The sequence below is a fragment of the Sphingobacterium psychroaquaticum genome, from assembly GCF_900177625.1.
Taxonomy (GTDB): Bacteria; Bacteroidota; Bacteroidia; order Sphingobacteriales; family Sphingobacteriaceae; genus Sphingobacterium; species Sphingobacterium psychroaquaticum.
In genome coordinates this window covers 288,358-346,028 of record NZ_FXAU01000003.1, presented here as the reverse complement: position 1 = coordinate 346,028, position 57,671 = coordinate 288,358, and the positions used below count along the sequence as shown (strand labels likewise).

Sequence of the window (57,671 nt, the reverse complement as noted above, 5' to 3'; positions counted from 1 at the left end):
AAACAAGGTTAATAGTTTTTAAATTAAAGATTTAATAACATTACGAAAACAAATTACAACTTATATTTGCGTATTTATAAAATAAAGAATACTTTTAAAAACCAAATACCAGTCAAAAACTAATTTAAACACGTAATTATAAACTATGAGAAAACCAGTTATTGCTGCCATTTTTACTATGGCAGCGGTCACACAACTGTATGCCCAGCAAACTACAAAAGGCATCGTTAGAGACTCAAAAGGCAATCTTTTGTCTTCCATCAGTATTCTAATTAAAGGGACCAACATCGGCACAACTACCAATGACAGAGGGGAATACCAAATCCAACTACCACAAGGAAACAGAGCAACATTGATCTTCAGCGGCGTAGGCTATCATCAAACCGAAATCAATATCGAAAACAAAACAGAACTAAACGTAACATTAAATTCTGATGATATTGGTCTTGATGAAATTGTTGTTGTAGGTTTCTCCGAAGTAAACAAAAAGCACGTCGCCTCCTCGGTGGCCCAATTGGATATGGATAAGATTAAAAATCGCCCTATCTTCAAAATGCAAGACGCCTTCTCTGGAACGATGCCCGGGGTAACCATGATGCGTGGCAACAGCTTACCCGGAAGTGTACCAGGAACTATCTCTATCCGAGGAATCAGCACTTTAGGTGCTGCCGACCCTTTGGTTATTGTCGATGGTATGGAACAAAGCATCCATGATATCGATCCCAACCAAGTTAAGAGTGTAACAGTACTGAAAGATGCTGCATCTACCGCAATGTATGGTTCTCGTGGAGCAAACGGTGTAATTATTATTGAAACAGAGCGCGGACAGACGGGTCAGTTTAAAGTCAGTACCAACAATTGGTTTGCAGTCAACAAACCAATTGATCTACCCAAGTTTGTAGGGGGTGCCGAGTTTATGAAGCTTCGAAATACAACATTACAGCAGCAAGGACAACCTCCTGTATATAGCGCAGAAGAAATTTCAGCTTTCGAAAGTGGGCAAAAGAAAGATGTGAATTGGGTCGATGAGATTATGGAACGCACCTCGACAGCGCTAAATAACAACGCGAGCGTATCCGGTGGCGGTGGTGTAGGTACCTTCAACCTCATGTTGGGCCATATTAAGGAAAACGGGCTCAACAAAATTGAAGGATCACAAAAATTCTCGGCTCGTTTTAATACCAACATCAATATTGCGGACAAATTTGTGCTTATGGCCGACTTTTACGCACATCGCTTACAAGTAAACAGACTTCTTGCGAACGATGATGGTCATGGTTTGTATAAAATTGCCTGGCGCATGAACCCTACACAGTCTATATTCTATGATATTGACCGCCCAGAGCCCTATATCTTGCACAACAACATGAATCCAGTGGCTGCTATTCAGCATGGAGGAACAAAAAATAGCATGTACGATCGGAGCACTATTAATCTTCGTCCAAAATACAATATCAATAAGAATTTGAATATCGAAGGAAACGTATCCTACATGATTAATAAATCGGCGAATAAACAAGAACGCCAGACCTATAAATTCTTTGACGAAAACAATGCGCCAGTCACCATCTGGACAAACAATGTAGAAGCCAGTCAAGGGGTTAGTGAAAGTCAGCTCACCGCACGCGGATTATTGAATTACAATAAAGATCTTCGGGACAGTCGTGATAAGGTATATCTTACTTTAGGAACAGAGGTAATGAACCTTACCTACACAGATTATAAAGAAATCAGTAAAGCTTCTTTCTTCGGGAAACTAAATTACTCTTTCGATAACCGATATATCCTGGAGTTAACCGGACGTTCTGACGGGAGTTCAAAATTTGCGCCCGGACACCGTTGGGGCTTCTTCCCTTCAGGAGCTGTAGCCTGGAACGCACATAACGAATCTTTCTTTAGCGGTCTACGAGACAGCAAGGTCATCACCAACCTTAAATTCCGTGGATCGTACGGTCTTATTGGAAATGAAAATGTAGACCCCTATCTATGGGAGGAGTCGGTAAACACCTGGGGTTGGACCATGCGTGTTCCCAACCCAAAATTCTCTTGGGAGAAGCAAAAACAATGGAATGTGGGGGTTGATATTACAGCACTCCGCGATCGCTTGACAGTAACAGCAGAAGTTTATAACAAAAACTCGTATGACTTAATTTACGATCAATTTGCAGTGCCCCCACTGACGGGTTCCAACACACTTATATCGGCCGTAAACATTGGTGAAGTGGAAAACAAAGGGTGGGAACTTTCGGCTTCGTGGTCCGACAAAAAAGGAGACTTCTCCTATACCGTAGGGGGAATGCTCTTTGATAATAAAAATAGGATGCTCAAAGCTGGACACAACGTCACAGATAGCTTAATTTTTAAAGGCAATAACAACCGTATTTGGTACAAAGGAATTCCTATTAACAACTACTATGGTTTTGAAACCAATGGGTACTTCCAAAACCAAGCTGAAATAGATGCTACACAAGCAAAGCTACCAAACACATTGCCAGGAGATATACGCTATGTAGACCGTAATGGTGACGGCATTATCAACGATCAGGACCGGACTTATCTCGCTGATCCTCTACCACACATGAATTACGCAATAAACATTACATTAAAGTATAAAAATTGGGATTTCTTTGGTTTAGGTCAAGGTATTGGGAAACGTACAGGACGTCTGATTGGTCAAGAAGCTTATCCGGTTTTTGTGGATGGAAACAGCAACAATCTGGGGGCTCCTCGGGTAGAGTATGCTAATGATTATTGGTCTGCAGAGAATCCCAACAGTCGCTTTCCTCGTCTGTGGACAGGTCCAACTACAAATACACTTTTAAGTGATGTTTGGCTTAGCAACGCGGCCTTCTTCCGCGTCAAGTCACTTCAGTTGGGATACACCTTTCCTAAGATTGGAAAAAGCTTCAAGAACTTCCGCATATATGCCAATGCACAAGATGTATTTACTTTCACAAAATGGGAAGGTTTAGATCCGGAGCGTATCGATGTAGATAGCCCATCAACCAATGATGGTAATGGTAACTATCCACGAATGGCGACATATAGTTTTGGTATCAGCACAAGTATTTATTAATTGAGAAATAAGCAAATGAAAAGATATATATTACCCCTTGTCGCAGCAGCAACCCTTTTTTCGAGCTGTGAAAAATTCTTAGATAAACGAGATCCAACCGCAACTTCTTTTGAAGAATTCTTCAACACGGAGGAAGATTTACGAAGAGTCGTGTACAGTAGTTATCTGGATGCCTTTATGGGACCTACGGAACGAAGATTACTCTTTTACATGAGTGAAGGTCGCAGCGATAACGCCTATGCCCGTATTGAGACGGATCACCACATGATTATAGCGAATGGAAACTTCACTAGTAATGCCCGTGCCTCGGAATACTATTGGACATTATTTAACAAACATGTTGGACGCATCAACACGTATCTGGCAAATATCGAGACTCCATATGTGGAAAATGAGGCCATACGTCAAAAATACAAAGCTATTCTCGAAGGGCTACGTATTTGGCATTACTTCCGTATTACCACTTACTGGGGAGACATTCCATTCGTATTAGTTCCTGTTACCCTCGAGGAAGCAACGCCTCCTGTAACAAAAAAAGAAGAAGTGCTAAATAAGCTTTTCGACATGTGTGAAGATGTCGCCAACCGCCTACCAGAGGAGGAAGGCACCACCAATGTATACATGTTTAACAAATATTCCTTTAAGACATTGGTCATGCGTTACGCGCTCCAACATGGTCGTTATGACCTAGCTGCCCGCTTGGCAAAAGAGGTTATGGATTCCGGGAAATTTCAACTCCACACCAAATATGAAGACTTGTTTAACTACAAAGCAGATAAAACAAATAAAGAATTTATCATCAAATTTGACATGGAGAGTCACAACAATACGGCGACAGCCTCTTTTGAACACCTTGCTCCCCAATACCGGACAGGCAAAGGTCAGTCTTACGTTGTCCCTTCAAAAGCGCTTGTCGACAGTTATTGGACACTACAGGGAAGACCGATTGATAAATGCCCCTTGCATACGAAAGAACAATATGAGTTAAACCCGAAATTGAATAGAGATCCGCGTTTAGCTGCAAGTATTTTCGGGCATGGCGACCTCTTCAATAAGGAAAAAATTGATATCTACGACCCGAAGGCAATCTTCTATTACCAGAACCTCCGCAGCAGCCGCACAGGTTATTGGTTTAAAAAGTTTGTGGACGAAGCGGATGCTTTCAGGACTGGAGGAAATATGCACTTTGGCCTTGCTCGTTACGCGGAAGTATTGTTAACCTATGCGGAAGCAAAGATTATGCTTAACGATGTGGATGATTTGGCAAAAAGTTGCATCAACCAAGTGCGTAAACGTGCGGGACTGGATATGACCACTGCTGACGTAACATTGGTGTCCAAAACACAAACGGAATGGATAGATCTTATACGCAACGAAAGACGTACTGAGTTTGCCGGCGAAGGCTTACGCTACGACGACATCTTACGCTGGAGACTTGCTGAGCAGGTATTAAACCAACCTTTACTGGGCCATGCGCGACTCGTAGGTGATAAAAAAGAAGTACTAAAAGTGGAAGATCGTAGGTTCCAACCACATCAATACTTATGGCCATTCCATGAAAGCAGTCTTTCTACAGAGCCTAATTTGGTACAGAATCCAGGTTATTAACGTCACTACTTCCAAAATAAGTTAGATTAGGAGGCGCCATCAAAAAATGGCGCCTCCTTTTTTCTCCAGGCAGAAGTTCTTCTTGTATCTTTAAACCTTAGTTTATATCTTTAACTCAGCAGCCTATTCATCATGAAAGAAGAACAAATAAGCAACAAAGAGATTATTGCAATGATTGAACAAAGTGACGATCATATTCGGAAACTTCATGATATAGTAAAAAAAACATTGGAGGAAGAACAACTCATCGTAAACAACCTACTCCATCCCCCAAAAGAAATGTTGTCGCGGGGGCAAGCCATATCGGATAAGGTTGCTCGTTTTGGCGGTAGCTGGAAGTTTATTATTTTGTTCACGGTCATATTGATGTTATGGATACTCTACAACACGGTTGTCGCAAAGAATGAACAATTCGACCCCTACCCTTTTATTCTCATGAATCTCGTACTCTCCTGTGTGGCAGCGCTACAAGCGCCTATCATTATGATGAGCCAAAATCGTCAAGAGGAAAAAGATAGACAACGGAGCGAAAATGATTATCTGGTAAACCTCAAAGCGGAGCTGGAGATACGAAGCCTGCACCAAAAGGTAGATGTTCTTCTGGAGGATCAAATAAAAGAATTATTCGATTCCCAGGTCGCCCATTTAAAACTACTCAAGGAACTTACCGCAAAAATCGAACGTTTAGAAAAGAAGTTACCGGAAACCAATTAAGCCGCACGTAGCCCCTACACTATTTTACGGCTAAGCTATATACCGCGACCGCTCGTTTTGAAGCTTCTTTGTGATCCACAATAGGATCAGGGTAGGCTGCTGTCCCCCACTCTGGAACCCATCGTTTAATATAGATCCCCTCTTTATCGAACCTTTCTTTTTGTAGTGTAGGATTGAACACCCGGAAATAGGGAGCCGCATCACAGCCGCATCCTGCTGCCCATTGCCAATTTCCGTTATTAGCCGATAGTTCATAATCATTCAGTTTAGCGGCAAAATAAGCTTCCCCCCAACGCCAGTCAATCAAGAGATGTTTACATAAAAAGCTAGCAACTACCATCCGTACTCGATTATGCATAAATCCGGTGGTATTCAACTCGCGCATGCCCGCATCTACCATCGGATAGCCGGTCTTCCCTTCACACCAAAACTTAAACAAATTCTCCTCATTGCGCCAAGCAATGCGATCATATTTCTCTTTAAAAGCATGATTCTCCACATGTGGGAAATGGTAGAGAATTTGCATAAAAAACTCGCGCCAAATCAACTCTGAAAGCCAGGTTTGATTATATTGAAGGGCAAAAGAAACACACTTCCGTATACTAATCGTCCCAAAACGTAACGCTATACTGAGGTTTGTCGTTCCTTTGATCGCTGGAAAATCTCTTGTCGCATCATATGTCTCAATTATACGGCGATCAAGCGTTGGCTCAACGTAGGTAATATCAGTCTTACCGAAAGAAAGATCAGCAAGCGCAAGCACCGGCATGAATGGTTGTCGAAAGAAATTATCCAGTTCGAGATTCACTTCCGCATAATGAGATTCCTGTAATGTCTGCTTCCACTTTGTCGCATACGGTGTGTAGACCGTATAGGGCTCACCATTACTTTTCACAATATTTCCTTTATCAAAAATAACCTGATCCTTATAAGCCTTGAAGCTGATTTCCTTTTCTTCAAAATAGCGAAAAACGGCGGTGTCTCGCTGAATCGCTTGCGGCTCGTAATCTCTGTTGCAATAGACGCCCTGGATCCGGTAAGAAGCATGCAGATCCTCGAAGATATCCATCACCTTACCCTGATAAACAGATAAAGTGGTACCATATCTTTTTAACTCTTCATTAATGGCACAAATGGCTTGATGAATGTAGTCAACACGACGGTCGTTTCGATCTTCCAATCGATCCAGAATATCGGTATCAAAGATGAAAATAGGAAGCACCGGTACGCCTCCCTTCAAAGCGTGATGCAAGCCTGTATTATCCGTTAAACGTAAATCTCTTCGAAACCAGAAAACAGCAACTTCTTCTTTGATCATATACTTTTAATTTGACAGGTTGGAGTTAGACTAATGCAGCCTTTTTTAATAAAAAATCACCGTAGAAATTTGGGATGTCACTCTTATAGATTGCAGAGGCCACTTCGTCAATAGCATAATTCAGTTTCACGATTTCAGCATCTATTCCTGTTTCCGCAATCTGCAATATGGTATAGGTTGCTTTTCGATCATCCTCCCTACTGCGGCCAACAGAACCACTGTTGACAAAAAGAATATCCGACTGCTCTTGGATATAGGACTGATGGGTATGTCCCATGACCAGCACATCAACCGAACGTTCTTTCAGTACCGCTATAAGCTCGTTTTTAGAATCATCACGATACATATAGGCATCGTTGCTTTCCAGCGTAGCATGTACCAACAAGATATTCTTTATCGAAGATCCGCTCTTATAAGTCAAGGTAATGTTATACGGCAGTGCCGCCAACCATTGCTTATTATCTGCTCGAATAGTCTGTTTACTCCAGTTGATCGCGATCTCGCGGTTCGCGGTTTCAATCGCATCATGATGGGCTAATGGTATAATTGGTAAATCGTATGCAATACGCTCATCGTGGTTCCCTAACAAACAAGGAATACGATGTGCCCGAATCCGATCGATTACCTCGTTTCCCCACGGGGCAAAATCAACGAGGTCACCGAGGCAATATATCTGGTCAATAGAACGATCTGAAATATCCTTTAAAACAGCTTCTAATGCCAAAAGATTACCGTGTATATCACTAATGATGGCGAGTTGTATCATCTTTATCTAAAAAAACAAAGATAAGGAATCTTATTGCTTCCTATTGTCCATTATACGACGAAGTTCAGGTAGCGATTGTTTATAAGTACTTTTAATTTTCCTTATTGATAATCGAATAGATTTCCGCATCGACAAAACGTCCTTTTTCAAAATAATAATCTCGCAAAATGCCTTCACTTTCCATACCGACCTTCTCCAAAACCCGACCAGAGGAACGATTCGCTGGATCGATAAAAGCCTCTATACGCCTTAGTTTAATCGCATTCTTTCCATAACGAACGATAGCTTCAATTGCTTCAGTCATCAAGCCTTGCCCCCAATAAGTGGGATCCAATTCGTAGCCAATTTCTGCTCGGTTATGAATCTTAGACCAGGCATGATAGCCACATGTGCCAATCACTTGATCGTCTTCGCCTTTTAACACAATCCCCCAACGCATCCCTCCTCTTTTGACATACAAATTCTTCCATAACTTCAATAAGCTACGCGCTTGTCGAATACTGGTAAACGTTTCTAAATCATAAAACTCGGTCACCGCATCTTGCGAAAAATAAGCATAAATAGCTGCGGCATCTTCATCCCGCAATTCACGCAGAATCAATCGTTGCGTTTCTATCTCAGGTAAAAATATCATAGTTAACAACTTACGTTAAAAAAACGGGATATCCAATAATTTAACCGAGGCTTAGAGCTTTTTCATCCACTCCAGGACATCGCTCATCACCTCCGGATTGAACGTTTCCTCAATCGTTACATACTCATCTACATGACCTGTTTGAGCGGTTTGAAACAAATGATTCAATTGTGGATAGCGTTTGTAAGTATGCTTCTTATTTGCAGGCAAGTAGGTTTGAAAAGTAGCAATATTCGCTTCCGAACGCACCTGAACATCCTTGTCTCCATTAAGCACCAACATCGGTACTTTCACTTCAGACAAATAATTTTTTGGTTGTAATTTCAGGAACGTCAAATACCAAGGCATAAATAAAGGCTGTAAGCTAGCGGTATCTTCTTTGGTCAATTTTTCCACACCATTAAACTCCTCAATTAGATCCTCCATTTTGGCCCGTGCCTGATTATAAGTATTCTCGGCTGCCATCGCATCCAGCATAGACATATAGAATTGTTTCTTGCTCGCTGATGCCCCTTTTAACCCAAGCTCCATCAACTGTTGCCCCAGTAACTCGCGGCCTGAAATAGCCATCCCAGCCAAACTAACCACAAATTTCACATCTGGATTTCTCGCCGCAATAATAGGACCTATTACCCCACCTTCACTGTGACCAATTATACCTAGTTTATTACCATCAACCTCCGGCTGACTCTTGAGGTACGCTAGTAATTTCTCCGCGTTATCTGCCGCTGTTAATGTCGTTAAATTGCCAACATCACCAATAGACTCTCCTGTTCCGAGGTCATCATACCGCAGCACAACAACTCCGTTTCGAGTAAGATAATCCGCTAAAACCAGGAATGGCTTATGCTCAAACAGTTCCGAATTACGATTCTGTTGTCCAGAACCGTTCACGAGGATAACGGCAGGATACTTTCCTTGCCCCTTAGGGCTTGTTATGGTACCGGCCTGCGTCGTCCCTTCATCTGTAATCTTAAAATCACGACTTAAATAAGGAAAGGGTGCTTTCGGTTCTTGTGGGCGTACACGTGCAGGCGGTAAACTAACCATTTCGGTTCCTTCCTTTCGCTTGAACAAGACCTTTGCTTCAAAACCATTTTGAAAGTAAACCGTATGTAACACGCTATCCGAACTAAATCGTCCGGCTATTTTTATACCACTTGGTCCCTTTAAGGAGACACTATCTCCCACAAGGCTAATATCCAAAGGCAAATTAAGTGCATTCTGGCTTGGCACATCTAAAGCACCTTTCCAGGTACCTTCAACTTTTTGGAGTTGGATAACCATCGGAATGATGGTACCCATTGCATCTAAATCACCATGCCAGCGCCCCGCATAATTCTGAGCGGTAACGGCGTGTGTAAATAGGAAAAAGGATAAACAAGCAAATAGAAATTTCGATGCACTAAAAGTCATATAAGTGTATTTTGGTAAGTACCCACAAGATAAGCAATATGGATACTTTATCAAAATACAGAATTGCGTTTTTTAAGCTAAGATTCGAGCGAAGTGGTTACTTAAATGTTGGCGGATTGCTTTTCGATATGCATCGGCATCTCGCTTTTTAAGCACCTCAACAAGCTCTTTATGCGAGATAAAATCACCTTCTACAATAGGCCGTTCTAACAAACCACTTTGGTGTACATATTGAAAAATAGGAATCAACAACTCTTGTAACTCGAGAAGGATTTTATTCTCCGATATCTCATATAGCTTACCGTGAAACCGTATTTCATCTTCAACCTGCCAGGGTGCGGCCGTATCGCCCGATACAATATCTTCTGCAATCGCTTCCAGCTCCTGTAGGTCCTGATCTGTAATCTTATTGACTATAAAATCAGCCATCCCTACTTCCAACGCCAAACGCATCTCGAACATATCCTTCAAGGTAGCATTATCCAAAATTGAAGGATGAAAAACTTTGCGCAAAGATCCAAGCACATCCGGATTCGTCAAGACAGCCCCTTTATGTTTCTTCGATTCAATGAGGCCAATAGTCTTTAAGCGTAGTAATGCTTCCCGAATAACTGTACGGCTCACCCCCAAGCTCTCTGCTAAGTCCAACTCCTTAGGAAGCACATCCCCAACTTTTAATTTATTCTCTTGAATAAAGCTCACAATACGTGCTTCAACCTTGTCTACCAAACTGGAGGTATCGATACCTCCAAGCTTTTCAATAGAGACATTCTCCTGACTCATAGCCTATATACTTAACAATTTATTCACAATAATATCAAAAATATTTTGACATCTGAAATATTATGTCATACATTTGTTTTGTTATTATGTTATACATAATCCAATATTAAAACAAATAATTATGAACAAGAACTACCTAATTAAACTGAAAAGCGTCTTTATATTGCTTTTCCTCTGCCTACTGCACGACGAAGCTGTAGCGCAGAACATGCTTTCGGGCCGGGTATTAGACGGAAACAAAAATCCACTTACTGCGGTAACGATCGCCAACCTAACACAAAAAACAGGTACCTCCACCGATGAAAATGGTAACTTTTCCATTCGGTCAAAAAATGGGGATAAGTTATTGTTTACCGCGGTAGGATACCGTGCGCAAGAAACATCTGTTTCCCAAACAGATCATTTGGAAATTATCATGGAGTCCAATGATGAAAAGCTAGATGAGATAGTCGTTATGGGATATGGCACCGTAAAACGTACGAAACTAACGGCCTCCGTCTCTACGTTGGACAATAAAATACTAGAATCCGGAATGCGCGCAAATCCGGCGCAAGCACTTGCAGGAACAGTACCAGGTTTGCGTGTATCGACCGGTTCGGGACGTCCCGGCGCCATGCCGAACATTGTATTACGTGGTGGCACCCATTGGGACGGTACCGGTAGCCCACTTATTTTAGTGGATGGTCAGGTTCGAACTAGTTTATCAGATATTAATCCCGATGAAATTGAGCGTATAGATGTTCAAAAAGATGCCGCCGCCACAGCTATCTATGGTGCCAGAGCAAGTAATGGTGTTATATTAGTCACCACAAAAAGAGGGAAAACAGGAAGTTCTTCCTTAAGTTTAAAAGCAATTCGGGGTATCAATTATCTAAACTCTCCATATGAGTTTCTAGATGCAGGTGATTATGTAAAATGGAATAGACTTGGCGCCGTCGGTGCGATAAAATCAGGCACACTCCCAAATACTACCTTAGGCAGCCCGGGGCCACGCGGTACGGGCAACAAATACTTTGCTGCTGACGGTGTAACGCCACTTGATGGCAATTATGCTAATGAAGCACGATGGAGTCTCATGCGTCTAACGGATCAAAATCGATTTCTCCTGGATCAAGGTTGGAAAACAATGAAAGATGTAATTCCAACCAATGCAGCTGGTAACTATGATGCAAACGGGCAATTTTATGACCTCATTTATGAAGACTTCAGTTACCGTGACGTTGCTTTCAAAAGCCCTGCCCCATCACAAGATTACAACCTATCCTTCTCAGGCGGAAATGACAAAGCCACCTACTTTAGTAGTGTCGGCCTATATGATGAAAAGGGACTCTCACTAGAAACCTTCTACAAACGGTACAATTTCGCTGTAAATGCGGATTATAAAATCAAGGATTGGATTAAGACCGAATCGACGATCAACTTCACCCGTGCAAACTGGCGTGATCAAAGTTTAACAAACGGCGAGAGCAATTACTGGGGACGTATGCTATCGGCTCCGCCAACACTACGGAGCAAAAGTCCGGTTACAGGAGATTGGATTCTTGGCCGGGATGCCAGCGATGGTAACCCATTGGTTAATATTGATAAATACAAAAGACGAGCACAGAGTGATAAATTCACCTTAAACCAAGCATTAGTCGTCAATTTCTTACCGGAACTATCTTTACGAATGAAGGGTATTCTGTATTACGAGGAAGAGTATCACGAATCCTTCAATCAGGATTTCCGAACAGGCTTCCTAAGTTATACAGATCCCAATGCGGGCTGGAACAGACAACGCAGTAGTTCGGCTAGTTTTTGGCGAGACATCAGACAAACCTATAACGCGGTTCTTAATTACAACAAGTCATTTGGTGACCATACGGTAAGCGCCTTGGCTGGTGCTGAATTTTACGATTCGTACTACCGCGGTTTAGGTGCTTCAGGTGCATTAGCTCCGACCGACGATTTCATGGCGCTAGGTTTAACGACCAACACGGCGGCCAATCCTACGCGAGGTGCATCCTCCGCACATACGAATGATCGTATTATCTCACAGTTTGGAAATGCAACCTACGATTATGCCGATAAATACCTTTTCTCTGCAACCTTTCGTCGCGATGGGATATCGCGCCTAAGCGCCGACAACAGATGGGGTGTCTTTCCGGCTGCTTCTGTCGGCTGGATTGCCACTAAAGAACAATTTATGCAGGAAAAAGCACCATGGTTAAATTTCTTAAAACTACGCGCCAGTTGGGGTAAAAACGGAAATATTGGTATCGGAACAAGTAACGCTATTGGTGTCTACGAAGTGCAGGGAGGCTATAGTGTTCAACAGGCATACGACCAGTCGCGTGGCTTCCTCTTCTCTGCTGCTCCACTCAATGAATTGACTTGGGAAAAAAGTAAAACTACCGAAGTGGGAATGGACATCGGTCTATTGAACAACAAACTGAACTTCTCCACGGCATACTACAACCGTATCACATCGGATAAATTGGCCTACATCAATCTCCCTAACTCCGCCGGTATCCCGTCCATTAGAACCAATAATGGTACGATGCGAAATCGCGGTATTGAGTTTGAACTGGGATACAAAATCATTCAGAATGATAAGGTAAACTGGACCGTGAATGCCAATGCCGCTTATGTGCGTAACAAAGTGATAAAGCTGCCTTACAACGGGAATGATCGCAACCGCCAGGATGGTACGCAAGTGTATGACCCTGCTACCGGTTCTCTTATTTGGGTTGGCGGACTTCAGGAAGGCATGGAATGGGGTGATGTTTATGGCTTTCGGATGAAAGGGATTATCCGGAATGAGGCCGATCTCTCGAATTATAATGTGCGTGATGATGCCGCTGGAGAAGTATTTTATGGTGCTGCTGCCGGTAAAAAAGTAGCCAGCCAAAAAATTATACAAGAACAGGGGCTGACGGGATACCTACCGACACAATTAGGCGATGTGATGTGGGAAGATATCAATGGAGATGGTGTGATCAATATGGATGATCGTGTGCGGTTAGGAAATACTTTACCGAAGTGGACCGGAGGTTTCAACACAACCATTAGTTACAAAGGCCTTTCCTTGTTTACTCGTATGGATTTTGCCTTAGGTCATATTCAAATGGATCAGATGCAAATGTGGTCTTTAGGTTTCTTTCAAGGGGAGTTTAATGCGACGACGTTGGTGAACGATACCTGGACACCAGAAAATCCAAATGCAAAATACCCACGCTACGTATGGGCCGATCAATTGAATGCAAAGAACTTTGACCGTCCAAGTGATATGTTCTGGAAAAGTTCCAATTACTTGGCTTTCCGCGAAGTATCTTTGAGTTACGCCTTGCCTAAAGAATGGCTAAATCGCGCTAAAATAGCGGGATTAACACTCACCGTATCGGGACAAAACCTAGGATATATCACCAATAAAATGAACGTATTACCGGAACGAACTGGCCTACAAAACAGCGCCTATACTATTCCGACGATGCTGATTATGGGCGGAAAAATCACTTTCTAAACACAGATGAAAAACAACATGAAAAAATATATAAAATTAGCCTTGGTTGCTTTCTCCTTGACAGGGTTAACAGCCTGCGATAAGCACTTGAATTTGGCGCCTGAAGATTTTTTTGCTGAAGGAAATTTTTGGGAAAATGAAACGCAAGTAAACAACTTTATGATTGGTATCCATAGTGATCTCCGGAACAACCAATTCAGCTTTTTCCGCCTAGGTGAAATGCGTGGTGGTGGTCTAACGAGTACAGCGCGTATGGACGTATCTCTGAACGAATTAGTTGTTATAAATCAAGCGATGACTGAAGTCTCACCGGGACTCGGTGCATGGTCCGGATTTATGAATAGCATTTTACAGATCAATCTATTTATTGATAAAGTAAACACCGTCACCTTTCTATCGGCAGAGCGAAAAGCCAATCTACTCGGACAAGCGCATGGTTTGCGTGCATTCTACTATTTCCATCTCTTGCGCACCTTTGGGGGCGTTCCGTTACGCTTAGTTCCCGATGTTTTAACGGGCAAACCGGATCCGGTTGCTTTGCGATTGGCGCGGTCGACAGAGCCTGAAGTATTGGCGCAAATTAAAGCAGACATCGCTTCCTCGGCACAGTATTTCGGAACGATACAGGGTACTAATAAAGCCTATTGGACCTTAAACGCGACCCAAATGTTAAAAGGAGAAGTTTTCCTCTGGTCCGCAAAAGTATATAATAATACGGCCGATTTAGCCGAAGCAAAAACAGCACTTAATGCGGTGACCGGCTATTCCTTGGTGGCCAACTTTGCGGATGTCTTCAAGCAAAAGCGTAACGCTGAAATCATTTTCACCTTGCCTTTTGCTTTCAATGAAGCCGAACAACCTGCGGTAGCCTCTTTTTTATACGCTACCTCTAATTTCAATGGAATTTACTACAAAGACACGGTTAGCACGACAGCCCCTACCTTAATAGATCCACTTAATATCGCACAAAGCAGCACAGGTGGAATACAACGTTATGCGTATACCTATGAGCTCTTTAAATCATATAACATCTTGGATCGCCGCAGAGATGCTACCTTTTATGATTTTTATGCGATCGATCGCTCCGTAACACCTCAAAAGGTTACTATCCGTAATACCGTATTGACCAAATTCATGGGAACGATAAATAATAATATTCGCAACTGGACCGATGATTGGCCAATATATCGGGAAGCAGATCGATTACTGATGTTAGCTGAAATTGCAAATGCGGAGGGAGCCAATCCACAAACATACATCCAAGCGGTGCGCAACCGGGCCTTTAACGGCAATGATCCAACACCTTTTGTCAATGGTACCAAAGATGCGAATGAGCTTGCCATTTTTGCCGAACGTTCCAAAGAGTTTGTCTATGAAGGAAAACGATGGTACGATATCCGCCGCATGAAGTACAACAATGAACCCTTGGCGTTCAAATCAACCAGTCATCCCTACGGCGTGCTCACAAAAAGCACAGAAGCTTACAAAGTATTATGGCCGATTGGACGCGATGTGTGGACCAATGATCCGTTGGTGAATCAGACGCCTGGATATACCACAACCAAACCATAACACGCAAAACGAGATAAGTGAGGTTGTATTACATCATCAAATAATACAACCTCCTTTACAAGAAACACATAAAAAATTAATAAAAGATGAAACACATTAATGGCTTAATTGCAGCTCCTTTTACACCCTTTCTAGATAATGGTGAACTAAACCTTGACTTAATCCCCACCTACTACCAAAATCTAAAACGAAACAACATTGCAGGTGCTTTTATATGTGGATCGACCGGAGAAGGTGTTTCCCTCACATTCGACGAAAAAGTTAAGGTCATGAAAGCATGGGCCGCGCTTACACGTAACGATCAAGACTTCACCTTAATGATGTTTTTAGGCGGCACGAATATAAAGGAGTGCAAGGAGTTGGCGGCAATTTCTGAACATGAAGGCGTCGATGTTATCTCTTTCACCTCCCCTTTCTACTTTAAACCGGCTACGGCAAAACAATTGGCCGTATGCTGTGCTGAAGTAGCTGCAGCTGCACCCAATACCGCATTTTACTATTACCATATCCCTGTACTAACAGGTGGAAATTACGCTATGTTAGATCTATTAAAGGAAGTGGATGCGCTGATTCCAACGTTTAAGGGAATTAAATATACACATGAAGATTTTATGGATTTTCTTTCGTGTAGCAACTACAAGAATAAGAAATATGATATGTTATGGGGACGTGATGAAAATATGCTTTCTTCCTTAGTTCTGGGATGTAAAGGTGCGGTTGGAAGTACGTACAACTATGCCGCCCCCCTATATCACGACATGATAGCCGCATACGATGCAGGTGATTTTGCAAAAGCGAATGACTTACAGCAAAAATCAATCGATATGATTACCTTGCTCGGAAAATACGGCGGTATTGCTACCGGAAAGGCCTATATGAAACTAATTGACCTAAACTGCGGTGGCTTTAGACTCCCGGTTACGAATATGGACAATGCACAATTTACAGCCTTTGAGCAAGAGGTAGCAAACCTTGGTTTTGCCGCTTTTAAATCTAAACATTAATGAAACCTAAAATCTTCACCTTCTGCATGACTATTGCCTTAACCGCCTGTAACCCCGAGGATGCAACACAAACGATCCATTGGGATACCCAATCGAAATTACCCATGCAAGCGGATGGCAGTGCCCACCTAGGGCTTGCTGGTCCTATTACAGGAATTATCGATAATAAGTTACTTCTTATGGGTGGAGCTAACTTTCCGGCAACGATGCCTTGGGATGGTGGCGCGAAAGAATACCATCAAGAGGCCTATATCTATGAAATCGGTGACGGACATGTAGACTTCGTCAAACAGACACCTACACATATCCCACTGGCCTACAGCGCTGTATGCAGTGATGGCACGAGATTATATATAGCTGGTGGAGAAAATAATAATGGGATTCAAAAAGATGTATTTACCTTGGAGCTAACCGCAGATTCCATTCAGATAGCGCGGTTACCTAACCTACCACATCCATATACAAATGGCGGTCTCTTGAAAGTAAAAAACAAGTTGTTTTTTATTGGAGGAGAGAACACCGAACACGTGTCAGCACGTATATATGAACTGAACCTTTCGATCGCAGGATCAACTTGGGAAACACATCCTACAACACTCCCTTATCCGGTTAGCCATGCTATATTTTTAACCGATGCAAAAGAACAAAACATTTACATTATCGGTGGACGTAAACGTAACGAAAACAGTCGAAGTACAGTGTACGATCAGATACTACAATGGAATCTTAGCACACAAAAAATAGAGACTATAGGAACGCTTCCGCGCCCATTGGCTGCCGGGACAGGTGTTATGGATGACCAAGGCGACATCCTGATCTTCGGTGGCGATGATGCGTCTACGTTCCATCAGGTAGAAGACCTGATCGCAAAAATAACCGCGACAGAAGATAGCAACCAAAAACAAATACTTATACAGCAAAAGGCGTTCCTACAACAAAACCATCCGGGCTTTACATCCGACAGCTGGAAATTCAATATACAGCAGAAAAAATGGTCCAAAATAGCGCCCATACCGGCGAAATCACCGGTCACAACGCAAGCGCTATCCTACAAGAACATGATTATCATTCCGAGTGGCGAGATAAAGGCTGGGATTCGGACCGACCAGATTCTCGTAGGAACTATAGGAAAGGGAGGTAAACATGCGAAATAACAAATATTATCCATGGCTCGTGGTCGGTTTACTGTGGGTCGTAGCCCTTCTTAATTATCTGGACCGCCAAATGTTATCTACCATGCGTGAAAGCATGCAAATCGATATTGTGGAACTCCAAAAGGCAGAAGCCTTTGGAGTCCTAATGGCTGTCTTCCTTTATATTTATGGATTCATGAGTCCTATTGCTGGGATTATTGCAGATCGGGTAAACCGAAAGTGGTTAATTGTCGCTAGCCTGTTTGTGTGGTCTACCGTCACCTATGCCATGGGGCTAGCAGAAAATTACAATCAATTGTTAGTATTACGCGCTATTATGGGACTTAGTGAAGCCTTATACATTCCAGCCGGACTGGCGCTCATCGCAGATTATCACACGGGACGCACCCGATCATTAGCTGTGGGTATACATATGACTGGTTTTTACATGGGACAAGCTCTCGGTGGTTTTGGTGCTACGGTAGCGTATCAATATGGCTGGCATACCGCCTTTCATTGGTTTGGCATCATTGGGGTTATCTATGCTTTTATCCTTGCTGCTTTGCTTCATGAACCAACAATAAAGCAAGTAGCAGGCGCTAGCAAAGAAAATCTACCAAAGCGAATTCCGTTTATAAAAGGCTTATCTTCTTTATTTTCTATGACTGCTTTTTGGGTTATCCTCTTTTACTTTGCCGCCCCCAGCCTTCCCGGTTGGGCAACCAAAAACTGGCTCCCTACTTTATTTGCGGACAACCTGAATATTCCGATGGCGACAGCTGGTCCACTATCGACAATTACAATTGCTGTGGCTTCTTTCATCGGCGTTATTGTCGGCGGAATCTGGAGCGACAGGTGGGTTCTTCGAAATGTACGCGGTCGCGTTTACACCAGCGCAATCGGCTTGTTTCTAACAATACCTGCGTTAATTCTGTTAGGTACAGGAAGTACCTTTTACAGTATTGTAGGCGCTGCTATCTTGTTTGGAATCGGGTTTGGCATTTTTGATGCGAATAATATGCCGATCCTTTGTCAGTTTGTTCCGCCACGCCTTCGCGCCACCGCATATGGTTTTATGAACATGGTAGGTGTTTTTGCCGGCGCTGCCGTTACGCAGATATTAGGCCGCTTCAAAGACGAAGGCCACTTTAATAATGGATTTGCTCTGCTGGCACTCATTGTCGCCATAGCCCTTCTGCTGCAACTTCTTACTCTCAAACCAAAAGTTATAGATTATGTCGACGCAGACTAAAAAACAGCTATACAAAATTTTGGGCGTAGCTTACCTTCTTTTTTGCGTGATCCCGTTAGTAATGGCGCAGCAAAAAAAGGTAAAAGTAGCTTGTATAGGTGACTCTGTAACGGAAGGGTTAGGTCTTGATTCACCGGCAACAAACGCTTATCCGGCTGTACTGCAAGAGAAAATTGGAGCACAATTCAATGTAGAGAATTTTGGTCACAGTGGCGCTACTTTATTACGCCACGGACATCATCCTTATGCTAATACGAAGCAGTTCCGAGATGCTTTACATTTTCATGCAGACATTGCTATCATTCACTTAGGCTTGAATGATACCGACCCGCGTAACTTCCCCCACTATCGGGATCAATTTGTGCAAGATTACCTTTGGCTTATTGATACCTTACGCACAAATAACCCGACTTTAAAGATATATATCTGTAAAATGTCGCCCATATTCACGGGACACCCGCGATTTTCGTCCAGTACATTTAACTGGTACCACGCGATACAGGATTTAATAGTCGATGTTGCTGCCGCTCGTGCATTGCCGGTCATTGATCTTTACGCGGCTCTGCATAATAGACCTGATCTTATTACAGATTCTCCAACATTACATCCCAATAAAAAGGGAGCATACAAAATTGCTGATTTTGTCGCACAACATCTAACAGGTAATTTTGGTGGATTAAAGATGCCAGCTGTTTTTGGAAAACAGATGGTTGTACAGCGAGATAAGCCATTTACGGTATGGGGAACCGCAGATGCTGGCACGACAATAGAAGTACAGTGGTCGACACAGAAACAACGCACAAAAACAGACAAAAATGGAACTTGGCAGGTGCAATTCCCTGCACAAGCCGTAAATCGTATCCCTCAAACCTTAACCGTTAAGAGCGACCGGCAAACATTTACTTACGACGATGTACTCGTGGGAGATGTATGGTTAGCAGCGGGGCAATCCAACATGGCTTTTCCTGTAAAGCGCGCGAACCAAGGGGATAATTTAGCACACAAGGAAGGCAAACGTTTGCCCATACGCTTACTCAAGTTTAACAATCTTGCACCCACCGACGACATCGTTTGGGATCAACAAACATTAGCGCAAGTTAATGCCCTAAATTTCTTTACCGGCGCTTGGTCAGTAAATAGTCCCCAAGAGGCTGAAAATTTCTCTGCGGTAGCTTATGCTTTTGCGGTAGAGATTGCCAACAACCAACAGATTCCAATCGGCATGATCGATCTTTCCGTTGGCGGCTCGCCGCAATTGGCCTGGATTCCACGATTAACCCTCGAGTCCAATGCACAATATACAGGGGCATTGCATCCTTGGCGAAAAAGCGACTACCTTATGACCTGGTGCCGTGAACGAGCAAATAAAAACCTGGAACAATCGCCATCGCCATTTCAGCAACATCCCTATGCCCCTTCTTATATTTATGAAGCTGGCATTGCTCCAATCGCTCCTTTTGCATTAGCAGGCATCCTTTGGTATCAAGGAGAAAGCGATGCCGAAAATGCGGAACTGTACCAACATCTTTTCCCAACATTCGTGCAAGACATGCGCCAGCGCTGGCAGGAAGAACTTCCATTCTATTATGTACAACTATCGAGTATTGAACGCCCATCTTGGCCTTTCTTTCGCGATGTACAACGACAGATGCTACAAAAAATTCCTAATACGGGAATGGTTGTTACTACGGACATAGGTGATCCTATTGATGTACATCCTCGAAATAAAATAACCGTTGGAAAAAGGCTTGCGCAATGGGCATTGGCGAAACATTATAAGCAACAGGTAACTCCTTCTGGCCCCTTATTTCGGACAAGCACAATCCATGGCGACACCATCGAATTGACATTCGATTACGCAACAGGAATGAAGACCAGCAACACGGCTTCTTTAGCCGGATTCTTCTTCCAAACGGCAGAAGGGAAGCTATTACCTGCCACCGCCAACATCATACAAAATAAGGTGACCATCGTAAAACCGCAAGGAGTCACTTTGAAAGCCTTGGTATATAGTTGGGAGCCTGTAAGCACAGGAAATTTAGTAAACAATGCAAATTTACCGGCCAGCACTTTCCGCTTGCCTCTATAAAAAAAGAATAATGGATCAGAAACAACTACAGTCACTAGCTGACTTTTATAAAAAACAACTTTTAGAAGACACGGTTCCTTTTTGGTTTCCAAGATCATATGATGAAGAAAATGGTGGGTACCTACTGATGCGTGACGCCGATGGCTCCTTACTAGACACGGATAAAGCAGTTTGGATTCAAGGACGTGCTTGCTGGTTGCTCGCCACGTTATACAATACCGTAGAGCCACGTCAAGAGTGGTTGGATGGCGCAAAGCTGGGTTACGATTTTCTATTGAATAAGTGTTTTGATGAGCATGGTAAAATGTATTTTCATGTTGATCAGGAAGGGACCCCTTTACGCATGCGTCGTTATTTTTTCTCTGAGACGTTTGCCGTTATAGCGTTTGCCGCATATGCCAAGGCGTCTGGCGATCCGCAGGCCGCAAAAAATGCACGTGATCTTTTTGGGGTTTGTATGGAATATGCGGAGGGGGAGCGCAAGATAGAGCCTAAATTTGAAAACACACGACCAACGAAGGGAATCGGAATTCCTATGATTATGATCAACACAGCGCAACAGTTACGCGAGACCATTGGTGACAGTCGGTGCGATAGCGCCATTGAAGGTTGGATCAAAGAAATTGAAACCAATTTTGTGAAAGACGATATTCGATGTGTAATGGAGCAGGTAGCCCTCGATGGGAGTATTGTCGATCACATTGAAGGACGCACCCTAAACCCAGGACACGCAATCGAAGGCGCCTGGTTTATTCTACATGAAGCGCTATACCGCAACAAGGATCCGAAATTAATAGATCTTGGGTGTCGTATGCTTGATTATATGTGGGAACGTGGCTGGGATAAAGAACATGGCGGAATCTTATATTTCAGAGATGTATACGACAAGCCTGTACAAGAGTACTGGCAAGATATGAAGTTTTGGTGGCCACAAAATGAAACCATCATCGCCACCCTCCTCGCCTACTTGGTCACCAAAGATGAAAAATATGCAGAAATGCATCAACAGATACACGATTATGCCTATACACATTTTCATGATAAAGAACATGGCGAGTGGTTTGGTTACCTGCATCGCGATGGAAAAGTAGCACAGCCGGCAAAAGGAAATCTGTTCAAAGGCCCATTCCACCTCCCTCGCCAAGAGTGGTACTGCTGGATGACGTTAACGAAATTTATGAAACCTTAACATGAAAAAACACGGCCCAATCTGCTTTCTTTTCACACTAATTCTGGTGGGTTTTCTTCATCCCGTTCGCGCACAAAGCGACCTGCTCCCTATGCCTCAAAAAGTATCTTGGCAAAATGGGATTCTAGACCTTCGTCAAGGCATAACGTTAGAAGGAGACACCTCCGGAATAGATCGAGAATTATACCTCCTGTCTGAAGTAATGAAGGCGAATAGGATCCCGTTTTCGTATGCAAAAAACAGATCTGCCCCCCGTTCAACAGTATTAAATCTAACGTTGAACGCACGGAATATGCGCGAGAAAAAAGAAAGCTACCGCTTGACCATTTCGACAACGGGCATTACTGTTGCTGCCTCCACGAAATCTGGTTTGTACTATGGTTTGCAAACCTTGAAACAATTGATAACAGCGCAAGGCACTGTCCCCTTTTGCAGCATCGAAGATGAACCAGCCTTTCCATGGCGTGCATTCTTAGTTGATGTTGGTCGAAATTACCAGCCCTTAGAAATGCTGAAAGAACAAATCGATATCATGGCGCAATACAAGCTTAATGTTTTCCACTTTCATTTTACGGAAGATATTGCATGGCGCCTGAGCAGCAAACGTTATCCCGGATTAACCGATTCTACCAATATGACACGATGGGCGGGTCAATCATATACTGAGCAAGAGTTTCGAGAACTCATCAAATACTGTTCGGATCGACATATTACCTTCTTGCCAGAAATCGATATGCCGGGACACAGCGCCGCTTTTCATCGTTTTTTTGGTGTGGATATGCAATCAGATTCGGGTATGGTATTTCTAAAGGAACTGTTACATGAGTTTGCAAACACCTACCCGGGACTGCCTTACCTTCATATTGGTGGGGACGAAGTCAAAATAACGAACCCTAACTTCATGGGGGAAATGACGCGCTATGTCGAGTCCCTCGGATTTAAAACCTTAGGTTGGGATCCAGGCGGCAATTTAATGCCGCAAACAATCCGTCAGCTATGGATGGGTGGACCAAAGGCAATTGAGCCTGATGGCGCATTAATCTATATAGACTCGAAACACCTTTACATTAACCACATGGATCCGCTAGAAACGGTGACGACGTTATTTTACCGCCAGATTGGCGAGCAGAAGAAAGCGCATAAAAATCTGTGGGGAGCCACCTTGTGCGTATGGCCGGACCGCGCTGTTTCGGCTCCTGAAGATATGTTTTTACAAAATGCCGCTTATCCAGCGATGCTCACCTTTGCAGAAAGAATTTGGCAAGGGGGTGGTTTGGCTGGTTGGAAGGCAAATATTCAACCCGTAGATCAGGAAGAAAATCTATCTTTTTCTTCCTTTGAAAAAAGACTATTACAGCACAAGGAAAAATTTTTCAAAAACCTACCATTTCCTTATGTAAAACATAGCCACATCACATGGGAGTTAATTGGACCTTTTCCGAATGAAGGAAAACTAACGCAGGCATTCTCCATCGAAAAGCAGGCGTTCGATTCGACAATCGTGCCTACATATCACATTACTGGTGGAACGGTCATATTGCGCCATTGGTGGGCCGATGTTATACAAGGCGTCCTCGCTCAACCACAAACAAATACAACTTGGTATGCGCGTACTAAAATATGGTCCGATAGCATTGGTTATCAACCTTTCTGGATCGGGTTCGGAAATTTATCGCGTTCATATGCGAGCGATTCACCAACTAAGGACACCTGGGATAACCTACACAGTGCCATCCAGGTAAATGGCAAATGGATTGAACCACCCATCTGGAGACAACCAGGCCTAAAAGGCAACCTAGAAAAACCACTACTCGACGAAGGATACACCTTTCGTCAGCCTCAACAAATTTATCTGAATAAAGGATGGAACCATGTCTTAATAAAATTACCTATGGGTAGTTTTGCTGGTCGAAGTTGGGATAACCCCAACAAATGGATGTTTACCTTTGTTCCTTACCGCTAACACAATGACTATGATGAATAAACTTTTTTATATCGGTGCTGCTTTACTGATGCAAAGCACCTTAAATGCACAAGAAGTAACCGTTTTCAAATCCGGCGAAGCGGGTTACGCCAGTTATCGGATTCCGGCGATTGTTAAAAATAAAAATGGAGATCTTTTGGCTTTTTCAGAAGGCCGAGTCGATCATGCAGGCGACTATGGAAATGTGGACATTGTCTATAAAATCAGTAAAGACAATGGTAAAACATGGGGCGCCATACAGGTGGCTGCAGACTATGAAAAACTACAAGCAGGAAATGCGGCTCCAGTAGTCGATTTGCTTGATCCAAACTATCCCAATGGACGTATCTTTTTATTTTATAATACCGGAAACAACCACGAAAGTGAAATACGGAAAGGAAAAGGATTACGGGAATCTTGGTTTATCACCTCTACAGACGGAGCAAAGACCTGGTCTGCCCCAGTAAACATCACGGCGGAAACACACCAACCCAAACAACCGGATGTCAATCCAGCTTATAATTTTGATGCAGATTGGCGTACGCTCGCGAATACACCAGGGCATGCCTTACAGTTAGATAGCGGTCCCTACAAAGGTCGTCTCTATATTCCGGCAAATCATTCGGAAGGAAATCCGCTCGCCAATGGCAAAGATTACTATGCACACTCTTTTTATAGCGATGACCACGGAAAAACTTATAAGATAGGGTCTACTGTTCCTTTCGAGGGGAGCAACGAGACTATGGCTGCCCAAATATCCGAAACCGGTGTTTACATGAATAGCCGCAATCAACAGGGAAATGTACGTACACGCATCATCAGCTACTCCAACAACGGTGGAGTAACGTGGGACACAACGTTCTACGATAAGAACTTACCCGATCCGGTAAACCAAGGTAGCGTCTTATCATGGCGTAAGAAAGGTAAATACATCCTTGCCGTCTGCAATGCCGCCGACACAAAAAACCGGGATAATCTCACGCTACGATTATCGAAAGACGGAGGTAAAACTTGGTATAAGAATACGGTCGTTGCAAAAGCGCCAGCCGGCTACAAAGGATCATATTCCGCATATTCGGATTTGGTATTATTGAATCCAAAAACAATAGGCGTATTTTATGAAAAAGACAACTATAAAGAAATCGTCTTTATACCGGTCAAACTATAAAGAAGTGTAATTTTTCAAAGAAACCCCTATAGTCGACACATCATTTTATAGGGGTTTCTTTAGACCTAATGCAATCAATAACACCTTAATTAAGGTCTAGAAACAGTAGGTAAGGGTTTCAAAAACAATAAGGCATTATAAACAGCCTGATGAATCACCGTGGCATGAGTCTCTTGCGGCAGGTAATCAAAAACAGTATGAATCTTCGAAGACTTTTCTACTATACCGTGCAACTGTTCCACTTCATTGAACATCTTCGTATCTTCGTCCTTACTGGGCGCACCAATATAGACGTTAACTTCTTTTTTAAGGTTCTTATTTAAAAGCACGTGGGCTTCCGAAAGAAGAGAGCGACCTCCCCACCATAAACTAGGACTGATGATGATATAGTCGGTAAACAACGTAGGTTTCTTTAACAATATTTCGGTCGCTAATAAACCTGCTAGCGATTCCCCAATTACTACACTTCTGTCTTCCGTTCGATACGTCCCCTCAATAAAGGGTTTTAACTCCTCTCCTAAGAACTGAATGTATTTCGCAGATTGACCATGTGCGACAAAGCTGGTTTTTGGAAAACCTTCTTCCTCCAAAAAATCAAGATTAGGGACCACAAAAGTAAAATCTCGTCTTCTATTTACATTTTCGATACCGACAACGATTGCTTCTGGAAATCGATCGACCCATGCTTGTGCACTAAAACGAAGTAAGCTCGTCAAATGAAAAAAATCTTCCTCAACCCCACCATCAAGAATATAGACCACAGGATATTTTTTTCCAGCCCCGTCCATATAGGATGGTGGCACATAAATATTTACACGACGTTCTTCTTCAAGTATCTTGGAAGGAAAGACCGTAGTTTCTCCAAAAGTAACAGGAGTTTTCACAAACTGAGCCTGTAATCGGGAGGATACAGCAACAATAAGGATCGTAATCAAAAAAGGATATAGCTTCTGCATGGAACCAATGTTAAATAGCACGGCAAGATAAAACTATTTTATTTGATAGCATACACCGCGCCGTCAGCTGTGGCGAAATATAACGTAGAAGCCTCGACCCACACCGTAGAAAAGATGCTTCCCATTTTGAGATAGCCCGCGAATAATTTATTGATATCATGTTGGTAACGTGCGTCTAAGTCTTTCCTCATCGTACCATCATGATCAAAAAAATCGGAGCTATACTGTTTGCTCGCATCTGTTTGAAAGACCATATCCTGTTGTCCGGTTACTAAATTCAATCGATATAAGGCTCCATTCAGCGCACCAAAATAAGCTAGACTGTTATGGATTGTAGGACTACTAAAAACATTGAGTGGTACAGACGGTTTATGACGCAGTGTTCCGTCTTCTTTATTAAATACCAATGTTGTAAAAGAATCCGACATCGTAACGACAAGGTCTGATTTGTTTATACTGGGCACACATGTCCAACTACCCGGCTGGTGATATATCCATTGGCCAGTACCGCTTTTCGTATGCAAGGCATACAGATTAAAATCTCTCGAGCAGAAATACACGCTGCTATCGGCTACTGCGGCATGGAACTGCACCTCTCCTTTCGGAAAATAAGTTTGCCCCACCGTCTTGAAACGCCAACGTAACTTCCCGCTATGTTCTAGGCAGTAGAAATAACCATCGTAACTACCAATAAAGACCGCATCCTCATTTACCGTAGGTGATGCATGCACAATCCCATCCGTCTTATAACGCCACCGCAATGCTCCACTCTTCAGATCGAGTGCATAAATATGTTGATCCCCCGAACCAACATACACCGTACCGTCATACACCGCAGGTGAAGATTGATAATAATCCCAGGTATCAAAAAACCGTTCACCTTTGGTTTGAAAAGACCAACGCTCTGTACCCTTCGCTGCATCAATCGCATGAAAAACACCATCCGTACTCATAAAAAGTACTAAGCCGGCAGCAATGGCTACCGAGGAACGAATTTCGCCCTTACTTCGAAAACGCCAAACTTCTGCTCCAGTGGTTTTATGTAGCGCATACAAATTGCTATCACAGGACCCGATATAAATGAAATCTTGATCCGCAATCGGCGATGCATATACCACACCTTTCGTCTGAAACTTCCACTGCAAAGCCAACTGATCCCCGATGTCTGCGCCTTCACTATTATTCTGTCGATTAGCCGTCCGCCCCAATTGTTGCGCATGCAAACTCAATTGCAAGCCGACTACGAAGAGCAAGAAAAAAACAAGCGTTGATTTTTGAGGCATTTTGAATACGTTTAGATAAGGGTTAGTACACTAATTAACACAAAAAAAAGGAATGCACAAAATATTCATATTCAAAAAGATAAGATCTTTATTAACGCAACTATCGTCGAGATTACAGAGACACATCAACCATTTCGACGTATTCGACTTAGTGAAGAGGATGTTATACCGAGATAAGAAGCCAACATACTTAGAGGAACACGATTGGCCAATCCAGGGTAATGCTTAAGAAAGAGCGCATAGCGCTCTTTTGCTTCTAAATTCTTCATTAGACTTGCTGTCTTAAGTTTGCTTTCAGAGACAAAAGCATAAAGCTTACTGATTAATACAGGCCATACAGAAACTTCCTTTTCCAGCAAAGCGAAACCTGCTGCGTCAATAGACCATATCGTCGCATCCGTTACTGCTTCTATATAATCACTGGCCGGTAACTGCCCTTGAAAACTATGCAAGTCGCCAATAAAACGACCTTCATAAATAAAGTAATTTGTGAAATCATCGCCTTTTTTATTGTAGTAGACGGAGCGAAACACACCATCCTCGACAAAGGCTATCTTATCACTTATTCGACCATTTTCTGCAAAATAATCGCCCTTCCTTATATATATACATTTGAAGGCTTCTTGGATGCTGGCTTTTTCCTCGCTATCCATGGTTCCAAATTTTCCTATATATGCAATAAGCTCCTTCATCCAGTAGGGTATAAATAAGAACCAAAAAATACAAAAATTTTCGTTCTTATCGTACAGTAAATATCTTTTAAAGATCCTCCGTCAATTCCACAATTGCATCCCGCTGCGGACCAATAGAAAGATATCGAACAGGAACTTCCAGCGCTGTATTCAAAAAGCGAATATAGGCCATCAGGCCATCCGGTAAATCCATCTCACTTTCGACTTGCGTAAAATCACCAGTCCAACCCATCAACCTTGTCCACACTGGCTTTGCCAACTGAAAACTGTAATCTAAAGATGCATAATCAGATATCACATCATTGACTATATATTGCGTGCAGATATCAACCGTCTCCATCTCATTCAATACATCAGCCTTTGTCATGATAAGCTGTGTAACACCATTCAACATCACCGCGTACTTTAACGCAGGCAAATCTAACCACCCGATGCGACGTGGCCGTCCGGTATTAGAACCGAATTCATTTCCCTTTTGTCGAAGTTTTTCACTTAGTTCATCCGCGATCTCACTCGGAAAAGCACCGTCCCCAACCCTTGTTGTATAAGCTTTAAAAACACCATAAACATCCCCTACTTTAGTTGGTGAAACCCCCAAACTCACACAGGCGGCTGAAGCAATCGTACTGGAGGAAGTAACATAAGGATATGTTCCGTGATCAATATCAAGCATAGTTGCTTGCGCTCCTTCTGCCAAAACTCGTTCCCCGGAATATAGTGCCGTATTCAAGTACAACTCTGTATCAATAATGTGCAGCTTCTTCAGGTATTCGATATCAGTAAAAAAAACATGTATCATTTCTTGCAAATCAATCATCTCTTGTTCTTTTGCTCGGAGCTCCTCATATTCCCGAACGATGGCAGTCTTCACTTTCTCCTCGAACGTATCCATGTAGATATCCCCAACACGGAACCCTTGACGAAGCATCTTATTCGCGTACGCCTGTCCAATTCCATTTTTTGTCGTCCCGATCGTTTGAAAATCAGCTGACGCTTCCATATAAGCGTCTCGATATGCATACGTTGGCAGTACTAAGTGGGCTTTCTTGGAGATGAATAGATTATTAGTGATCGACAAACCTGCGGAAATTGCTGATAAATCATCGATTTCACGTCTTAACTGCGTTGGATTAACCACCACACCGGTACCGATTACATTTTTTATATGCGGGTAGAATACCCCGGAAGGTAATAATTTCAATGTTACTTTGTGCGATTGCCAGAAGATTGTATGTCCGGCATTCGCTCCTCCATTAAAACGAGCGACAATATCGTACGCCGAACAAATGCGATCGATAAATTTTCCTTTTCCCTCGTCGCCCCATTGCAGGCCAACGAGAATATCCATTTTTCCTGTTTTCATCTAACTTAAATTGTAATACAAAGCTATGTGCTGTGCGATATACCACAATTGTCATTTGGCAAAAAGCAAATTGAAACCTATTGAAAATAGTGTATCTTTCAAAAAAGTTGTGTGATCATATAAATAGTATTGAAGATATAACTAAGGACAGTGAACTTTGAATTTAAACTAAGCGATGAAGGTATAGCGGATTTCGTTTATTGTTTTTCAGCCTTGGACAACATGGAGGATATTCGTGAAGGAATCATTATTCCTAATGGCAGGGTTGATCTCGTCTTTGCTTTTAAATCAGAGAAAGAGATCGAAGTTACCCTGCTCGGTTTGGAAACAAAGCCAAAGAAAATGCCCGACCGAAACTATACAAAATTCTACTCGGTTAGCTTCAATCCCCTTGCTTTAGAGTATATACTTCAAATTTCTGTTGCAGATGTGCTAGATAACGGAAAAATTTTACCTGTTGATTTTTGGGACCTGCCTTCCCTTCATTCCATGAATTTCGAACAATTCTGTTCGGCGATCACCAACAAGGTACACAGTAAGCAACCAACCAACATGGATGAACGAAAACGCAAACTCTTTCGTCTTATTTTCGATTCCAATGGAGCGATTGGTATTCGGGAACTTTCCTACAATATTGGTTGGAGCGAACGCCAGATAAACCGTTATTTCAACCAACAGTTAGGGCTGCCCATAAAGACATATTGCAATATACTACGCTTTCAGGCCGCTCTCCCCTACATCAAAGAAGGTAAACTGGCTCCGCAATTGAACTATACCGATCAGTCCCATTTTATCAAGGAGATTAAAAAACTATCGGGCGTTTCTCCCAAAGAGTTATTCAAAAATGAAAATGACCGTTTTTTACAATTCCTCACGGTAGCCAAGCCCTAATTTTGTGGTATTCAAAATTGAAAATATGTTACTACAAAACAAGAAAATAGCCATTGTAGGCGGTGGACCTGGCGGATTAACATTAGCTAAGTTATTACAAGATAAAGGTGTCAATGTAAAAATTTATGAAAGAGATTTTGACCGCACAGCAAGGGTACAAGGCTCTCCCTTGGATCTACACCAAGAATCGGGATTAGCAGCTTTACAACAAGCAGGCTTAATGGAGGTATTCAAAAAAAATTATATGCGTGGCGCGGATCGGGAGCAAATCATGGATCCCCAAGGAACGGTCTTCTTTAGCGATCATGGTGTCAAAAAGGAAGAAAATTTTGGCGACCCTCATTTTCGTCCCGAGATTGATCGCGGAGTTTTGAGAAACCTTCTTTTAGACACTTTACAACCGGGTACCATACATTGGAACTGTCATTTTACAGAGATGAAACCGCAGAACGACGGATGGATACTTTACTTCAAAGATGGAAATACTGCCTACGCAGATATTGTTATTGCGGCCGATGGAGCACATTCTAAAATCAGACCTTACCTCACCGATATCAAGGCTTTTTATTCAGGCATTACAATGATCGAAGGAAATATACCAAACGCCTCAGAAAAATCTCCTGCTGTTACGCAACTCTTAAAAGGAGGAAAGATCATGGCATTTGGCACGACCGAAAATATCTTAATGGGACAAAAGGGGAATGATGAGATCGGATTTTATCTCAGCTTTAAAGTCGATGAAAACTGGACACAGCAGAATACAGTAGATTTTAATGCCCCACAACAAGTAAAAAACTGGTACAAAACAAAATATGCATCCTGGAATCCATTATGGGATGAACTCCTAGAAGTGGTCACCTATCCATTGACCCCGCGCCCCATTTACTGCATGCCTTTAGATCAACATTGGGTTGCTCAACCCAATCTAACACTTATAGGTGATTCCGCTCATGTGATGCCTCCTTTTGCCGGTGAAGGCGTAAATATGGCGATGTTAGATGCACTTGAATTATGCAACAACCTGACCGGAAATATATTTAAAGCGCCCCTCGAAGCGATAGCAGATTATGAGTCCAGGATGCGGCAAAGAGCGAGCTTAATCGCAAAAGAATCACTCGACAACGGAGAAACCATGCATAACAAGCATGCCTTACGTGATATGCTGGCTTTTTTCACGGGGTTCGAGAACCCCTAGCCGCTCAAGCCGATAGCTAAATCGGTGTCATTTTTCAAATAAAACATCAAATGTATTAACAGTTTCTTAATAATAATCTATCTTTGTATCTAAGTTTTTGATAGGCAATATCTTAAAAACGATGGTTTCCAGCTCGGAAATGAACTTTATTAACTACAGGGGTGAGATGCACATTTTTCAGGAGGATAGCGACCTTATAGAACAGTTGGCAGAAGGGTCTACCGCAGCTTTCGAAAAGCTCTTTGCCAGATACTGGTCCCACGTTTTCACCACAGTTAAAAAGTTAATTAAATCTCATGAATTAGCCGAAGATGTTTCCCAAGAGATTTTTGTGAAAGTATGGAGTCGCAGACAGGAACTATCGTCTGTTACTAATATTGAGGCGTATCTCTACACCATCGCACGAAATACGACACTCGATGTGCTGCGAAAAAAAGTCTTAGTGACCGATAACTTAGAACAATTAATCCATTACTTCTCCGACCATGCCCTTACTCCGGAACAACGCTTAGAATATAAAGAGTTACAACATAGTATACAGGAAAGTATCAACGCTTTGCCTGAAAAGCTAAAAGCTGTCTTCGTATTAAGCAGAATAGAAGGTCTTTCACACGAAGAAATCGCCGTAAAACTAGATATATCTATCACCTCTTCAAAAACATATATCGTTCGGGCTCTCAAGATTATCCGTGCTCATATGGCCAGTAACATGGATTTAAATACAATTCTGATTGCCACCTTACTCCTCGAAAAAATTATTTTTCGAAATAAGTGATTTTTAATGTCTTCCTTATCCCGTTTTCTACGTCTGTCTATAATGGGAGCGCTTTAGCTACAGCTGTACATGAATAATAAATTAAAATTCGAAGATCTATATACAAAATACCTTCAGGGGCAATTAACCGCTGAGGAGTTACTGGAATTTATCCAACTGTCTAATGATCCGGCGAATGAAGGTGCCTTTTCGGAGCTTGTGAACGAAACATTTCATACGGATAAGAGTGCTTCCGATGCCTTCCATACCGGACAGGCGTTTCAGCGTTTCCAATCTACGATAAAAGGACTGCAAGCCCCAGAAGAAACACATCCCCAGATACGGAAGCAAAAACGTTCGTACGGTCAAATTTGGAAGTATATTGCAGCGGCATGTATGGTATCGTGTTTCATTTATTTAGGAAGTAATTATTTCCGTGAAAGCAAACCAACACATCCCTACCCTACGTATAGTCATATGGAGGAGGTACAGCCTGGAACAAACAAAGCTTTTCTAAAGACTGCCGATGGAAAAGAGATTGCCTTGGGCACAGAAGGAGCACTTCGCGTTGAAAATAATCGTTTGATCGATGCAACTGGAGAACAGATTCAAAACGAAGATAATACCAATACATGGCAGACTCTTGTTGTTCCAACAGGGGGACAATACAAAATGATACTCGCTGATGGCTCCAAAGTTTGGTTAAATTCAGCATCCAAGATGACCTTTACCAAGCAGTTTAATGGAAGTAAAAGAATAATAAAGTTAGAAGGAGAAGCCTATTTTGAGGTAGCTCATAATGCGCAGAAGCCTTTTATAGTCGAAAGTAACGAACAACAAGTGCAAGTTCTTGGCACCAAGTTTAATCTATCGGCCTATCCGGATGAAGCAACTGTTACCACCCTCGTGGCGGGGAAAGTCAATGTATCAGCCTTTGGACAAAACGAAACGTTGATCCCCGGAATGCAGAGCATAAATTCGGCGTCCCACCTAACAACAAAACCAGCTAATATGGAGGTTGCTTTAGCCTGGATGAATGACCGTTTTGTTTTTGTACGTGAACCCTTACCACAGATTATTCAAAAGCTTTCGCGTTGGTACAATGTTGATCTGTATATCGCTTCTGGTTCTGAAGCATTAAACAAGAAAACATTTAGCGGCTCTTTAAGCAGAAATACACCACTAACAGAAATATTAAATCTATTTAAAACAACCGAAACCATCAGGTTTGAAATGAAAGAAGGGAGGGTTCGCTTGATGATGTAGTATGTACTAATCCAAATAAAAAACCAGAAGTGATCAACACCCCTGGTTTACCTAGACTAAGAATTAAAAGCATTGTGCTTTAAGGTTAACCCTTCGAAAGTAACACCTAACACTAGCTTAGAACACCTAATTATTTCAAATATATGAAATTTAATGCAGCCCTATTGATGGCTGTGACATTCTCACTCGTTTCTTTTCGAGGAGAAGCGCAAGCCATAAATATCAAGGGAAATAATCTACAAATTGAAAATCTAATTAAAGAGATTCAAAAACAATCAGGATATAACTTTCTGTTTGATGATCAGCTTCTTGCCGGAACGAAGGCGAAGCAGATCGACATTAAAAATGCATCCGTAACACAAGCTTTACAGGCCATTTTTGAGCACACCAATATTAGTTATGTCGTGACCGACAAAAATATTGTCCTAAAAAAGAAAGCGAAAGCAACAAATTCGACAACAACGACCAAACAACAACAGGAAAAGATACGTAAAGGTACGATCCAAAATGATCAAGGGACGGTCCTTCCCGGCGCAACGATTCGAAACAAACGTACAGGCGCTATTGTCGTTTCGGATAGTCAAGGAGAATTCGCAATTCCTGCCGAATCTGATGATATTCTTGAAGGGACTTTTTTGGGATACCAACGTAGCGACCTGAAGATCAAAACGGACGATACAACGGTTCGAATTGTCCTTTCTAAAGCGGTTACCGAACTCAGTGACATCGTTATCGTGGGTTACGGTGCGCAACAGAAAAAACTTGTTGCCGGAGCGATAAATACCATAAAGGGGGAAGAACTGGCACAGTCTCCTGCCGTTAATTTATCCAATACCTTAATGGGTAGAGCACCGGGTTTGACCTCTACGATGACCTCGGGTGCACCCGACCGGGACCGCGCAACATTAAAAATTCGGGGTATGGGCGAAGCATTGATCGTAATCGATGGTGTTGCCCGTGAAGGACAAGGGATTATCGGAATGGAAATCGATAAACTTGACCCCAACAGTATAGAAAGTGTTACCATATTAAAAGATGCCGCAGCAGCAGTATATGGAACACGTGGTGCAAATGGGGTAGTTTTAATCACGACAAAAAAGGGAACCCGAGATAAACTCGAAATTGGATACAGTGGACAATTGGGGTTTCAGGAAAGCACGCGTTTACCTCGTTTTCTAGACTCATATCGTTACGCATTACTCAATAATGAGATGTATGACAATGATATCGCAGAACGTGGTACTTCCCCAAAAACCAAGTATACAGATGCTGAATTGCAAAAGTTCCTTGACGGATCTGACCCGAATCGCTACCCCAATACCAATTGGTATAAAGAAGTATTGAATACCACTGCGATGTTGCAAAAGCATAACGTCAACATTAATGGCGGTTCTAAAAATGCACGTTATTTTGTCAGTGGTTCTTATACCGATCAAGATGGTTTAATGAAAACATCAGGACTGAAACGGTATGGATTGGTAAGCAATACCAACTATGATATCACAAAGAACACGAATCTAGCTGTCGGAATCAACTATATCACAGAAACAGCAAGTAACCCCTCTGCGTATGCAGAAACAATCTTTAGCCGTTTGGCATCCTTGGGCTCGATTTCTCCGGCACAGTTTACGAATGGTTTTTATGCGTACTCTGGCTTTTCAGGAAATCCTAAAACTGACGTAATGCCGGAGAGTGGTTACAATCGGACAACTAGAAATGTATTTACCGGTTCATTTAGACTGACACAGCAAATTCCTTTTGTAAAAGGTTTATCGGCCGGTGCAGCAGTGACCGTAGATCGTAACAGCTCTTTCCAAAAAGGATTCACCATTCCAGTGCAACAATACACCATCGCACAGAACACCGATGATTATACGTTGCAAAATGGAACGGAAAAGCCATATCTCGACCAAACATATAACCAAAATAACAACGTGAATGTTCAAGTTCGAATGAACTATAAACGAAAATTTGGTGCGCATAATGTAGATGCAATGGCTTTATATGAACAAAACGAGTTCAAGAGTGAGATGATGAACGCTTCGCGTAGCAACTACCCCGTTTCCAGTCTAGACCAACTTTTCCTGGGCGATGCAAGCACACAAAAGAACCTAGGTTCATCCACCGAAAATGCAAGACGTAGTGTGGTAGGAAGACTTGTGTATAGCTATAACCAACGCTATATCGTTGAAGGAAGCTTCCGTCATGACAGCTCTCCTTATTACCCGAAAGGTAAAAGAGATGCCTTTTTCCCTGCCGTATCTGCCGCATGGATTGTTTCTGATGAGCGTTTTATCAAAGACAATTTCTCCTTTGTGGATAACTTAAAACTACGCTCTTCGTATGGTCGTCTTGGAAACGATGGTGGAAATCTATATACCTACTTTTACAACTACGCTGTAGTACCAGCAGGATATGTCTTTGGTACAAGTAACACCATTACACCATTGACTCGTATATCAAACCTAACTGTGCCAAATACTAATATTACATGGGAAAAGGTCGATGCGTTCGATATTGGATTAGATGCGATACTTTGGAAAGGTAAGCTTGGATTTGAAGTTGATTACTACAACAAGAACAAATTTGACATCCTACGCTCTAGATCCTATGATGTACCCCTTTCTTTCGGTATAACACCTGCACTTCAAAACTTCGCACGGGAACGGTATTATGGTTACGAAGCTGCCGTATCACACCGTAGTAAGATCAAGGACGTACAAATCAATGCACGTTTAAACATGACCTATACCAAAAGTACAGTAGTAGATTATGGTGAAAATGATGCCGTCTTACCGGGTAACCGTCAAGAAGGAAGCACTGTCGGGATGGTACGGATCTTAAAGGCAAATGGTATATTCAAGGATGAAGCCGATGTCGCAAACTGGCCAAAATATTTGAGTAGTCCGAATGGAACGCCAATCACACCTAAACCGGGTGATATCCGATATGAGGATATGAATGGCGACGGTGTTGTTGAACTCTATAGCGGCAGCCCCGACCGTGCCTTCGAAGCGCAATATATTAACCCACCGACCGTATACGGACTTAATCTAGGTGCGAGCTGGAAAGGGCTATCTGTCGATGCTTTTTTCCAAGCCTCTACCGATATTTTCATCAACTATACAGCAGCCAACGATATTGCAAATTTCTATGAGCTGCATATGGATAGATGGACACCGGAGAATCTTAATGCGAGCTACCCGCGCCTGTTATCCAATTACGAAAATAACAGACTCCCTTCCACATTCTTTGTGAAAAATGGGAATTACCTGAAGCTTAGAACCGCACAAATAGCTTACACCGTTCCATCGGCATGGTTAACACGTACTGGACTTCGTTCTGTAGGACTGACGCTGCAAGGGCAAAATCTATTTACGATCAGTAAAAACAGACGCTACGATCCAGAATCTACCGGTGCAACAGCTAATCTCTATCCGCCACAGCGTATTTTCTCTTTTGGTGTACGTGTCGGTATTTAATATTAATTGCATTTGTCTAATGAAAAGAATAAACAATATAGCTCGAATACTCTTCTTGGCAGGCCTCACCACCATGACCTCTTGTCAAAAAGATTTTCTCGACCGTAAACCGTTAAATTTGGTTTCTGAAGAAACCGTATGGCAAGACCCTGCCTTAATCAAATTATCCATCAATGAATTTTACACATTCTTAAACACAGGGTTTACCAATACATACCTGCCCGGAGCCATCACTGATGACCTCCAATTGATCGGTTCAGAAGAACGTAAGTTGATTGGTTACCTCAGTGGTGATTTCTTTAACACGACCTTCCCAGAGCGTAACCTTTGGAAAGACGCGTACGCACAGATACGTAAGGTAAATTACTTTATTGGACGTGTAGAGCAAACCAACGTATTGAACGATACCGATCGCAAAACGTTATTGGGACAGGCTAGGTTCTTCCGTGCCTTTATCTACTTTCAGTTATTCTCTAACTTTAAAGACGTACCGCTTATTACGCGTTTGCAGCCCATAGAAGAGGCTGAAGACAAGCCGTTGAAGGTAAGTCATGAAGACGGCATGGCTTTTATCGCAGCTGAACTCGAAAAAGCAGCAACGGAGCTTCCTAGTACATACAGTAAGGAAGAATGGGGACGCATCACCAAAGATGCTGCCTTAGCTTTCTTAACACGGGTATTAATCTGGGATGCCAGTCCACTGAATAATGAGGACAATAGCCAACAGCGCTGGCAGAAGGCTGCAGATGCAGCATCGCGTGTAATAAGTGGGCAAGCTTATGATCTTCAAAAAGAATACACCAATGTCTTTTTGACTAAAAACATCATGACACGTCCTGAAGTTATACTCGAGTCCAGATATAATGGCTTGAAAGGAGAAAGACAACACGCTTTTGATAAAAACAATAGCTCGACTGGATTTGGTGGAAAAGGAATCAACTGCCCGACCCAAGATCTAGTAGACGCCTACGAGATGGCCAATGGAAAAGCTATTACGGAACAAGGTTCAGGCTACGATAAAGCAAAACCTTACATCGGTCGTGATCCTCGTTTTGATAAAGCGATATTACACAATGAAAGCTTGTTTAAAGATCGTAAAATTGAAACATTTACGGGTGGCCTTGATATGCCTCGTACAAACCCTACACCTACCGGTTACTACATCCGTAAATTTATTGATGAAAAATTCGATTATAACAAAGATGCGTCGGCAGGTAGTAGTACCAATTGGGTCATTATGCGTTATGCCGAGGTTCTGTTAAATTTCGCAGAGGCACAAAACGAAGCAACAGGTCCTACACAAGCTGTTTACGAGGCTGTAAATGCTATCCGCAAACGTGTCAATATGCCGGAGCTTGCAAAAGATCTTAATCAGGAACAAATGCGCGTCAAAATTCGTAACGAACGCCGTATTGAACTTGCCTTTGAAGACAATATCAGGTATCAGGATCTACGTCGTTGGAAAGCCGCAGAAACGATGCTTAACAAATCGGTATCAGGCGTTACCATCACCAAAAATAACGATGGTAGCTTTAAATACGCACCAAAATCAGCCGGCACACGTGTCTTTACCACTAAAAACTACTGGATGCCTATCCCATTAGTTGAACTTGGCGTCAACACGAATCTAAACCCACAAAATCCGGGTTGGTAATTATTATTCGTCCTAAAATTAAAAATGAAACATTTAAATAAAATTACGTTCACCCTTGCTGCGCTTGCTCTCTCCATGGGAGCAAGCCATGCGCAAGGCAAATGGTCCGGACTGGTAAAAGTATCCGAAAAAACAGAGGAAACTAAAAAGGATACGGAAAAGACAAAAAAGGAAAAGATTAAAAAGTTTGAAGACCTGATCGACAATACCGCGATCAAGTCAAAAGGTCTTTTTAACACCTACCATGTAGCCGACAAATATTACATGGAAATTCCGGACAGTTTACTTCACCGTGATATGTTGGTCGTTACCCGTTTTACCCAAACCCCTGTTGGTCTTAAAGAATACAGATCACAGTATGGCGGAGAAATGATTAACGATCAGCTTTGGCAATGGCAGCGACACCAGAACACCATCTTTCTACGTGTACCAAGTTATGCGTACATGGCTTCTGGCAACAGTGATATTCACCAAGCTCTTGCCAACTCTAATGCGATGCCAATTCTAGCAGCATTTGAAATCAAAGCTTTTAATGAAGGTGGAAAAAATTACCTCATTGATGTAACCGACTTTTATAACGGCGAGATTCCAGGGATGCAAATGCCTGAGAATCTAAAGAAAACCTATAAGTTAGCTGGCATTGATGCCGCCCGTTCTTATATCGATACCATCAAAGCGTTTCCAACGAATATAGAGGTAAGAACGGTAAAAACTTTCAAATCACCAGACCTGCCGGCAGATAAAACTGTTGGGGCGATGACCTTTGGCTTAAATACATCGATGGTCTTATTGCCAAAAACAGCAATGCAACCTCGTTACGACAACCAGCGTATCGGTTATTTTGCAAATCGTAAAATGGATTTCGGAGCCAACGATCAAAAAGTTACGGCAAAAGCATTTATTCAACGGTGGAGACTTGAGCCTTCCGATGCGGAAGCCTATGCACGCGGCGAACTGGTAACTCCGAAAAAGCAAATTGTTTATTACATTGATCCGGCCACACCAAAAAAATGGGTTCCCTACTTAATTGAGGGTGTGAACGACTGGAATACGGCTTTCGAGGCTGCTGGCTTTAAAAATGCTATCGTCGGTAAAGAAGCTCCTTCCCCACAAGAAGACCCTGAATTTAGTACCGAAGATGCACGCTATTCTGTGATCCGCTACTTCGCATCTGAAACAGAGAATGCGTATGGTCCGCGAATTTCAGATCCTCGGTCAGGCGAAATTATTGAAAGCCATATCGGTTGGTACCACAATGTGATGTCTCTCCTACGTAATTGGTTTTTTGTACAAACAGCAGCTATCCATGAGGGTGCCCGAGGTGCAAAATTAAGCGATGAGCAGATGGGCCAATTGATTCGTTTTGTATCGTCACATGAGGTTGGTCACACATTAGGTTTATTACATAATTTTGGATCAAGCAGTGCGTATGATGTGGATTCGTTGCGTTCACCGGCATTCACGGAGAAATATGGTACAGCACCGTCCATTATGGACTATGCTCGTTTTAACTACGTAGCACAACCGGGCGATGGAATTAAGAATATCTACCCTAAAATTGGGGAGTATGACCGTTACGCTATTGATTTTGGGTACCGTTACATGCCGCACCTAAGCCCAGAACAAGATGCCTCGTGGTGGGAAAGACACATTCAAGAGAAAATCAAAAATCCGGTGTACTATTACGGTAAGCAAGGTTCTATGGATCCGCGCGCACAAAGTGAAGATTTAGGGAATGATGCCGTGAAAGCGAGTGACTATGGGATAGCTAACCTGAAATATATTCTCCCTAACCTGGAGAAATGGACTTTCGATAAGGACGATAATCTAAGCAGTACGAAAGAGTTATACCTTGAGGTAATGCGCCAATATCGTCGCTATGTAAATCATGTTGTCGCAAATATTGGAGCGATGACAGAGGATGTAAAAACTATGGGCGAGAAAGGTGCCGTTTTCAATTACGTTCCCAAAGATAAGCAACAAGCGGCCGTTGCCTTTATCAATCGTCAGGTTTTCCAGACACCGACCTGGTTATTGGATAGTACCCTGATGTCACGTGTAGACTATGGTATTATGGTCAACAAAGTGGTTGAAATGCAAAATCAAGTTTTAACATCACTTTTAGAAACATATGGCTTTGCCCGCATGTTGGATGATGAGTTTAAAAACGGCAACAAGGCGTATAAAGTAACAGATCTTCTGAACGATCTCGAAGCGCAGATATTTAATAGCCCGGTCAATGATGTATTCAGCAGAGGCTTACAACGGGCGTACGTAGATCGTTTAGGCGTCCTCTTAAAGTTAGATAAACCTGTACAGGAAACCATCTATGCGGCTAGTGGATTAACGCCATATAACCCGAATCTTTCCGACATGCGTATTATTATGCATAGTGCGCTAAACCAAGTTGAAAAAAGAATCGCAAAGGCAGCCAAACGTGCAAGCAATTTTGAACAAGAACACTACAATGATCTTTTAAATCGAATCACACAGATTAAAAAGATAAACAAATAAAATAAAAAGGTGGGTAGCAGCAGCTATCCACCTTTTTTATGTGATTAATCTTCAATAAAACGTTGCCTGGCTGCTTTTGCACCAAAATAAACCATTAGGGTGATGGTTACCAATAGGAAATAAAAAGAGCTTTGCCACGAAGGATCTCGTTCATACAGCAAGCCAAATATAGGCGGTCCAATTGCGGCGATCAAGTACCCGACCGACTGTGCCATCCCGGATATTTTAATGGTTCCCTCCATCGTCTTACTTTTCAAGGAGAAAAAAAGAATGGCAAGACTAAATGCCAATCCGCTGGCACCTCCCATCAGAATAGCGGTAATATAAATAAATGTACGCTTACATAGAATAAGCATACCTACTCCGGAGAACATCAAGATACCTACGGCATAAATAAGCACCTTTTGATCTTTCATTTTTGAGGCAATAACAGGCGCAATAAACATAACAGGGAGCATGGCCATTTGGATGGTAAACAAGACCATCCCCGTCTCCTCTTTCGGCATGCCATAGTCCACCAAAACAACCGGTAAAAGTGCAACCAAACAATAGTATACCAGCGATTGCCCCCCCATAAAAAAGCTAATATTCCATGCCTGGTTCGATCTAAAAATACGGATGGAATCAACCCGCTTCGTGCGTGTCGCTCGCTGTACCGGTGAGGCCATAAAAGAATCAAGCAGCACGACTAAGAGTGCTAAAACAGACCAGAAAGTCCATACCCCAAGTGATCCTTTCCAACCTAGCCCGGTCCATTGTCCGATGGACAAGCTTAAACCCGAGGCCATTGCGGCAATCAAATTCATCGAAACAGAAAATATTCCGGTCATCAGACCGATATGATTCGGAAAGGCCTGTTTGATATAAGCAGGCGTGGTCACATTACCGATGCATATCCCTAACCCCATAACAATAGAGCCGATATATAACATCGTTACATTTCCATATACCCGCATAGCTAATCCTAAAACAAGTGCGACACAGGTGTAGATTAAACTATGTCTTATATTTCCTTTTCCAGCAATGCGGCTGATCATGATAGAACAAAAAGCGAACACAGCAAGTGGTATGGATGTCAAGAGACTTGCCTCCGAGGTATTCAAACTCAATACCGTTTTTATTTCGCTTAAAATAGGTCCTACCGCGGTTATTGGTGCACGCAGATTGCCCGCAACCATAATAATGACCAGGATACCCAAAACAGATATCCCTGATTTTTTATGTATCATAGCAAAGTTTATTGAACCTCGAAAATAGCTTGTATGGAAACAGAAGAACCTAATGGTAAAGATGCAGCCCCCGATGTGTTACGTGTATGTTTCCCATTTTCTCCAAAAATATCAACCGTAAGGTCGGAAGCAGCATTCATCAGCGCAGCATGCTGTGTATACGTTTCTAATGTATTGAAAGCGCCAATTAGCTGTACACATTTTTCAACTCGATTTAGATCTCCTCCTAATGCGTCCCTTAATATGGCCAGTACATTCAGCATCGTTACCCGCGTCGCTTCCTTAACTTGTTCCTCACTCACATCAATACCCAGCTTACCTGCATTGAAAATCTTGCCATCCTTCAACGCAACCTGATTGATAAAAATTAAGTTCCCTGATCGCGAAAAAAGCTCATAATTTCCGACAGCCTTTGGTAGTTCTGGTAGTACAATATTTTTTTTCTGCAATATGGCGTTGATATCCATCTGCTGTTGATTTCCTTCAGATGTCTTCTTTGTTGTTACCGTACGTACGCCTTTCATCGCCGCCGCAACCTTCGAAAAATTACGACCTTGCATCTCCGCCACTAAACGCTCGCTTGGACTTGGTCTTTCAACGCCTTTATGAGAGGCTAAACTCGTTGTTCCCAAAACCGTATTTCCTTGCGGGATATCGCGATCAATCTGTTCTGCCCCCCGAATACCATTGGAAACTAAAATCATTCCATGTACCGCAAGCGTATTCCAGAAGGCTTGCACAGCCAGCTCGTTGCCTGCACCGCTACCCGCGGACATAAAGACCATAGCTGGCATTCCCTCTAACCGATGATTTGTCCATAGATCCACCGTTTTAGAAAGAAAATCACTCATAGCCGTACTGATATTTCCAAAATATACCGGTGAACCAAAAGCAATACCGTCATAAGTATCCAATTCATCCACCGTAACAAGGGGTATACTACGTAGTTTCGGATTATCCGATGCTTTCACTTGCTTAATTATCGCTACCGCCCCTTGTTCTGCCTCAATCCCTTTAGCAACTTCCTTTGCCAATTCATAAGTGCCTCCATTATCGGAGTGAATAAGAACCAAAACGGTCGGTTTATTTTCTTGTGCCATAGTCATAAGTGCTAAGTGTAAACTCACTAAGAGCATAAACATTTGTTTCATCTATATTGTGTTTTAAATCTGATTACAAAATTAATACTGTCGTTTTTATTAACTTTGCCAAAAACAACATTTAAAACGCCATGAATAGATGTGGATTAACAGAGGTAAGGGAAGGATGTTATGTGGACGGCCTATCGGCTGATGCCTACGTTTGGTATGAAGAAGACTGGCAGCATGAGGCTAATGAGCATGTTCACCGACGTTATCAATTAACGTATGTGGAAGAAGGGTATCAATATTTCCATATCGGTAAAAAAATCTATCTGGCACCACAAAATCACGTTATCTGGATTCCCTCGGGTGAACCACACCGAACCAGTACGGAGGCGAAGACGGTAAATCTGATGCTTATTCTTTTTCAATCGGTACCGGATCATGACTTTTTTAAGCAGGTTCATCTATTTCCGGCACCGAAAGTCCTGAAAGAAATGCTCTTGTATGCCTCAAAGTGGAACAAAAGATTGCACGACGAAGAAGAGAAGGATATTTTTTTGCAGGCGATGCTAACCAGTTTACCTTCTTTTTGTAATGAAAATAACGCGTTACAGATTCCTATTCCGACCGATAGTCGTCTGATCCCGGTATGTAATACAATTAATATAAATTATCCGTATCATCTCGATATGGAGAATCTAGCTGACGTTGCTAAAATGTCTGTACGTAACTTGCAGCGAACCTTTAAACAAGAAACGGGTATCACCATTCAAAAATACATGCAGCTGATACGCATTCTTAAAAGTATAGCCTACCTCGATACCAATCAATATACACTGAGTGAGATCGCTTTTAAGGTCGGATACAAAAGCTTATCCGCATTTACGGCATCATACTTTGCAATCATGAAAACAAAACCGAGGCTAAAGAAGAACCTTTCTTAGAACTTCATTTTTAAACCTGCGGAAGCGTAGATAGCTGATTGGAAATAATAATTCTGTTCCTTAAATATACTTTTTAATGTACGATCGTTCATTTGTGCAGGTCGCCAAGCACTTATCCCTCCTGTAAGGGGGATCGAGAGCTTTTTACCAATCTTAATCTCGGGACGTAAGCCACCGATCATGTACATATGTGAAAACATCTTGCCTTCTCCGTCTTGCTCTAAAAGGGCGACTTGTCCGTTCATCTCTCCTATTACACTTATGCGCAAGCTTTTGCCAACGTCGTAACCTGCCGATACAGCGAGTCCATTCATCAGCGCTATGTTTACGCTATACTTTCCTTCGGTTCTCCAGTTTAAGTAAAACGCAGGAAAAAGCATCGGCGTACCAAATGAATTGTTAAATGCAACTCCGCCGCCAAGGTCTAGATTGGGCTTTAGATGCCGGATGAAAACTATACCGGCATTACCTAGGGTATTGTTTAAGGTGATATCCGAAATTTTGGTGCTCGGCATATAGATCCCGCCTCCTATACTTGCCAACATAGACCAGCGATCGTTCAATGGTCTTAAGTGGTTTAGGTTGATGCCTGCGTTTACGATTTCATCCACAACTAATGGCTCGGTAAAGTTTTCGTTGTCTAGTTTAGCATAAGCGCCAGCAACACTTAATGCCCACATGGTGGGACGCTTCTTTTCATTGAGCTTAAAGGATAGAGGTATGTTGATACTGCCTTGATGAATGAGTGCGCCCCCCTTGCTGTCTCCGACTTTTTCGCTTTTTTCGTTTTCCATAAACCGATAGCTGGATTTTCCAATGTATTCGCTCTTTAATTCGACACTGACCTGGGCAGGGCTAATAGTATAACTAAGGGCCATAATCAGCAACAACGATAGTTTCTTCCTACTAAAATTCTCAATCATTTGATTTGTGTTTTAGTTATGACAACTAACATGGTAGATACCCTTGGTATGCTGTTGGTATTTTGATACTAGAGAGGGTAAGGTAAGGATCGAACCCGGGGGTACTCATCCCTCTCAAACGCAAAAAATCCCTCATCTTTCGATGAAGGATTTTTCTGCGGAGAGTGAGGGATTCGAACCCCCGGACCTGTGACAGTCAACAGTTTTCAAGACTGCCGCATTCGACCACTCTGCCAACTCTCCGCGACAAAAGTACAAATTTTCCCTTTTGTACAAAATTTTATTTCACTTTTCTTGCAAAAAAACACAGCCTAATTGCTATTAAACTGATTTTTAAGACAATGCAAATTGAATATCTCCTTCAAATTTCACCTCACTACTTACCATAACCCCACCAGTCTCCAACGCCGTGTTCCAAGTCAGTCCGAAATCTTCTCTTTTCAATTTACCAGATACCGTAAAACCGATCTTTTTATTTCCCCAAGGGTCTTGTGCTGTTCCACCATTCTCTACATCAACAACAATGGACTTCGTGATCCCCTTAATCGTAAGATCACCTGTAATATGAAACTTATCCTTCCCTGCCGCTGCGATGTGTGTGGATTTAAAGGTAATTTTCGGGTGCTTCTCACCGTGGAAGAAATCTTCACTACGTAAGTGCTGATCGCGCTGCTCGTTCTTCGTTGTAATTGAATCTACTCCAATACTAACATCAACATGTAAACTTGAAATGTCATCCGGATTACCGGTAACCTCCACATCAAAGTCTTCAAACAGTCCTTTAACGTTCGAAATCATCATGTGCTTCACACGAAATTCAAGCTCGCTGTGTGCTTTGTCTAAACTCCATTTTGCCATTACTTTTCTTAATTAAATGTTATAACATAAATATACAAGTAAAACTTGTAATTACATAATTATAAGGAAGTACGAAACTTTAATTTACTTTCGCACGACTTTAAGAAAACAATATGTATACCAAAAAAGTTTGTCTAACCAATAAAAATAAATAGTAATAAAAGCAGCCCCAGCTAGAGGTTATAATTTATATTCATCAATCTTTCGATACAGTGTTGCTACGCCTATTCCCAACAATCGAGCCGCCTCGGCTTTATTACCGCCGGTATGTTTCAATACCTGCTGAATATGTTCCCGTTCCATAGTTGTCATGGCATAATCTGCCCCTCCGGTATCGATAATTTCGGCGCTACGTCGCCGCATATCAAAAGGCAAGCTATCTACGTCAAGCAATGATCCGTTGGTAATAATCATGCTCCGCTCAATGGTATTTCTGAGTTCGCGGATATTTCCTTTCCAGGGATTATCCTGTAATATTTGAAGGTATGCTGGGCTGAAATTAATCTCCTTTTTACCCAAACGTGATGCATCTTGTTGTGCAAAGAACTTTGCCAAAAGAGGAATATCTGTCCGACGATCTCGCAACGGTGGAAGCGAGATTTCAAAAACCGACAAGCGATAATAGAGGTCGGCGCGAAAGTGTCCAATTGAAACTTCAGTTTCTAAATTGCGGTTCGTCGCGGATATAATCCGTACATCAACTTTTGTAGGCTGGGTGTCTCCAATTTTAAGAAACTCTCCTGTTTCCAGAACGCGCAACAATTTAGCCTGTAGATCCAAAGCCATTTCCCCGATCTCATCCAGAAAAACGGTACCCCGATGTGCTTCTTCTAGCAATCCTTTTTTATCCTTCATCGCCCCCGTGAAGGAGCCGGCACGGTGTCCAAAAAGTTCTGATTCTAAAATTTCACGTCCAAAGGCGGCACAATTTAAGGCTACAAATGCACGCTCGCGACGTAAGCTCTCCGCATGTATGGCTTGTGCAAAAACCTCTTTCCCCGTTCCGGTTTCACCAAGCAGCATAACCGTCGTGTCTGTAGAAGCCACCTTACGCCCCAAATCAATAGCCTCCAACAACACCGGAGACGTACCGACGATCTGATCAAAACTATATTGCTTACCCACCTGAAGCTCCAATTGTTTTACCCGACGTTTCAGTTGAGCTTTATCAATTGCTTTATAAATAAGAGGCAACAACTTATTATTATCATCACCTTTTGTGATATAGTCGAAAGCACCATTTTTCATTGCCTGGACACCATCCGCGATATTGCCATAGGCAGTCATTAAGATGGTTTCGGCAATTTGTTGTCGCTTTTGAATTTCGGGAATGATATCAATACCATTACCATCCGGTAATTTGACATCCGAGACGATTACATCGAAATCATGCTGCTCCAGAAGCTGCATGGCTTTCTTGATGGTTCCCGCTTCCCAGACGTCAAAAGCAGCGTCCTCCAACTTAATAATACGTACCAGGAGGCTGCGTAACTTTTCCTCGTCGTCAATAATAAGAATCTTGTTCACCCTTCCCTATTTTAACATGTAATACAATAATCTAAAGTAGGGAATTTTATGCGAGATACCGCATCCCTTCAGGCTACAGGACGATAAGTAAAATGGCAGAAATAGTTACCAGGGTCATGATCAGGTAACGGAATGTTTTTTCAGGAATAACCTTGACAATCTTTATACCGATAAAACCACCTAGAAGAATAAAAGGTACAGCCATGAGGTTCAAGTAGAAGCCTGACCAGCTAAGGTTGTGCCACACAAAAGCTTGGAGCGGTACTTTTGTAAAATTGAGAATCATGATAAACCAAGCGGAGGTCGCAGCAAAGGTTATTTTATCTAGCTTTTTAGAGAGCATATAAACCGATAAGGCAGGTCCGGCTGCATTACCAATCATGGTGGAGAAACCAAGGATGAACCCAAAGAAAGGTGCATACCACTTATTTTCTACAATTAAATTTTGCTTCTCGACCGATAGACGTTCTAACCAAAGCATAACAATAATACCTGCTATAATGCTGATGCCCATCGTGATTTTAAACGCGGTATCGTCTATTACATTTCCTAGAAGTAATCCTACAATAAGCCCCACTACCGCCAGAGGAAGAAGCTTTTTGACCTCGCTCCATAGAAAAGCTTTTCGGTAGTACAGGACCGCTGTGAGGTCCGCAAAACACAGAAGAATCAAGACAATACCGGTCGAGTACTTCGCACCAAAAAGTAAGGCAAAAAGCGGTACAGTTAATGTCCCTATATTTTGAATTCCAGTCTTCGACATACCAATCAAGACGGCACAAGTAAAATAAAGAACCCAACCCTGTGGGGACGAGATCAGCTGTAGCGCTTCTTGCATCAGTGCACGTTAAGATCGAATAAGCTGACGCACCTTTTCTGCATCAACTTGACTGTAATCATCAATATAAAAAGAACAGGGAGGCAACTGCGCTTTGGTATGTGAGCTTAACACACCGACCACTTTCATACCGGCATTTAATCCCGCCGTAACACCAGAAAATGAATCTTCAAAAACCAAGCATTGTGCTGGATCAACTCCTAGATTAGATGCAGACTTCAGGTAAACTTCGGGGTGAGGCTTATGCAAGTTCACATTTTCACTAGCTAAAAGAGATTCCATCTGCGATCTAATATCCAATTGATCGAGAATTAAATCCATATTAGCCTGGGGCGCAGAAGTAGCTACCGCTGTATGAAAATCATTTTCCTTCAAATCCTTTAAGAAGGTTTTGTAGTACGGAATAGTTTCAACAGCGTCCTTATAAATTGTCCTAAAAAGTGCTTCCTTCTCATTTTCCAATGCAAGGAGCTCCTCCCCATGTATAGGTCTTTTGAAAAAATAAGTCATAATATGGCTGTTATGCTTGCCATACATGTGTTCTTCAAAATCTTTCTCGGTATAGTCGATTTTATATTTATCAAAAAAAGCTTCGAATGCCTTGGCGTGATATGGGTTCGTGTGACAGATTACCCCATCCATATCAAAAATAACGGCGTATTTGTTCATGCAGCAAAGGTACAAAACAAATAGTTTTACTAAGTTACTTTAACAGCGAATAATTCCTCGCTTAATGCTTAAAATAGATACGCTGGATCTGCTCCAAATCCTCCGGAGTATCCACAGCAACAGTTTCAAACATACTTTCCGCCACTTTAATAATATATCCATTTTCTAACCAACGGAGTTGCTCCAGTGATTCAGATTTCTCAAAAGCGGAAGCATTCAAATTCGTAATCTCTTGTAGAATATGGCGTCGGTAACCGTAGATTCCAATATGTTTGTAATATGCTTGATGATCCAACCAGTTTTCGCGTGCCACTCCTCGTTGAAAAGGAATAGTTTGTCGCGAAAAATAAAGCGCCTGTCTCTTCGAATTAAAAACAACTTTAGGCGAATTTTCATTAAAGAGCTCGGCCGTCGTTTCAATCCGTTTAACAAGTGTACCTATTTCGGTATCGCTTTCTTGAAAAAGTATAGCCAACATATCGATCTGCTCCGGATTGATAAAAGGTTCATCACCTTGAATGTTGATTACAACATCATAATCATTATAGGATTGAATAACCTCCGCACATCGATCCGTTCCTGACGGGTGATCCGAAGAGGTCATCACAACCTTGCCCCCGAAAGCTTCTACGTGCTGTTGTATACGTGTATCATCTGTTGCGACCACAACCTCCGTTAACGATTTACAGCTTTTCACCTGTTCATAAACACGCTGTATCATGGATTTCCCCCCGATATTGACCAATGGTTTACCTGGAAAACGTGTCGATGCATAACGCGCCGGAATAATGCCTATAATTTTCATGGCACAAAAATAGCAATTAACTTGTTCCTATTTTTTAAAAAATAGATTCAACTACCGTTTAGTCAACAAATTACTATACTCCGGAAAACGTTCAAAAAATGTGACGGCAAACGAACACTTGGGGTCTATTTTCAGATGTTCTTTCTTCGCGTGGTCTACGGCAGCCTGCACGAGATCAGCAGCGATACTATTACCTCGGTAATGGGGCTCAACTTCGGTATGATCTATAACCAGAATATCACCGTTAATGTTATAGTTCAATTCGCCAATCTGTACTTCATCATTTAAAGCGAGCCACTTTTTCTTCTCTTTAATGTGTGTTATTTCCATAGTACTTCGTTTATCTTTATCCGTTACCCTTGGGGAACGTAATTTACATTCTTCACTACGTCATAGCGTCTATATATTGGATAAAAACGCTACTTAATAAAACGTACTATTTCAGAATCTATTTTCCTGAAACAGCAAAAAAACAATAAGAGTAAAACAACAAGAAGTGTAGATACTGTCTAGAAAAACAAAAGTTTCTGCAACATATCCAGGGAATTTTTAGGTGCAAAAACAAGGTTAAATCACTGATCTACGTCGTTTCACGATAAATATAACAAAAAAATATTACTATAAACCACTAACACTTAGAAACTGTTTAAGTTTTATAGCTCCTGATCAAGGTAAAACCTCAAAAAATATTCATCGCAATAGGAAAGACCTACAAAAAATAAACAGAAGCAAAATACGACTCTCTTATTAAGTTTGTATCAATAAAAAGATAGGAAAATATTAAAAATAATCTCAGTTAATACAATTGGTTCACTATAATCAGTTGCCTTGTGGTCGCAACGATTGGGTTTAAACAATTTACTGAAGAGGGTAAGAATCGACAACGACATGATGTCTCTTCTTGGTTCCATAGCTTTTAAACAATTGAACCAATCCTTCTAACTTATCCAAAATAACGACATATTTCTTACGCGCTTCTAATAGAAGTGCAACATCGTTCAAAACATCAATATTTTGATCAATAAGAATAAACCGATCATACTGGGCGATTTTATCTTCGTGCAATGCTTCTGAGCCAACGGCACTAAAGTTGATAACAACTAATGTATTTATTGTTTCCATACATACTTTCTAACTAACTTATCTTATCAATACGATAAAAAGATGCCTCCCGTCCATAAACGGAACAAAGGAGGCACCCAAATTAACACAGCAACATTATTGCCAACCACCACCCAGCGATCGATACAGCATTGTAATCGCCTGCAGCTTCTGCGCTTTGACGGACGCAAGGTCCAGCTCCGCTTGAAGCTTGTTGGTTTGTGCAACAATAACTTCTAAATAGGTCGCATCATTATACTTATATAACAACAGTGCATTATCCACCAACCGTCCGGATTGCGCAACCATTCCATCCGAAATTTTCTCTTGTTCGTCGAGCTTTTGGATTTGCACCAATGCATCAGAGACCTCTCCTACTGCTTTAAGCACCGATTGCTTGAAATTGATTTCGGCTTGTTCCGCAACAATTTTGGCTTGTTCATAACGTGTCTTCAATTGACGTCCATTTAAGATTGGTTGCGCTATGGCACCTGCTGCAACACCAAACAAAGACCCTGGTATGTTAAACCAATTGTGGGCTTTCAGCGCGTTCAATCCTCCTTGTGCCGTGATATTTAACACAGGATACATACTAACTTTAGCGACATGGATCGATGCCATACTTCGACGGACATCCAATTCACTCGTCCGTACATCCGGTCGATAACTTAAAAGTTCTGCAGGCACACCTGTCGCTAACCCTTGCGGAACGTATACCTGATTTAAACCAGCTTTTCGTTCCACCCGATCGGGCATCACACCCACCAAAATGCTCAACGCATTCTCTTGAATACTGATGGCGCTCTCTACGGCAGGAATATTTTTAGCAATCTGATCGCGTGTCAGTTGCTGTTGCTGTACAGCCAACGAATTAATCAGCCCCAGCACCTGCTGCTTCTCCAAAATAGCCAGTGTGCTATCAGCGAATATTAGGTTTTCCCTCGTAATCTCTAATTGCTTATCCAGCATCAACAGATTGTAGTATCCCTGCACCACTTCCGTAACCACACGTGTCTTGACCGCACGACTGGCTTCTTGTGTTTTCAACAAGTCCATCAGCGCCTCCTGTTTCTGTCCTTTGATTTTTCCCCAGACATCAACTTCCCACGATAGGTTTACGACAGACGTATAATCCATGGTATATTTCTGGCCCATAAACTCACTCGCCATGATACCGTTCATACTGTTGCTCGAAGGTCGGTTAACCGTAACGTTGGCCAAATTGGCGTTCACCACAGGTGCATAAAGCCACTTCGCTTGGGTGTACCCTTGTGCGGCAAATTCAATTTGCTTAAGCGCAACCTGCAAATCATTATTATTCAACATTGCGCGATCAATGAGCTGCACCAAGACAGGATCTTGAAAGAAATCAGCATAACTGATTTTCGCGATACTACTGTCTTGCAACCAAGCTGTATTTTCATTTCGGAATGTATCCTGCAAAACAAGATCAGCAGCTGGGTTATGTTGTTGCACGGCGCAGGAGCTCCATAACACCGTGGTTAAGAGCGCTCCGCCAAATGCATATCCTATATTTCTTTTAAACATCATTGTATCAAATCTAATTTTCATATTCCCAGTCGGCATCTTCTAATTTTTTACCACTAACACGCTCTTGGAAATATTGGAACACGACAAACAAAATCGGGGTCAGGAAAACACCTAAAATAGTTCCGACAAGCATACCAAAAATAGCCGCATAGCCTATAGAGTGGTTTCCAAGTGCAGAAGGACCTACCACAAATACCAAAGGAATGATACCCGTAATAAAAGCAAGCGAAGTCATCAGAATTGGACGTAAACGTGCTTTAGCTCCCTCCACTGCTGCTGCAATAAGGCTTTTTCCTGCACGTCGACGCTGTATCGCAAACTCAATAATCAAGATACCGTTTTTAGCCAGTAGACCGATTAACATGACCATCGCAATCTGCACATATATATTGTTCGCAATACCGGCCATACCAATCCCCATAAATACGCCCGACAGACCCGCAGGGATCGAGAGTAAAACTGCAAATGGTAAAATATAACTCTCATATTGTGCCGACAACAAAAAGTATACAAACACAATACACAGAATAAAGATTACCGTCGTTTGCGATGTCGCTTGACTTTCCTCTCGACTCATTCCTTTATAATCGTAGGTGTATCCCGGAGGAAGAACCTGCTGACTCACCTCTTCAATTGCAGCCATTGCTTGCCCCGTACTGAAGCCAGGCGCTGGCATAACCGTTAAATTCGAAGCATTGAATAGGTTAAAGCGCTCCACCACCTCGGGTCCCGTAATAGGCTTTAAGGTAACCAACGTACTTAAGGGTACCATTTCTTGGCTCGCATTCTTCACAAAGACGCCTTGTAAGGTTTTTTCATCTCCTCTCTTATCCGGTGAAGATTGTACCAATACCCGGTAATACTTTCCAAATCTATTAAAATCAGAAGCCTGGATACTTCCATAATAACCTTGCATCACATTCATGACATCACTTACCGTAACACCCAATTGTGCTGCTTTTACTTCATCAACGACCACCTCAAATTGCGGATAAGAGGCATCAAAAGTGGTATAGGCAAGTGCAACTTCCGGACGCTGCATTAAGGCGCCCATCATACCATAAGAGATATGACCTAATTTTTGTAAATCACCATTATTACGATCTTGTAACACCAATTCCATACCACTGGTATTTCCAAAACCATCTACCGTAGGTGTATTCAGAACTAAGAAATTAGCGCGTTTATCTGACATCAGCGCACCTTGCACCTGTCCAATAATAGCATTGATATCACGCACCTCGCCGCGATCTTTCGAATCCTTAAGCTTCACGAAAAGCGAAGCCGCAGAAGAGGACATTGAACCACTAAACAGGTTTAACCCATCTACAGACATAATTTCATGCACCGCCGGATTCTTCATCAACATGCCTTCTACATCAGCGACAACTTTTTCCGTTCGGTCCTTCGATGCACCTGGTGCCAAGTTAACGGTAACGATGATAAAACCTTGATCCTCGTCAGGAATAAACCCCTTTGGTGTTGTCATCGAATACCAAGCGAATAACCCACCAAAAATGGCTAGAATAGAGAAAGCTATCCACTTGCGTTTCAACATTAATAATATAGCCTTTCCGTAACGGAACGTTAACTTATCAAAGGAAGCATTGAAGCCCGCAAAGAAACGTTCTTTAAAACCTAGCTTTTTATGTCCGTGTCCGTCTGCATCATGTTGCTTCAGTAGGATTGCGCATAATGCCGGACTTAAGGTCAATGCGTTAACAGCGGAAATTACAATCGCAATAGCCAAGGTTAAGGCAAACTGTTGATAGAACAACCCCGTAGAACCATCCATAAAAGCTACCGGAACAAATACCGCCGCCATCACCAACGTGATGGAAACAATCGCGCCAGATATCTCGCCCATCGCCGACATGGTTGCCGCGCGTGCATTCAATCGCTTCTTCTCCATCTTGGCATGTACTGCTTCGACAACGACAATCGCATCATCCACCACGATACCGATCGCCAGAACCAGTGCGAACAACGTCAAGATATTGATAGAGAATCCGAAAATCTTCATAAAGAAGAACGTACCTACAATAGAGACCGGAACCGCAATCGCCGGGATTAAGGTCGATCGAAGATCTTGTAAGAAGATAAATACAACAATGAATACCAAAATAAATGCCTCAATCAGGGTGGTTATTACCTGACTGATGGATTGATCTAGGGAATCTTTCGTCGCATATGGAATCTTATACTCCATCGTTCCCGGGAATGATTTTTCCAATTCCTTCATACGCTCTTGTAAAGCGATCTGAACCTCATTAGCATTGGATCCACTCATCTGAAAAATTGCCATCGTAACCGAAGGTTTTTCATTATAGCGCGAAGTAACATTATAACTGTAGGCTGCAAACTCAACCTTAGCGACATCTTTCAAACGCAAAACTGACCCGTCACTCTGTGCCCGGACAACAATATTTTCGTATTCTTCCGGCTCGGTGAACTTACCTTTATAACGCATCACATATTCCTTCACCTCGGTGGTCATCTCTCCGAAACGTCCCGGTGCTGCCTCTAAGTTTTGGGACTGAATTGCACGCGCAACATCGTTTGGCGTCAGGTTATACGAATTGAGCTTATTTGGATCCAACCATACCCGCATCGAATAATCCTTGTTACCATAAACCATCGCATCCCCCACACCTTTGATACGTTTCAGCTCTGGGACAACATTGATTTTACCGTAGTTTTCCAGAAAAAGGTCATCCATAGATCCATCTTTACTGGTCAACGTTACCATCGCGATCATACTATTTTGGCGTTTCAACGTTGTAATACCAGCCTGAATTACCTCTGCAGGCATCTGATTGGTTACCTGTGCAACCCTATTTTGCACGTTGATGGCTGCTTGATCGGGATCTGTCCCTAGCTTAAAAATTACAGTAATCTGTAGCGTACCATCATTACTCGCCGTAGAGGTAATATAATCCATATTCTCCACACCGTTAATCGCATTTTCTAACGGAGGGGCTACCGAACGAGCAATCGTTTCGGCATTTGCACCAGGATATACTGCCGTAACCATAACCGTCGGTGGCGCGATATCTGGAAATTTAGTAATAGGTAAGCTCAGCATACCCACCACCCCGAGGATAACCAGCAATACGGAAATCACCGTCGCCAGTACGGGGCGTTTTATAATATTCTTTAACATGAAAAGTGTTCTTTATTTTTTGCTACCCTACTTTATTCCGATTTACTTGCTGCAACCTGCTTTTGTTCCACAACAGGCATTCCAGTTTGTAAACGTTCAAAACCTTTTGCGATAAACTTATCGCCAGCTTTCAAACCATCGGTAATAATAAAATTGTCACCTGATTTCCCGATCACTCCAATCGGAATCTGTAGTACTTTACTCTCTTTGTCAACCGTGTAGGCAAATACTTTATCTTGTACTGTAACCGTAGATGCGATTGGGAATAAGACAACGTCAACCATCTCTCTTTCCATCACGATCTTTCCGGTGTTGCCGCTTCGCAGTTCCACTTTGGGATTATCAAACTTAGCGCGTAGTGTAATCGAACCTGTACTTTTATTAAACTGCCCCTCTACCGCATCGATCTTTCCTTTTAGACCATAAGCAAGGCCATCTGACAAGAGTAAACTTACCGGTGCTGTATTGCGCAGTTTCTCCGCTATCGTATTTCCGGCATTGACACGTTGAAAAGTAGCGAAATCATTTTCACTTAAACTAAAATACGTGTAGACCTGATGATTGTCGGAAACCACGGTAATAGGCAATTGATTGGTTGGAGACAACAAACTTCCTAAGCGGTAATTGAATCTTCCAATGTAACCACTAACTGGTGCTTTTATAACCGAGAAGTCTACATTAATACGAGCCGACTCGACTGCCGATTTCGCCTGCGCTACCGATGCGCGAGCAGCATTGTAAGCGGCATCTGCTTCTTGAACCTGTAAGTCCGAAACAATCTTGCTCTTTACTAACTCTTGCTTCCGGTCCAGGTTGATCTTTGCGGTTACCAGGTTTGCTTCAGCAGCAGCCACACTAGCGCGCGCACTGTTCAGCTGCTCCTGATACACGCGGTCTTCTATTTTGAAAAGAGGTTGCCCGGCACGGACATAGTCGCCTTCGTCGACAAGAATCTTGCTTAAATAGCCAGACACCTGCGGACGTATCTCAATATTGGAAACACCTTCGATCGAAGCAGCATATTCACTTTGCATAACGGCATTACCCGTAGTTACAGTGCCCATTGGCACCTCGGCAGGTCCTTGCTCATAAGCACCACCTTGACTATTTTGTCGACAGCCGACAAATACAAGGAGGGAAAGGATGAAAAATAACGATGACGTAAAAACGTGATTTCGCTTCATAATGAATTTTGCTTTAATAATTTTGTGTGATGCAAAAGTCATCATTTTGGAAACGTACAAATCAAACGCTAAGACGCCAAAATTTGTCCAAAAGACACTTCGAAGGCTCGAAAAATACAATTAGACACAAACGTGACAGAGCTTTCACTGCCTATTAGAACAGGTCATCCATCTTGTACTCACTAGGCTTCCGTCCGGTTAATTTCTTGAAAAATTTACTAAAGACAGCCGTATCAGAAAAATTGAGACTATGCGCCACTTCGCTTACATTACTCGTGGAATTGCGAAGCAAAATTTTGGCTTCAATAAGGAGCACCTGATTGATAATATCCTTGGGCGATTTGCACATGGTCTTCTTCACGATTCGGCTGAGGTATTTTCTACTCACATAAAGCTGATCCGCATAAAACTGTACATCATGGTGCGCGATATAGTGCTCCCGCACCAAACCAAAGAACGTTGTGGTTAATTCTTCTTCCCGTGAGGTATTGATCACTGCTTCTTCAGATCCTCGAATATAGTTCTCAACATCATACATCAACAACGAGAAGTGATGC

43 protein-coding genes and 1 tRNA gene (1 of these 44 running past the window's edge) are annotated in these 57,671 nt (G+C 42.3%); 20 read left to right on the top strand and 24 right to left on the bottom strand.

What is annotated here, in order from left to right:
- The first annotated feature begins 145 nt into the window (after window positions 1-145).
- From B9Y69_RS09855 to B9Y69_RS09845, 3 genes are all read left to right on the top strand, one after another.
- Complete coding sequence (locus B9Y69_RS09855; RefSeq protein ID WP_085472774.1) at window positions 146-3,076, top strand: SusC/RagA family TonB-linked outer membrane protein; 2,931 nt, start codon at window positions 146-148, stop codon at window positions 3,074-3,076.
- 15 nt (window positions 3,077-3,091) lie between these two features.
- Window positions 3,092-4,684 carry a RagB/SusD family nutrient uptake outer membrane protein gene (locus tag B9Y69_RS09850; protein WP_085472773.1) on the top strand — a complete coding sequence of 531 codons (1,593 nt, stop codon included), beginning with the start codon at window positions 3,092-3,094 and terminating at the stop codon, window positions 4,682-4,684.
- A 132-nt stretch (window positions 4,685-4,816) separates the two neighbouring features.
- Window positions 4,817-5,398: a DUF1003 domain-containing protein gene (locus B9Y69_RS09845; RefSeq protein ID WP_085472772.1), complete on the top strand. Its 582-nt coding sequence runs from the start codon at window positions 4,817-4,819 to the stop codon at window positions 5,396-5,398.
- A 19-nt stretch (window positions 5,399-5,417) separates the two neighbouring features.
- Here the strand turns inward: B9Y69_RS09845 and B9Y69_RS09840 are convergent, their stop codons facing one another.
- From B9Y69_RS09840 to B9Y69_RS09820, 5 genes are all read right to left on the bottom strand, one after another.
- Complete coding sequence (locus B9Y69_RS09840) at window positions 5,418-6,716, bottom strand: cryptochrome/photolyase family protein (protein ID WP_085472771.1); 1,299 nt, start codon at window positions 6,714-6,716, stop codon at window positions 5,418-5,420.
- Window positions 6,717-6,741: 25 nt separating this feature from the next.
- Window positions 6,742-7,482 (bottom strand): metallophosphoesterase family protein, encoded by a 741-nt coding sequence (locus B9Y69_RS09835; RefSeq protein WP_085472770.1) that lies wholly within the window; start codon window positions 7,480-7,482, stop codon window positions 6,742-6,744.
- A gap of 91 nt (window positions 7,483-7,573) precedes the next feature.
- Window positions 7,574-8,116: a GNAT family N-acetyltransferase gene (locus B9Y69_RS09830; RefSeq protein ID WP_085472769.1), complete on the bottom strand. Its 543-nt coding sequence runs from the start codon at window positions 8,114-8,116 to the stop codon at window positions 7,574-7,576.
- Between the two features lie 51 nt (window positions 8,117-8,167).
- Window positions 8,168-9,532: an alpha/beta hydrolase family protein gene (locus B9Y69_RS09825; protein WP_085472768.1), complete on the bottom strand. Its 1,365-nt coding sequence runs from the start codon at window positions 9,530-9,532 to the stop codon at window positions 8,168-8,170.
- A 72-nt stretch (window positions 9,533-9,604) separates the two neighbouring features.
- Window positions 9,605-10,315 (bottom strand): FadR/GntR family transcriptional regulator, encoded by a 711-nt coding sequence (locus tag B9Y69_RS09820; protein WP_085472767.1) that lies wholly within the window; start codon window positions 10,313-10,315, stop codon window positions 9,605-9,607.
- Window positions 10,316-10,436: 121 nt separating this feature from the next.
- On the opposite strand from B9Y69_RS09820, the gene B9Y69_RS09815 reads away from it, so the two are divergent.
- The 9 genes from B9Y69_RS09815 (at window position 10,437) to B9Y69_RS09775 (ending at window position 25,187) form a co-directional block, all read left to right on the top strand.
- A complete protein-coding gene (locus B9Y69_RS09815) occupies window positions 10,437-13,817 on the top strand; it encodes a SusC/RagA family TonB-linked outer membrane protein (protein ID WP_085472766.1) in 3,381 nt (1,126 codons plus the stop codon).
- A gap of 18 nt (window positions 13,818-13,835) precedes the next feature.
- Window positions 13,836-15,389, top strand: a complete 1,554-nt coding sequence (locus B9Y69_RS09810) for a RagB/SusD family nutrient uptake outer membrane protein (RefSeq protein WP_085473040.1) — start codon at window positions 13,836-13,838, stop codon at window positions 15,387-15,389.
- Between the two features lie 86 nt (window positions 15,390-15,475).
- Window positions 15,476-16,393 (top strand): dihydrodipicolinate synthase family protein, encoded by a 918-nt coding sequence (locus B9Y69_RS09805; RefSeq protein WP_085472765.1) that lies wholly within the window; start codon window positions 15,476-15,478, stop codon window positions 16,391-16,393.
- On the top strand, window positions 16,393-17,547 hold the full coding sequence (locus tag B9Y69_RS09800) for a tRNA wybutosine-synthesizing protein 4 beta-propeller domain-containing protein (protein WP_085472764.1): 1,155 nt from the start codon (window positions 16,393-16,395) through the stop codon (window positions 17,545-17,547). Before B9Y69_RS09805 ends, B9Y69_RS09800 begins: the two co-directional genes overlap by 1 nt.
- Window positions 17,537-18,778 carry an MFS transporter gene (locus B9Y69_RS09795; protein ID WP_085472763.1) on the top strand — a complete coding sequence of 414 codons (1,242 nt, stop codon included), beginning with the start codon at window positions 17,537-17,539 and terminating at the stop codon, window positions 18,776-18,778. Before B9Y69_RS09800 ends, B9Y69_RS09795 begins: the two co-directional genes overlap by 11 nt.
- A gap of 61 nt (window positions 18,779-18,839) precedes the next feature.
- Window positions 18,840-20,867 carry a GDSL-type esterase/lipase family protein gene (locus tag B9Y69_RS09790; protein WP_159451827.1) on the top strand — a complete coding sequence of 676 codons (2,028 nt, stop codon included), beginning with the start codon at window positions 18,840-18,842 and terminating at the stop codon, window positions 20,865-20,867.
- Between the two features lie 10 nt (window positions 20,868-20,877).
- Window positions 20,878-22,056, top strand: coding sequence for an AGE family epimerase/isomerase (locus tag B9Y69_RS09785; RefSeq protein ID WP_085472761.1), 1,179 nt, complete (start codon window positions 20,878-20,880; stop codon window positions 22,054-22,056).
- A 1-nt stretch (window position 22,057) separates the two neighbouring features.
- The gene (locus B9Y69_RS09780) at window positions 22,058-24,019 is read left to right on the top strand and encodes a beta-N-acetylhexosaminidase (RefSeq protein ID WP_085472760.1); all 1,962 of its coding nucleotides are present in this window, start codon (window positions 22,058-22,060) and stop codon (window positions 24,017-24,019) included.
- 10 nt (window positions 24,020-24,029) lie between these two features.
- A complete protein-coding gene (locus B9Y69_RS09775) occupies window positions 24,030-25,187 on the top strand; it encodes a sialidase family protein (protein WP_085472759.1) in 1,158 nt (385 codons plus the stop codon).
- A gap of 89 nt (window positions 25,188-25,276) precedes the next feature.
- Here the strand turns inward: B9Y69_RS09775 and B9Y69_RS09770 are convergent, their stop codons facing one another.
- From B9Y69_RS09770 to B9Y69_RS09755, 4 genes are all read right to left on the bottom strand, one after another.
- Window positions 25,277-26,143 carry an alpha/beta hydrolase gene (locus tag B9Y69_RS09770; RefSeq protein ID WP_085472758.1) on the bottom strand — a complete coding sequence of 289 codons (867 nt, stop codon included), beginning with the start codon at window positions 26,141-26,143 and terminating at the stop codon, window positions 25,277-25,279.
- A 38-nt stretch (window positions 26,144-26,181) separates the two neighbouring features.
- Entirely contained in the window at window positions 26,182-27,426 is a 1,245-nt protein-coding gene (locus tag B9Y69_RS09765) for a PQQ-binding-like beta-propeller repeat protein (RefSeq protein WP_085472757.1), read from the bottom strand.
- A gap of 125 nt (window positions 27,427-27,551) precedes the next feature.
- A complete protein-coding gene (locus B9Y69_RS09760) occupies window positions 27,552-28,118 on the bottom strand; it encodes a Crp/Fnr family transcriptional regulator (RefSeq protein ID WP_085472756.1) in 567 nt (188 codons plus the stop codon).
- 67 nt (window positions 28,119-28,185) lie between these two features.
- Window positions 28,186-29,481 carry an adenylosuccinate synthase gene (locus tag B9Y69_RS09755; RefSeq protein ID WP_200811777.1) on the bottom strand — a complete coding sequence of 432 codons (1,296 nt, stop codon included), beginning with the start codon at window positions 29,479-29,481 and terminating at the stop codon, window positions 28,186-28,188.
- A 150-nt stretch (window positions 29,482-29,631) separates the two neighbouring features.
- Here B9Y69_RS09755 and B9Y69_RS09750 point away from each other — a divergent pair, with 150 nt between their 5' ends.
- The 7 genes from B9Y69_RS09750 (at window position 29,632) to B9Y69_RS09720 (ending at window position 41,237) form a co-directional block, all read left to right on the top strand.
- Window positions 29,632-30,372, top strand: a complete 741-nt coding sequence (locus B9Y69_RS09750; protein WP_234991190.1) for a helix-turn-helix domain-containing protein — start codon at window positions 29,632-29,634, stop codon at window positions 30,370-30,372.
- Between the two features lie 25 nt (window positions 30,373-30,397).
- Window positions 30,398-31,567: an FAD-dependent oxidoreductase gene (locus tag B9Y69_RS09745; protein ID WP_085472754.1), complete on the top strand. Its 1,170-nt coding sequence runs from the start codon at window positions 30,398-30,400 to the stop codon at window positions 31,565-31,567.
- 166 nt (window positions 31,568-31,733) lie between these two features.
- Window positions 31,734-32,342, top strand: a complete 609-nt coding sequence (locus tag B9Y69_RS09740; RefSeq protein ID WP_085473038.1) for an RNA polymerase sigma factor — start codon at window positions 31,734-31,736, stop codon at window positions 32,340-32,342.
- Window positions 32,343-32,411: 69 nt separating this feature from the next.
- A complete protein-coding gene (locus B9Y69_RS09735; protein WP_085472753.1) occupies window positions 32,412-33,587 on the top strand; it encodes a FecR family protein in 1,176 nt (391 codons plus the stop codon).
- A gap of 143 nt (window positions 33,588-33,730) precedes the next feature.
- The gene (locus B9Y69_RS09730; RefSeq protein WP_085472752.1) at window positions 33,731-37,069 is read left to right on the top strand and encodes a TonB-dependent receptor; all 3,339 of its coding nucleotides are present in this window, start codon (window positions 33,731-33,733) and stop codon (window positions 37,067-37,069) included.
- A 19-nt stretch (window positions 37,070-37,088) separates the two neighbouring features.
- On the top strand, window positions 37,089-38,723 hold the full coding sequence (locus B9Y69_RS09725; RefSeq protein WP_085472751.1) for a RagB/SusD family nutrient uptake outer membrane protein: 1,635 nt from the start codon (window positions 37,089-37,091) through the stop codon (window positions 38,721-38,723).
- Window positions 38,724-38,747: 24 nt separating this feature from the next.
- Window positions 38,748-41,237 carry a zinc-dependent metalloprotease gene (locus B9Y69_RS09720; protein WP_085472750.1) on the top strand — a complete coding sequence of 830 codons (2,490 nt, stop codon included), beginning with the start codon at window positions 38,748-38,750 and terminating at the stop codon, window positions 41,235-41,237.
- Window positions 41,238-41,281: 44 nt separating this feature from the next.
- Here B9Y69_RS09720 and B9Y69_RS09715 read toward each other — a convergent pair whose 3' ends face one another.
- Both B9Y69_RS09715 and B9Y69_RS09710 read right to left on the bottom strand, forming a co-directional pair.
- Window positions 41,282-42,466, bottom strand: coding sequence for an MFS transporter (locus B9Y69_RS09715; RefSeq protein ID WP_085472749.1), 1,185 nt, complete (start codon window positions 42,464-42,466; stop codon window positions 41,282-41,284).
- Between the two features lie 8 nt (window positions 42,467-42,474).
- Window positions 42,475-43,617 carry an Atu1372/SO_1960 family protein gene (locus B9Y69_RS09710; protein ID WP_085472748.1) on the bottom strand — a complete coding sequence of 381 codons (1,143 nt, stop codon included), beginning with the start codon at window positions 43,615-43,617 and terminating at the stop codon, window positions 42,475-42,477.
- A gap of 80 nt (window positions 43,618-43,697) precedes the next feature.
- Between B9Y69_RS09710 and B9Y69_RS09705 the strand changes: the two genes are divergently transcribed.
- Window positions 43,698-44,495: a helix-turn-helix transcriptional regulator gene (locus B9Y69_RS09705; RefSeq protein WP_085472747.1), complete on the top strand. Its 798-nt coding sequence runs from the start codon at window positions 43,698-43,700 to the stop codon at window positions 44,493-44,495.
- Here the strand turns inward: B9Y69_RS09705 and B9Y69_RS09700 are convergent.
- The 13 genes from B9Y69_RS09700 to B9Y69_RS09640 all read right to left on the bottom strand — a co-directional run.
- A complete protein-coding gene (locus B9Y69_RS09700; protein ID WP_085472746.1) occupies window positions 44,492-45,418 on the bottom strand; it encodes a DUF6268 family outer membrane beta-barrel protein in 927 nt (308 codons plus the stop codon). The genes B9Y69_RS09705 and B9Y69_RS09700 overlap by 4 nt on opposite strands.
- Window positions 45,419-45,576: 158 nt before the next feature.
- A tRNA-Ser gene (locus B9Y69_RS09695) sits at window positions 45,577-45,661 on the bottom strand.
- Between the two features lie 90 nt (window positions 45,662-45,751).
- Window positions 45,752-46,276 (bottom strand): YceI family protein, encoded by a 525-nt coding sequence (locus tag B9Y69_RS09690; RefSeq protein ID WP_085472745.1) that lies wholly within the window; start codon window positions 46,274-46,276, stop codon window positions 45,752-45,754.
- Window positions 46,277-46,456: 180 nt separating this feature from the next.
- Entirely contained in the window at window positions 46,457-47,803 is a 1,347-nt protein-coding gene (locus B9Y69_RS09685) for a sigma-54-dependent transcriptional regulator (RefSeq protein WP_085472744.1), read from the bottom strand.
- Between the two features lie 73 nt (window positions 47,804-47,876).
- Window positions 47,877-48,641: a sulfite exporter TauE/SafE family protein gene (locus B9Y69_RS09680; protein ID WP_085472743.1), complete on the bottom strand. Its 765-nt coding sequence runs from the start codon at window positions 48,639-48,641 to the stop codon at window positions 47,877-47,879.
- A 9-nt stretch (window positions 48,642-48,650) separates the two neighbouring features.
- Entirely contained in the window at window positions 48,651-49,310 is a 660-nt protein-coding gene (locus B9Y69_RS09675) for an HAD family hydrolase (RefSeq protein ID WP_085472742.1), read from the bottom strand.
- 61 nt (window positions 49,311-49,371) lie between these two features.
- A complete protein-coding gene (gene kdsB, locus B9Y69_RS09670; protein WP_085472741.1) occupies window positions 49,372-50,115 on the bottom strand; it encodes a 3-deoxy-manno-octulosonate cytidylyltransferase in 744 nt (247 codons plus the stop codon).
- A gap of 51 nt (window positions 50,116-50,166) precedes the next feature.
- On the bottom strand, window positions 50,167-50,445 hold the full coding sequence (locus B9Y69_RS09665) for a GNAT family N-acetyltransferase (RefSeq protein ID WP_085472740.1): 279 nt from the start codon (window positions 50,443-50,445) through the stop codon (window positions 50,167-50,169).
- Between the two features lie 528 nt (window positions 50,446-50,973).
- The gene (locus B9Y69_RS09660) at window positions 50,974-51,237 is read right to left on the bottom strand and encodes a hypothetical protein (RefSeq protein ID WP_085472739.1); all 264 of its coding nucleotides are present in this window, start codon (window positions 51,235-51,237) and stop codon (window positions 50,974-50,976) included.
- Window positions 51,238-51,333: 96 nt separating this feature from the next.
- Window positions 51,334-52,767, bottom strand: a complete 1,434-nt coding sequence (locus B9Y69_RS09655; protein WP_200811776.1) for an efflux transporter outer membrane subunit — start codon at window positions 52,765-52,767, stop codon at window positions 51,334-51,336.
- 10 nt (window positions 52,768-52,777) lie between these two features.
- Complete coding sequence (locus tag B9Y69_RS09650; RefSeq protein WP_085472738.1) at window positions 52,778-55,930, bottom strand: efflux RND transporter permease subunit; 3,153 nt, start codon at window positions 55,928-55,930, stop codon at window positions 52,778-52,780.
- 32 nt (window positions 55,931-55,962) lie between these two features.
- Complete coding sequence (locus B9Y69_RS09645) at window positions 55,963-57,114, bottom strand: efflux RND transporter periplasmic adaptor subunit (RefSeq protein ID WP_085473036.1); 1,152 nt, start codon at window positions 57,112-57,114, stop codon at window positions 55,963-55,965.
- 154 nt (window positions 57,115-57,268) lie between these two features.
- Window positions 57,269-57,671, bottom strand: the final stretch of a protein-coding gene (locus tag B9Y69_RS09640; protein ID WP_085472737.1) for a helix-turn-helix domain-containing protein. Its footprint extends 494 nt past the window's final position; the window shows 403 of its 897 coding nt (coding positions 495-897); the start codon falls outside the window, past its right edge — the gene reads right to left on this strand; the stop codon is at window positions 57,269-57,271.

Bases quoted from the DNA above. Each gene is read 5' to 3' on its own strand.
- B9Y69_RS09855 (WP_085472774.1), top strand. From the start codon at position 146: ATGAGAAAACCAGTTATTGCTGCCATTTTTACTATGGCAGCGGTCACA.
- B9Y69_RS09850 (WP_085472773.1), top strand. From the start codon at position 3,092: ATGAAAAGATATATATTACCCCTTGTCGCAGCAGCAACCCTTTTTTCG.
- B9Y69_RS09845 (WP_085472772.1), top strand. From the start codon at position 4,817: ATGAAAGAAGAACAAATAAGCAACAAAGAGATTATTGCAATGATTGAA.
- B9Y69_RS09840 (WP_085472771.1), bottom strand. From the start codon at position 6,716: ATGATCAAAGAAGAAGTTGCTGTTTTCTGGTTTCGAAGAGATTTACGT.
- B9Y69_RS09835 (WP_085472770.1), bottom strand. From the start codon at position 7,482: ATGATACAACTCGCCATCATTAGTGATATACACGGTAATCTTTTGGCA.
- B9Y69_RS09830 (WP_085472769.1), bottom strand. From the start codon at position 8,116: ATGATATTTTTACCTGAGATAGAAACGCAACGATTGATTCTGCGTGAA.
- B9Y69_RS09825 (WP_085472768.1), bottom strand. From the start codon at position 9,532: ATGACTTTTAGTGCATCGAAATTTCTATTTGCTTGTTTATCCTTTTTC.
- B9Y69_RS09820 (WP_085472767.1), bottom strand. From the start codon at position 10,315: ATGAGTCAGGAGAATGTCTCTATTGAAAAGCTTGGAGGTATCGATACC.
- B9Y69_RS09815 (WP_085472766.1), top strand. From the start codon at position 10,437: ATGAACAAGAACTACCTAATTAAACTGAAAAGCGTCTTTATATTGCTT.
- B9Y69_RS09810 (WP_085473040.1), top strand. From the start codon at position 13,836: ATGAAAAAATATATAAAATTAGCCTTGGTTGCTTTCTCCTTGACAGGG.
- B9Y69_RS09805 (WP_085472765.1), top strand. From the start codon at position 15,476: ATGAAACACATTAATGGCTTAATTGCAGCTCCTTTTACACCCTTTCTA.
- B9Y69_RS09800 (WP_085472764.1), top strand. From the start codon at position 16,393: ATGAAACCTAAAATCTTCACCTTCTGCATGACTATTGCCTTAACCGCC.
- B9Y69_RS09795 (WP_085472763.1), top strand. From the start codon at position 17,537: ATGCGAAATAACAAATATTATCCATGGCTCGTGGTCGGTTTACTGTGG.
- B9Y69_RS09790 (WP_159451827.1), top strand. From the start codon at position 18,840: ATGGCGCAGCAAAAAAAGGTAAAAGTAGCTTGTATAGGTGACTCTGTA.
- B9Y69_RS09785 (WP_085472761.1), top strand. From the start codon at position 20,878: ATGGATCAGAAACAACTACAGTCACTAGCTGACTTTTATAAAAAACAA.
- B9Y69_RS09780 (WP_085472760.1), top strand. From the start codon at position 22,058: ATGAAAAAACACGGCCCAATCTGCTTTCTTTTCACACTAATTCTGGTG.
- B9Y69_RS09775 (WP_085472759.1), top strand. From the start codon at position 24,030: ATGATGAATAAACTTTTTTATATCGGTGCTGCTTTACTGATGCAAAGC.
- B9Y69_RS09770 (WP_085472758.1), bottom strand. From the start codon at position 26,143: ATGCAGAAGCTATATCCTTTTTTGATTACGATCCTTATTGTTGCTGTA.
- B9Y69_RS09765 (WP_085472757.1), bottom strand. From the start codon at position 27,426: ATGCCTCAAAAATCAACGCTTGTTTTTTTCTTGCTCTTCGTAGTCGGC.
- B9Y69_RS09760 (WP_085472756.1), bottom strand. From the start codon at position 28,118: ATGAAGGAGCTTATTGCATATATAGGAAAATTTGGAACCATGGATAGC.
- B9Y69_RS09755 (WP_200811777.1), bottom strand. From the start codon at position 29,481: ATGAAAACAGGAAAAATGGATATTCTCGTTGGCCTGCAATGGGGCGAC.
- B9Y69_RS09745 (WP_085472754.1), top strand. From the start codon at position 30,398: ATGTTACTACAAAACAAGAAAATAGCCATTGTAGGCGGTGGACCTGGC.
- B9Y69_RS09740 (WP_085473038.1), top strand. From the start codon at position 31,734: ATGCACATTTTTCAGGAGGATAGCGACCTTATAGAACAGTTGGCAGAA.
- B9Y69_RS09735 (WP_085472753.1), top strand. From the start codon at position 32,412: ATGAATAATAAATTAAAATTCGAAGATCTATATACAAAATACCTTCAG.
- B9Y69_RS09730 (WP_085472752.1), top strand. From the start codon at position 33,731: ATGAAATTTAATGCAGCCCTATTGATGGCTGTGACATTCTCACTCGTT.
- B9Y69_RS09725 (WP_085472751.1), top strand. From the start codon at position 37,089: ATGAAAAGAATAAACAATATAGCTCGAATACTCTTCTTGGCAGGCCTC.
- B9Y69_RS09720 (WP_085472750.1), top strand. From the start codon at position 38,748: ATGAAACATTTAAATAAAATTACGTTCACCCTTGCTGCGCTTGCTCTC.
- B9Y69_RS09715 (WP_085472749.1), bottom strand. From the start codon at position 42,466: ATGATACATAAAAAATCAGGGATATCTGTTTTGGGTATCCTGGTCATT.
- B9Y69_RS09710 (WP_085472748.1), bottom strand. From the start codon at position 43,617: ATGAAACAAATGTTTATGCTCTTAGTGAGTTTACACTTAGCACTTATG.
- B9Y69_RS09705 (WP_085472747.1), top strand. From the start codon at position 43,698: ATGAATAGATGTGGATTAACAGAGGTAAGGGAAGGATGTTATGTGGAC.
- B9Y69_RS09700 (WP_085472746.1), bottom strand. From the start codon at position 45,418: ATGATTGAGAATTTTAGTAGGAAGAAACTATCGTTGTTGCTGATTATG.
- B9Y69_RS09690 (WP_085472745.1), bottom strand. From the start codon at position 46,276: ATGGCAAAATGGAGTTTAGACAAAGCACACAGCGAGCTTGAATTTCGT.
- B9Y69_RS09680 (WP_085472743.1), bottom strand. From the start codon at position 48,641: ATGCAAGAAGCGCTACAGCTGATCTCGTCCCCACAGGGTTGGGTTCTT.
- B9Y69_RS09675 (WP_085472742.1), bottom strand. From the start codon at position 49,310: ATGAACAAATACGCCGTTATTTTTGATATGGATGGGGTAATCTGTCAC.
- kdsB (WP_085472741.1), bottom strand. From the start codon at position 50,115: ATGAAAATTATAGGCATTATTCCGGCGCGTTATGCATCGACACGTTTT.
- B9Y69_RS09665 (WP_085472740.1), bottom strand. From the start codon at position 50,445: ATGGAAATAACACACATTAAAGAGAAGAAAAAGTGGCTCGCTTTAAAT.
- B9Y69_RS09660 (WP_085472739.1), bottom strand. From the start codon at position 51,237: ATGGAAACAATAAATACATTAGTTGTTATCAACTTTAGTGCCGTTGGC.
- B9Y69_RS09655 (WP_200811776.1), bottom strand. From the start codon at position 52,767: ATGATGTTTAAAAGAAATATAGGATATGCATTTGGCGGAGCGCTCTTA.
- B9Y69_RS09650 (WP_085472738.1), bottom strand. From the start codon at position 55,930: ATGTTAAAGAATATTATAAAACGCCCCGTACTGGCGACGGTGATTTCC.
- B9Y69_RS09645 (WP_085473036.1), bottom strand. From the start codon at position 57,114: ATGAAGCGAAATCACGTTTTTACGTCATCGTTATTTTTCATCCTTTCC.